The organism is Paraburkholderia sp. J11-2 (genome assembly GCF_905220185.1).
GTDB lineage: Bacteria > Pseudomonadota > Gammaproteobacteria > Burkholderiales > Burkholderiaceae > Paraburkholderia.
In genome coordinates this window covers 115344-171759 of record NZ_CAJMYY010000019.1, presented here as the reverse complement: position 1 = coordinate 171759, position 56416 = coordinate 115344, and the positions used below count along the sequence as shown (strand labels likewise).

Here is a 56416-nt window from a genome sequence, read left to right as displayed (position 1 = left end):
CACGCCGGGCTCCAGATGCAGCGACTTCACCTCGAACACCTGTTGCCCCCGATGCGCCTTGGCGTCGACACGCCCGATAAGCCGTCCGCGGTTCAAGATCGGCAGTACGAAGTAACCGTACCTGCGCTTCGCAGCCGGCACGTAGCATTCCATGGCGTAGTCGAAGTCGAATAGCGCCAGCGCGCGCTTGCGGTCCCACACGACCGGGTCGAAAGGCGAGAGCAGGGACGTGACGGTGGAGGCGAGCTTGCCGCTCGCCGCGTCGTCGATGAGCGGGGCGTGCTCGCGATGCACGAACGCGTCGTGCTTCCAGCCTTCCACGCGCACCGGCAGCAACTCGCCCGCGTCGGCGAGCGCATGCAGCGCTTCGGCATACGGGCGGCGCGGCAGGCGGAAGTAATCGGCGGCCCAGTCCGCACGGATCACGCCGAGCGCGCGGCAGGAGCGCAAGAGCAGCTCGCGCTCCGCCTCGGCGCGCGGCGGCAGATCGCGCGTGTCGTTCCAGTTTGGCAACACGCGCTCGGCCACGTCGTACACGCGCTGGAAGTTGTGCCGCTGGGCCACCATCAGCGCGCCGGTTGCGAACAGCACTTCCAGATGCCGCTTCTCCGGCTTCCAGTCCCACCAGCCGTTGCCCTTGTCGCCCTCGGCGCGTGCAAAGTCGGCGGAACGCACGGCGCCATCGGCGCGAATGCGTTCGAGCAGCGCATCGATTTCCTCGCGGTATTGGTCGTGCCACTCGGCCGCGTATTTCCAGCCCATGCCGGAAGGATCGAGCATGCGATGGCGCATTAGCCCGTAGTCTTCGATCGGCAGGAAACACGCCTCGTGCGCCCAGTACTCGAACAGGCGCCCTTGCGCGAGATGCGCGTCGAGCCAGGCCGGCTCGAACGCGCCAATGCGGCTGAACAGCACGAAATAAGGACTGCGCGCGACCACATGGATCGTGTCGATCTGCAATTGCGCCATGCGGCGGATGGCGTCGAGCACGTCGTCCTGCGTTGCCTTGCGGCGAGGCGGCGCGAGCAGCCCTTGCGCCGCGAGGTGCAGCGTGCGCGCCGCCGCGAGCGGCAGAACTAGTGGCGAACCGGCGTCGGCAACCTTCGGCGCTTCTGCAATATCAGCAACGTTCGCACCGCGCTCACGCATGGACGCCCGCAACCACCGTCACCGGCCGCAGCGCCGCGAGCCGTTGATGGATCTGCGCGACCACGGCCGCGCCTTCGCCCACCGCGGCGGCCACGCGCTTGGTCGAGCCCGCGCGCGCGTCGCCGATCGCGTAGACGCCCTCCACCGAAGTCGCGAGGCTGCACGACTCGTTGTCGCCCGTCAGCACGAAGCCGTGCGGGTCGAGCTTCACGCCGCACTCGCGCAGCCAGCCCGTGTTCGGGTCGGCGCCCGTGAAGAGGAACAGGTGGCGCGAATCGAAATGGTCGATGCCTTCCGGGCACGGCGTCTTCAAGCGCACCGACGTGAGCGTGCCGCCGTCATCGCCCAGGCCGCCGATCTCGCTGCGTCCGTGCACCCGCACGTTCGCGAGCGACGCAATCCGGTCGATCAGATAGCGCGACATCGTCGATTCGAATCCGGTCTTGCGGATCAGCACGTCAATCTGGCGCGCATGCGTGGAGAGGTAGACGATCGCCTGGCCCGCCGAATTGCCGCCGCCTACCAGCACGACGTTCTCGTGCTTGCAGAGTTTCGCCTCGACCGGCGAGGCCCAGTAATAGATCCCGCGCCCCGTATAGCGGTCGATGCCCTCGATCGCGGGCTTGCGGTACACCGCGCCGCTCGCGATCACCACGGTATGCGCGCGCACGTCGCCGCTGCAGGTTTCGAGCCGGCGCGGTTCCTCATCGCAGAACAGCCTGCGCACCGTGACCGGAATGGCCACGTGCGCGCCGAACTTCTGCGCCTGCACGAACGCGCGGCCCGCGAGCGCCTGGCCCGAGATGCCGGTGGGAAAGCCCAGGTAGTTTTCGATGCGCGAGCTTGCGCCCGCCTGGCCGCCCGGCGCGCGCGAATCGAGCACGATCACCGAAAGGCCCTCGGAGGCGGCGTACACCGCGGTGGCGAGACCGGCCGGGCCCGCGCCCACCACGGCGACGTCGTAGACGCGCTGGCCGTCGAGCTCGGGCAGGATGCCCAGACACGTGGCCAGTTCGGGCGCGCTGGGATGGCGCAGCACCGAGCCGTCGGGGCAGATCACGAGCGGCAGGTCTTCGCAGCGCGCGGCGAAACGCTCGACCACACAGAGCATGCCTTCGTCGCGTTCGTCGACCACCGAATACGGATGGCCGTTGCGCGAGAGAAAGCCTTGCAGCGAAACGAGTGAGGGATCGTCGTGCTTGCCCACGAGAATCGGGCCGCCCGCGCCCTTTTCGATGAGCGAGACGCGGCGCAGGATCAGCGCGCGCACGATGCGCTCGCCGAGCTCGGCTTCGGCGACGATGGCCGCGCGCAACTGCTCGGGCGGAATCAGGATCGCATCGACGGGTTCGAGCGCGAGGCCGTCCACGAGCGCCGGGCCGCCCGAAAGCTGGCCCACTTCGGCGAGGAAATGCCCGCGCCCATGTTCGACGATGAGCCGCTCGCGGCCCAGCCCGTCGCGCTGGAACACTTTGACCGAACCGGAGAGCAGCACGAACATGCCAGGACCGGTTTCGCCCGTGCGAAAGAGCAGATCGCCCGCCGCATAGTGGCGCTGCTCGCCGAAGCGGGCAAGTCGCGCGACTTCTTCGTCGGTGAGCTGCGGGAACATCTGGTGGCGCCGCGTGGAGAGCGTCGAGAACGGCGCTTCAGCGGGTTGCGGCTGCGTGTCGGAGTGGCGGCTCGCGGAAGGAAGTTCCGCGGATTCCGGAACCTCGGCTTCGGTGATCGTGCCCATCTGGCGGTTCTCCTCGTGCGGGCGGCTCGGGAGCGGGCCGCCCGGATCAGACAGCTTTAGGCGTGATGTTGACCGGGACTTCGGCGTGGGCCATCAGCTGGAGCGACTCGAGCGTGCGGCCTGCATCGCGCCACGCGTCGAGGCCGCCGAGGAGCGGCACCACATCGGTAAAGCCGGCCTCGACGAGCTTCTTCGCCATCCAGGCCGCGGAAATTTCATTGGGGCACGAGCAATAGATCACGAGCTTCTGGTCGTTCGGATATTTGCCGACGATCTCGTCGAGCTTGCGCTCGTCGGCGAATAACGCGCCCGGAATGATGTATGGATCGAGCTTGCGCTTTTCCTCTGAACGAATGTCGAACACCACGGGCGGCGGCTTGGCGCCCATTGCGCGGTAGAGGTCGTCCACCGTGATGCGTGCGCTCGCGAGCTTTTTGATGAGTTGCCGGCGGCGCTGCCAACGGTAGGTCGCGTAGAGCAACAGCAGCACGACCACCACGACAGCGGCAAAGCGCCCAAGGCGGCTTGCACCGGCGAGCATCATGTCGATCTGCGGTGCGAACATCACGCCGATAAGCAGCCCGGTGCCGGACCACAGCGCCGCGCCGATGCCGTCGAAGCCGACGAACTGGCGGTAGGGCACGCCCATCGCGCCGGCCAACGGCACGGAAACGAGCGACAGTCCCGGCACGAACTTGGCGATGGCGAGCACGCGCACGCCCCAGCGGCCGAAAAAGCGTTCGGTCTTTTTTACGCAGGTGTCGCGCGAAAGCGAGAGTTTGCAGAGCGTCTTGAGCGTGTTGCCGCCGTAGAGGCGCCCGGCCATGAACCACACGCTGTCGCCGATCAGCATGGCGAAGATGGCGAGCCCGAGCACCGGCGCGACCTGCTGGCCGATCGATCCGGGATGCATGGCCGCCATCGCGCCGAACAACACGAGCGCGGGCATCGCGGGCACGGGCAGCCCTAGCGATCCGGCGAGCACATTGATAAACACCAGCGCAGGCCCGTACTGCGCGATGAGGTCATGTAGCATCGGCTTACTTCCGTTGCGCGTTTAAGCGATGAACGGGAAAGATAGGAGGGTAACGTAAAGATTATGGACGCATTTCGTAGGCGTGCAAGCGACCCCCTGTAGGAGCGCGTGCGAATGCCTGCCGTGTGCGGCGGGCATGTGAAAAAAGCGCCGGATTGAGAAGCGGTGGTCGCGCTGGGCGCGAGATGAGCGGAAAGCGTCAGAACGCGGCACACGAGACGATGCGTGCCGCGCTCGTGACGCCGTTTTCCGTGCGCTTAGCGCGTGTGTGATTCCCCGGGCAGCTCGGCACCTTGTGCGCGAATTGCCGCGATCAGCTCGGCCGGCGTGATTTCGTAACGCACTTCGCGATGGATGCCAGGCTTGCGCTCGTCGACTTCGACCAGCAAGAGGCTTTTGCCGTCGGCCGCCGATTCGAGGCGCAGTGAACGCAGTTCGCGTCCGGTCGCGTCGTCATGCTCGGTGAGCAGGGTCATGTTTCCGGAAGACCCGGTCGTGCGCATTGATATTGTCCTCGTGCGTTGGGTGGTCGAGCCATTGTACGGGGTCGGCTGCACGGCGTGTTTATGCAAGTGAGCGCCGACACACACAGCGAGATCGCTGTGCCGCGACCCTGGCCAGCCAGTGTAACGCGACTCGCCGCCACGCCGCCCGTTTTTGCGCGCCCTGCAACGGGCCATGCGAAATGCGTTGCGCGTTGCACCGCTGTCATGGTTGCGAAGCAAAGCGATGCCAGGCGAGAGGCGGGCGCAACAGAAAAAACGGCTCACCCGGGCAGGCCAGGTGAGCCGTTGAAACGCCGTTGTTACTCGGATCAGCAAACCGTGGTACGGCTTGCTGACGGTTTTCATGGTGCCGCCCGGGCGCCGCACTGTCGAGATGGGACTAACGCCGATCTCTCAGACCATTGGGACCGGCAGCCGAGGTCGTTATGCTGCGATCTCCCCGGCCGTTTCGGCGAGATTGACGCTCTCGCGGCGTGCGGGTGTGCGAGCGTGCTTCGAGCGCTTTGCCGCTTCCGCGCCCGCGACGGTAAAGAGGCGTACGGCTTCGTCGAGCACGTCGGCCTGTTCGGCGAGCCGCATCGCCGTGGCGGCGGCCTGTTCGACGAGCGCGGCGTTCTGCTGCGTGGCGCTGTCCAGATGCGCCACGGCCTGATTGACCTGGCGGATGCCCTCGGCCTGCTCGCCGCTCGCGTTTGCGACCTCGGTGATGATCGACGAGACGCGGCTCACGGCTTCGTCGATCGAGCGCATCTGCGCAGTCGTGTTGCCGACGAGCCGCGTGCCCTCGGCAATCTCGTTCACGCTCGCGTCCACGACCTGCTTGATCTCCTTGGCCGACGCCGCGCAGCGCTGCGCGAGCATGCGCACCTCGCCCGCCACCACGGCGAACGAGCGGCCCGCTTCGCCCGCGCGCGCGGCTTCGACGGCGGCGTTGAGCGCGAGGATATTGGTCTGGAACGCGATTCCGTCGATCACGCCGGTGATGTCGCTGATGCGGCGCGAAGCGTCGGTGATGCCCGACATCGTGCGCTCCATCTGCGCCGCGATCGAGCCGCCCTCGGCGGCGGCGGACTGCGCGTCGCGCGCGAGATCGAGCGCGCGGGCGCTCGCTTCGGCATTGGCCTGCACGGTGGTCGTGAGTTGATCCATCGTGGCCGCGGTTTCTTCGAGCGATGCGGCCTGCATTTCCGTGCGGCGCGAGAGATCGAGATTGCCGCTCGAGATTTCGTGCGCGGCTTCGAGCATGCCGTCGATCTGCGAACGCACGTCGAACACGATCGCCGTGAGATTGGCCTGCAACTGGTTGAGCGCCTGGAGTACGTCGCCGAGATCGTCGTTCGTGGCGACCGCGAGCGTGGCCGTGAGGTCGCCCGCGGCCATGCGCGTGGAGGCCGTGGTCATTTGCGCGAGCGGCGCGCCGAGATGGCGCGTGGTGAGGCGCCAGGCGCCGAGCGCGCACACGCAGGCGGCGCCGAACGCGCCCCAGAAGGGCAGCGGCGGCAGACCTTGCCAGGCGGCGACGCCGGCAGCGGCGAACACGGTGGGCACGGCGCCATAGCCGAACGCGATGCGCGTGGCGATCGGCACGCGCAAGAGCGACTGCAGCGCGCCCACGAGGCCCGTGCGCACCACGCGGCCGTGGCGCAGCCGCACGCCTTGCAGACGGCCCTCGCGCATTTGCGCGTAGAAGGCTTCGGCGGTGCGGACTTCCTCGCGCGTGGGTTTCACGCGCACGCTCAGATAGCCGACCACCGTGCCTTGCTCGGAGACGGGCGTGACGTTCGCGCGCACCCAGTAGTGGTCGCCGGACTTGCGGCGGTTCTTGACGATCGCGGTCCAGGGGCGACCTTCACGGACGGTTTCCCACAGATCGGCGAATGCTTCTGCCGGCATGTCCGGATGCCGGATGATGTTATGCGCCTTGCCGATCAGTTCTTCTTTCGTAAAGCCAGACACCGCGACGAACGCAGGATTGCAGTACTGAATGCGGCCCTTGAGGTCGGTGGCCGAGACGAGCATCTGCGAAGCGGGATAGTCGAATTCCTGTTGCGTGACGGGTTGATTGTTGCGCATGAGATTCCTTCGATGGGGTCCGCTTGAGACCCAACAACACAGCGAGGCATAACGGCATTTCCCTTACAAACTTTAGGGGTATGCGTATTGTTGGGGCGCGTGAGGCGCTGCGCGTGCAGCGAGAAAATCCGTTGTGCTATCAATGGATTGGCGCGGATGTTGGGGGGTGTATGCACAGACTTTTCCCCGTTAACTGTGGACAAGTCCAGTGCCTCCAAAACGTGCAACTTCTCTGTCGCGTGGTGCATTGGTGTTTCCGATCAACGGCTTAGCTTCGCTGTCCAGAAGTTGTGCACAGGGCTGCCAACAAAATCTGTGGAAAAGGTGGGTGGGTTTCGAGGGCGTTCGAGCTGCCGTTGCTGCGATTGGGAACGCTGTGGGTTAACTGAAACGCATCAAGGACTTGATGCGGTCTTCCAAGGGTTACGCACAGGGCTGCCAACAAAATTTGTGGGTAACTTTGGGCGGTTTTGTGCGAGTTCCATGAACTTCTGTTCCGCTCAGATTCAAAATGCTCACCTGTTGGCTTCGGCTCAGACAACAATCCAACCAGACCATCCGTTTTGTGCGGACAACCAATCGATGATCATCAGCGGACACGTGTTGCTCAAGCGCTCCGCCGCCGATCATGACCGCACACTGGCTGAAGGCAGTGGCCCGCCCGGCAATGCGGTGCCGCGTCTGCCGGAGACGCTCCCGATCTGCCAACCCTGTTCAGTGCACGTTGCCCCTCGTTTCCTGTTATCGAGCGCGCCCTGAATTGGATGAACATGCCAGGAACAACTGCAAGCGTTTAAAGCGCACATCCCGTCCCATCGAACTGGCGTAGCAGGCCGCGAAGGTGTATCCCCAGTTCTCGCTAGCGCGTGGTTGATTGACGACGCTCAAGCAGTGTCGGTATGTCTCAATGTGTTCATGCGCAATGAATCGGACTGCGTACCGATTTGGGAATTGTCCTGTTGTGAGCGGTTAGCTTGTCCATCGAGCATAGGGGCATCGCCGATCGCGTTGCGGCGCCGGCACGATACATGGAGTAATGGAAATGTCAGACCGACAGGAGCGACACGTTGGGGTGGCCGCATGAGACGAGCCATTCTGAAACTTGGAGACAAGACAACGTCTGACGGTGTTGTACTCGAAGGCATCGACAGTTGCAGGCACCACGGCACGCCAATGACGTTCATCGGCGCGAAGATATGGTGTCCCGCGTGCAATTCGGAAGGCGTGATTGGCTGGAAGGGGCCGCACCGGAAGGCAACCATGATGGGCAAGCAGCAGGCCTTGGAAGGCGATATCTGCCTGTGCAACTGCGATCCGCCGCCGGTACTCCTGGCCTCGCAGAACAGCGCCTGGCATGTGTTCGATGCGCACGAGTTGGGAGAAGCAACGGGTGCAGGTCAGTCGATGGCTGGCAGCGATCCCGGCAGATATGACGAACAATTCAGACTAGTCGATGACACCGGCCTTCCACGCGTGAGCGTTCGTTATCGCGTACTGGTCGGCTCAAAAATCGTAGCAAGTGGCGTGACAGATTCCGCCGGGCGAACTAGCCGCATCGTGACAGACGCGAGCCAGCAGCTACGGCTCGACATAGCCCATTGAACGGGAAATGTGCGTGTTTGATCGACTCGTCGCAGACGGCGATCGCACCACTATGGGCGGCAAAGTGATTGGCCGTAGCAGCCAGTACAACGAAGCCGGGGGAGATGTACGCGCGTAAGGAGAACGCGACGTGCGGAAACCGCAAAGGCGTATGGCCAATTTACGGCATCGCTGGCGATTGGATGGATGAAGGATAACCGATGGTGAAGGATCTCGATTGGATCATGTGTCCACGTCGCAAGCGTCGATTCCTTGCGGCGGGCTCGTCCAACGCATTCTATTCGGAAAGCAAAGGCGAAGCCGCGTCCGTGCCTTCGCCAACGCCCCCCGTTTACGACCAGCAATACTGGCTCATCGGTGGCGACGGTCAGTCGCTCGCAAATGTCCGATATCGCATCGTTACCAATGTCGGACAAATGTTTGCCGGCACGACGAACTCAATGAGCCAAAGGGAGCGGGTTATCACGCAAGGGTCATCCGGGCTACGATTTCAAGTGGAGAAGTAATCAGAATGTCAGGTACTACAGAATGGCAAACAGTGCACGATACGGCATGCACCAATACCAATCCTAATTCTTGCGTTGATGTGACGATCAATACAACACCGATATGCCCGAATATGACCAACAAGGAATTCAGGCAGAGGATGATGAAAGTAATGGATGCGGCTGTTGTACTAGTGAGCGATCGTATTGTTGCTGTATCCAGGTGGGATGCGCAGGAGAGGGCGCGAGCTACGACTTATTTTGGGCGGGCGGACGACGACATTAGGGCAGTGCTCGTCGCGGGACTCCCTAAGTTGCTGTCAGCGCTTAAAGAGCTAGCTCCCGAGAAAATTGTTCGCTGGGACGACTCAGTAATCAAGAACCTTACATGTGCACTCGTGCCTGATAGTGGGCAAAATCGCGCCGGTGTGTGTAAGCCTGACTCTGAAAATCGAGTTATCGCTATCTACAGCGCCTTCTGCTCAGATTCCGACGGCGAGTTATGGCACGGCGCAAAGGTTAAGACAATTATTCATGAGTGTACTCACTATTCCGACACCTTCAACTCGGACGACCTTATGTACGGGAATACGGAAAGTGGAATGCGTGCATTTGCTCTAGGAAATTCCGATAAGGCTATTCGAAATGCGGATAGTATTGCGGGGTATATCGCAACATTTGATAGAACAGTCGCTCGATGAAAAAACATTTATTTGCGTTGCTTCTGATAGCGACGTCTCTGGTCGTACCTTTTATTTCAGGGGCTGCGTGTGCGTGCACTATCAATGAATCAATGGAGACGCGTTTGCCATTCAATATTGTTGATCTATCGAATTCTGATCGTTTATTAATTGCTAGCATCGTAATCGAAGCAAGAAAATGGCCTGAGGTTGATATTCAGGCTGTAATTATCGCAGGCGCATATGTCGGGGAGAAGAATGGCGAAAAATTGAAGAGCGAGCGCGGTGCTGCCGTCAGGGACTTTCTTATTCAACTAGGCATTAAGCCACAGAACATCCTCATCGAGCCGAAGACGCTGACGGATCAGATGGTAAAGAACGAAGATGGCACATTGAACCTGCATCAGATCGCGATTGAGCTTGCCCCTCTATGTAAGGGCGGCTGCGAGCGCCTGTGCGACGACCCGCGCGTGACACCGACAAGCAGAGCCATCAAGTAAGAAGAAGCAACGTTAACTCAGGAATTGGCCCCGCATACGCGGGGTACTTCAGGTTTTCGGATGAGCATCAAAGTAAAAACCTAATATGTCGTCCCGATCTCCGAGGACAAGTCACCGCACGCGCAACGGTACGTCTTGCCAACCAACCAGGTTTCCACAGCCCCACAAGTTTTCAGGATGAACAATTTCGAGCCGGTGCGAAGATACCCGCCCCTCGTCCCCCAGGCCGCCGGTCCTTGCCATGAAACTCCCCATGTTATTCAAGTCGCTGTTCGATTTCGAAGCGGATAGCCCGGCGCTCGAAGTGACGCCTGAGCCTCCAGTGGAGGAGCCGATTCCCCAACCGCACCCCACCCCGCATATACAAGTCAAACCCGTTCAGCCCGACGAACCGAAACACGACCCCGACCCGCTGCTCAACAGTATCGACACCCTAGGCAAGATCGTGCTCGCCCTCGACGCACAGCTTCGCGCCGAGCGCCGCAGTAGCGCTCAGCTGCGCAACTGCCTGACCGACGAACTGACATCGCTCCAAACAGCGCTCCTCCACTAACGACTTAACCTTGAGTTATGTCGACGTAACCGATTTCATTTGCCGCATCGCTGCGCGCCGTGAATACTCGGGTACGGCGCAAGAAACGCCGAGAGACCATCCGGAGGAGACTCGATGAAAAAGGTTGCAACGCTCGCAGCAGTCGTCATGGGATGCACGTATCTCGCGCCGGTTCAGGCGCAAGACACCACGAGCGCTACCCTTAAAAAAATCCGCGATACAGGCGTGATTTCCCTGGGCGTACGGGAATCGTCGGTGCCGTTTTCCTACTACGACAGCGAGCAGCACACGATCGGCTATGCGCAGGATATCGCGCTGAAGATCGTCGACGAGGTGAAAAAGGAACTGAAGCTCGACAAGCTCACGGTCAAGGAAATTCCGATCACTTCGCAGAACCGCATTACGCTGGTCCAAAACGGCACGATCGATATCGAGTGCGGCTCGACCACGCACACGAGAGATCGCGACAACCAGGTGGCGTTCACGAACAGCTTCTTCCAATACGGCGTGCGCCTGATTGCGAAGAAGGATTCGGGGATCAAGGACTTTCCCGATCTGGCGGGTAAGACCGTCGTGACCACGGCGGGCACGTCGGAGGACCGGCTGCTGCGCGAGATGAACAACGACAAGAAGATGGGCATGCAACTCATCGCCGCCAAAGACCACGCGGAGTCGTTTCTCAACGTGAAGACGGGGCGTGCGGTCGCCTTCGTCATGGACGAGCCGCTGTTGTACGGCGCGCGTGCCAAGGAGGCGAACCAGCAGGACTACCTGATCACCGGCACGCCGCCGCTCTCCGAGGTCTATGGCTGCATGGTGCGCAAAGACGACCCCGCCTTCAAGAAACTGGCCGATGGCGTGATCGCTCGCCTGCAGACTTCGGGTGAGGCGGAGCGGCTGTACACCAAGTGGTTTACGCAGCCCGTTCCGCCCAAGGGGATGAACCTGAACTATCCGTTGTCCAACGAGAATCGGGAGCTGTTTTCGCATCCGAATGACCGGGCGCTCGATTGATTGCAGGCTCGCGTATGAAAGCGGCGGCCGCACCCAGGCGGCCGCCACTAACGCTTACTTCGCTTCCCCTTCCTGCCATTCCTCGCTGGCTTCCACATCGCCCGCCACTGAGTAGAGCACGCGCGTATTGCGCGTCTTGAGAAAATCTTCAAGCGTCTCTCCGCGCATGGCCGCGTAGATGTGAAGATTCGAAGTCCCAACGACTGCGCCCAGCTTTTCCAGCATGAAGAAGATCACGCCGTAGTGAATCAGCCCGCGCCAGTCGCGGCGGCGCACGAGATCCTTTTCCTCTTCGCTCAGCCCGGCCTCGGCAAACGAGCGCTCCGGGTCCGCAAGAAATGCGCGCCGATGCCCCTCGTCGACCATCGCGTGCAGATACTTGTTAAGCCGGTACGCCTTCACACTCGATTCGAGCCCGAACGGATACGTGCCCTTAAGCTTCTCCGCGCCGGCCAGTTGCCGCGCCATGTGCTGGCGGTGCCGCGCCTGCGCCTCACCCGTTGGCGCCATCGCCGTGTTTTCGAGCACGAGCGTGCCGATGCCCGTCATCGAAGGCAGGTAGTAGCCGCTGTGCACCTTCTTCACGTTGCCGCTCAGCGCGCCGCGCATGATCAGCCACATGATGACCTCCGCGCCTTCGAGCCCGCCCAGTTGTGCGTACTCCGCATGCGTCATCTCCGCGAGCGCTTGCGGGTCGTTCGTGATGGCGTCGAGGAAGCGGTGGTCCCAGTCCACGTTGTTGAAGCCCGCGTGTTCGCCGTGCACCTGGTGCGAGAGGCCGCCCGTCGCCATCACCACCACGCGCAGGTCCTCGGGATAACTCTCGATCGCGCGTCGCAACGCCTGGCCGAGCTTGAAGCAACGGCGGGCGGTAGGAATCGGGAACTGCAGCACGCCCACCTGCAGCGGCACCACGCGTGTGGGCCAGCCCCGTTCCGTGCGGTCGAGTAGCGCTGACATCGGCGAGAAGAAGCCGTGGTCGAGCGGCTTGTCCTGGAAGAACGACATGTCGAACTCGTCGCTCATGAGGCTCGTGCCGATATGCCGTGCGAGCGCCGCGTGTCCGCCAATGCCGGGCAGGTCGCGCGCACCGCCGCCTTCGTCGGCGACCTGGTATTCGTTGCCGATGCCGAGCGCGAACGCCGAGTAATGGTCGAAGAAGAACGACGTCACGTGGTCGTTGTAGACGTAGACGATGGCGTCGGGCTGCTGTTCGCGCAGCCAGCGCTTGACCGGCTCGAAGCTCTCGAAGATCGGCGCCCAGGCCGGATCCTGCTCCTTGTGCGCGTCGTGCGCGAAGCCGATGGTCGGGGTGTGCGAAACGGCGATGCCGCCAACGATCGTGGCCATGTCTCCCTGCTCCTTGTTTGCGAGTGGTTGATATCAATGGCGCCAATGTAGGGTTGACGGGAGGTTATGTAAATTGACTTATCCTCGAAAATTTCATAACGTCAGGTTATGGAAAATAAAGGATCCCGGCGGCGTGCGAAGGCCGACATCGATGCAGACGCCGCCCGCGAAGCGGCGGAAGAGGCACAGCGGCAACTCGCGTCGAGGCTGCGTCTGCGGCATTTGAACTGTTTCGTGGCGATTGCTCAGGAGCGCACGCTCGCGCGCGCGGCGGCGCGATTGCATTTGAGCCAGCCAGCCGTTTCGAAGACGCTCGTGGAGCTCGAACAATGGGCGGGCGCGCGTCTCGTCGAACGCGGGCGAAACGGCGCGGCGCTCACGGTGCAGGGCGAGCGCTTCCTGCGCTATGCGCTCGACGCAACGCGCGCGGTCGAGGCGTCCGCTCTCGCACTCGCGCGGCAGGACGCGCACGCAGCGCCAGCGGTGCGCCTTGGCGCGCTGCCAACCGTGGCGACGGCGTTGCTGCCGGAAGCGCTCCTGCGTTTCAAGGCGTTGCGTCCGCAAGTGGGTGTGAAAATTCATACCGACTCGAATGCCGAGCTGCTGCGTGCAGTGAAAGCAGGCGAGCTCGACCTGATGGTGGGGCGCATGGCCGAGCCGGCGATGTTGCAGGGCGTGTCGTTCGAGTATCTCTACACGGAGTCGCTCCTCGTCGTGGTGCGCGCGGGGCATCCGCTCGCGAACGAAAGCGGCGCGCCCTCGCTTGGCGCCGTGCTCGGCTTTCCGCTCGTGATCGCGGGCGAGCGCACCGCGCCGCGCCATCACACCGAGGCGTTTTTCGAAACGCACGGCTTTGCCGTGCCTGAAGGCGCGATCGAAACGCAATCGGCTTCGGTGGCGCGCTTGATCGTCGCGGGTTCGGACGCCGTGTGGGTCGTGCCGCAGCGCGTCGCGCAAAGTGACATCGACGCTGGGGTGCTCGTGCAGATCGACGTGCCGGCCCCGCAGGGCGTGGAGCCGATCGGCATTCTTAGGCGCAGCACCGCGACGCTCGACGAAACAATTGGCGTCCTCGCGCAGCAATTGCGCGAATGCGCTCAAGCGGTGTGATGCGTGCATCGTATTTAATTGGAAGTGCGAATTAATCTGAATGTACCGCTGACCAGGATTCATCGGATGAATTCAGGGCGCACCGACTCGCTTCGAATCACGAAAATTACATTTACCTTAACGATGACGAGCCTTTCCAATCAGCCCACCCAACTGTTGTTCATATACCGAAATCAATTGAAAGAGACTGAAATATATGGAATGATATCGATTCTCATTACCGCGAAACTCTCCGCGGCCAAACAACAAGACCAGCCAGCCTAGCGTCGTTTCCCTCGGTCCTTTCGGGGCGGCCCAGCCAGCCAATTCACCCGCGTCGTCCGCGCCCGTTTTGCGCGCGTCGCACGGCCGGGTCGTATGCCTTGCACAGGGACCTCATGCTGAACCGGACGCCGCTCGCGAGTGCGCTCGCGCTGACCTTTGCTGTACCTTTCGCTACGACTGCACTCGCGCAAAGCGCGCCTGCCACTGCAGCCACTGCCGCTTCGGGGGCGGCCGCCGCGCAGAGCAATCAGACGTTCCAGACCGCGCAGGCGGAAAGCGCCACGAACAACGCCACGCTGCCCACGATCTCCGTGTCGGGCCAAAGCGATGCCCAGGATTTCCAGGCGGAACGTTCGACCGTAGGCGCGAAAACGCCCACAGCGCTGCGCGATATTCCGCAGTCGGTCACGGTCATCAACAAGGCGGTGATGCAGTCGCAGGGCGCCACGTCGTTCCAGGATGCGCTGCGCAACGCGCCCGGCATCACGATCGGCGGCGCGGAAGGCGGCCAGATCGGCAACAACATCAACCTGCGCGGTTTCACGGCGCAAAACGACATTTACCTCGACGGCTTTCGCGACCGCAACCAGTACTACCGCGACACCTTCGACCTCGAGTCGATCGAAGTGCTCTACGGCCCCTCGTCGATGCTGTTCGGCCGCGGCTCCACGGGCGGCGTGATCAACCAGGTCACGAAGCAGGCGAACCTCAAGCCGCTCACTGAAGTGTCGACGACCATCGGCACCGACGACCGCTATCGCGCGACGCTCGACGTGAACCGTCCGCTCGGCGATCACGCGGCCTTCCGTCTCAATGCGTTCGGCCAGTCGATGGGCTCCACGCGCGATGTGATGAAGAACAAGGACTACGGTTTCGCGCCGGAGCTGCGTTTTGGCATTGGCACGCCGACCGAGGTCACGATCTCGGCGCTCATCCAGCACAACTACGACATGCCGGACTACGGCGTGCAGGCCGTCAACGGCCATCCGTTCGCGCCTTCGAAGAGCACGTTCTATGGCCTCACCGACGACCGCACGATCCAGGATGTGCAGACGGTTCAGGCGCGCGTGGACCATCGTTTCAACGACCAGTTCAAGATCACTAACCAGACGCAGTTCTCGCACTCGCTCACCGACGCGCGCGAGACCGCGCCCGGAGCGGTGCTAACGGGCCCGCTCGCTTCGAGCACGGCCCTCAAGAACGGCAACTTCACGAACCTGCCGCTCGAAGACCTGTACATCAAGCTTGCGAGCCACGACCGCGTGATCGAGAACCACTCGATCTACAACGATACGATGGCGCAATACAAGTTCACGACAGGCTTCCTGAAGCACGAGATGCTCGCTGGCATCGAGCTGGGCCACGACAGCTACACGAATCAGGCTTCCACGCGCAACAACCTGCCGATTCTCTCGCTGCTCAACCCGGTCTATATTTCGACGCCCTCGAACGTCACGACGACGGTAGGCAATCACGCGGAGTCGGGCGCAAACACGTTCGCCGCGTACTTCAACGAAACCATGTCGATCGGCGAGCACTGGAAGCTCATTGGCGGCGTGCGTTGGGATCGCTTCCAGGCCCATATTGCCAACACGATCAGCGCGCCGCTCTACGCGGACCAGACCAATACGTTCACGAGCGTGCGTGCCGGGGCGATCTATCAGCCGACCGACTGGCAGTCGTACTACTTCTCGTACGGCACGTCGTTCGATCCGTCGCTCGAAGCGCTCACGGTCACGAACAATACGCAGAACCTCTCGCCCGAACATACCAAGTCGTACGAAGTGGGCGCGAAGTGGGACCTGCTGGGCGGCAATCTTTCGGTTACCTCAGCATTCTTCCAGCAGGAGATGGACAACGCGCGCACGCAAACGTCGACGGGCGAGTACACGCTCGAAGGCGACATTCGCGTGCGTGGCTTCCAGGCGGGCGCAACCGGCCACATTACCAACAAGTGGCAGGTGTTCGCGGGCTACACGTATATGGACGGCGTGGTTCTCAAGGCGCTCGACGGCACCCAGGGCAACACGCCGGCGAATACGCCGCGCAATACCTTCACGCTGTGGACCACGTATGCATTCACGCCGCATTGGGAAATTGGCGGCGGCCCGACCTATATGTCGGCGCGTTACGCAGCGAACACGAATTACGTGGAAGTCGGCGGTTATACGCGCTGGGACGCAATGGCCGCGTACCACGAGAAGAAGTGGGACGTGCGGCTGAATCTGTTGAACCTGACCAACAAGTTCTACTACGACGCCCTCATCCAGTCGGACGGCGGACGTTCGGTGCCGGGCATTGGCCGCACGTTCCTTGCGACGGCCGACTACCGGTTCTGATTGCGGCGTGTTACGCGTGCGCCGACCTTTTTGCGTGCCGTCACGCGAAGCCCGCATAATGCGGGCTTTTTGCGTCACTGCGTGCAGGCGCACGAACGCGGCCGCTTTGCCGCTTATGCGGCACAACTAAGGAATTGACGATGCTGGTTCAGGTCCCCAATGTACTGACGCCTGAGCAGGTGCGCGTGCTGCGCGTGCGCCTCGACAACGCAGGCGACGCCTGGGTGGACGGCCGCGCCACGGCCGGCTGGTCCGGCGCGCCCGTCAAGCGCAACGTGCAGATCGCCGAGCACACGCCCATCGCACGGGAGCTTGGCGACATGGTGCTCGCGGCCATCGAGCGCAATCCGCTCTTTATTAGCGCGGCGCTGCCGAATCAGGTGTATCCGCCGCTCTTCAACCGTTATGAAGGCGGCATGACGTTCGGCAGCCACGTGGATGGCGCCGTGCGCGTGCTGCCCAACGGCGTGAAGCTGCGCACCGACGTTTCGTGCACGCTTTTTCTCTCGTCGCCCGACGAATACGAGGGCGGCGAACTCGTGGTCGAAGACACCTATGGCGTGCAGGAAGTGAAGCTGCCGGCGGGCGACATGATCGTGTATCCGGCCACGAGCCTGCACCAGGTCACGCCGGTCACGCGCGGCGCGCGCGTGGCGAGCTTCTTCTGGGTGCAAAGCCTCGTGCGCGACGACACGAAGCGCGCACTGCTCTTCGACATGGACACCGCTATCCAGCGCCTGAACGCAAGCGACGCCGACGCTCAGGCGCGGCGCAGCCTCGTGGGCTGCTACCACAATCTTTTGCGACTTTGGAGTGAAACATGAGCTTTCCCGATACCGCCGAGATCGACGCGACGGCAACGCCGCGCACACGTCTCGACGTCGAACAGCGCGAGGAGCGCACGAAGCGCTCGCGCCGCGCGACCTTCATCAAGTGGCTGCGCAAGGTGCACGGCTGGGTGGGTCTGTGGGGCGCGGCGCTCGGCCTGCTGTTCGGCGCAACGGGGTTCGTGCTCAACCATCGCGCCGAGCCGCTGCGCATCTCTCCTGGCGCCCCCCAAGTCTCGACGGTGCAGATCGCCGTGCCGGACCCCGCCCCCGAAACGCCGCGCGAAATGGTGAAATGGTTGCGTGCGCAACCGGATTTGAAACTTCCGGCGCGCATGGGCCGCGTGCAAAAGGAGCCTGAGCACAACGTGGCCTGGGGCGATCGCACAGTCGTGCAGCCCGAACATTGGCAGATGATGTTCACGTCGCCCGGCGAGAGCGTGATGGTCGAGTACTGGGTGGACGACGACAAGCTCACGCTCAAGCGCAACGACAACTCGCTCGTCTCGACGATTACCAACCTGCACAAGGGTACGGGCATGAGCGTGGGCTGGGTGCTGTTCATCGACAGCTTCGCCGGGGCGCTCATTCTGCTTTCGATAACGGGCGTGCTGCTGTGGACGGAGCTGAACAAACGCAAGACGGTGGGCGCCGTGCTGCTGTTCGGCTCGATTATCGTGGCGGTGTGCGTGGGCCTCGCGTAAGCGGCAACGCGTGAATCAGCAAACGGGCGCGAACGTCAATGTTCGCGCCCGTTTCTCTTTCAGTCCTTCATGCCGCGTTTGCGCAGCAAATACGTGTCCATGATCCATCCGTTCGCCTCGCGCGCCTGTGCGCGCACGCGGACGATCTCGTCTTTCACGTCTTCCAGGCGGCCCGACATCAGGATCTCGTCTGGCGTGCCGACATAAGCACCCCAGTAGATGTCGAGGTCCTCGCCCGCGAGCTGCGCATACGCGTTTTGCGCGTCGAGCATGACCACCGCACTCTCCACGTCCTGCGGAAAGCCACCCTCCGCGAGCCGTCTACCTGTCGTGATGCTTACCGGCTTGCCGATGAAGTTCAGCGGCACGCGATGCTTCGCCGCGAGCGCCTGCACGCTGCTGATGCCCGGAATCACCTCGAAGTCGAACGCCAGCCTGCCATCGGCGAGAACGGAATCGAGAATGCGGATCGTGCTGTCGTAGAGCGACGGATCGCCCCAGACGAGAAACGCGCCGCATTGGCCGTCCGTCAATTCTTCTTCGATCAGGCGCTCGAATACGCGCTGCTTGTCGCGATTGAGCTCGTCCACGGCGGTCTTGTAATCGAGGCCTTCATCGCGGCGCCGCTCGGGGCTCGTCGCTTCCACGATGCGATAGTCGTGGTCCTTGATGAAGCGCGCGCAGATTTCCTTGCGCAGCGCGACGAGTTTGTCCTTGGCCGCGCCCTTGTCCATCACGAAGAACACGTCGGCGGCGTTGAGCGCTTCGATTGCCTGCACGGTCAGGTACTTCGGGTCGCCCGCGCCAATGCCGATGATAAGGATCTTTTTCACGTTGCAGTTCCGGAAATGGAGTCGTCGGTGCGGCGCAATGATAGCGCGAGTTCCGCGCCCGCCCGCAGGGGCAATTTTCTTCAATACGCCAGCGTTGCGCACGTCTACCCTCTGCGCTTACTGATCGCCCATGGGCGTAGCGAGGAAAACTGTGAGCACTGCCTTGTCGATGGCCGCCTTCGCGCTGGCCACTTCCATCACCCCTGGACCCGTCAATATTGTTGCGTTGAGCGCGGGCGCGCGCTACGGGCTGCGCGCGAGCCTGCGCCACGTTACCGGCGCGACCGCGGGCTTCGTGTTGCTGTTGCTGCTGATCGGCCTTGGCATGCACGAACTGTTGACGCGCGTGCCGTTTCTCACGCGCGGGCTCGAATGGGCGGGCGTGGCTTTCCTGCTGTACGTTGCGTACCGGCTCGTCGCCGACGATGGCCGCATCGACTCCCCGAACGCGTCGCGCGGCCCCTCGCTGCTGGTGGGCGCCACGATGCAGTGGCTCAACCCCAAGGCGTGGCTCGCCTCGGTGGCGGGCATGGGCTTGTACGTGGCTCCCGGCGAAAGTGCGCTTGTCTGGCAGTTTGCTGCGATCTATTTCGTCGTGTGCTATCTGTCGATTGCGTGCTGGGCGTGGGCGGGCGCGTCGCTGCGTCAGGCGTTGCGCGAACCATCGCGCGTGCGCTTCGTGAACCGAGCGATGGCGTTGTTGCTTGCCGGCAGTGCGGTTTGGCTGGTGCTTGCCTGAATGCGCGACGACGACGTTGGCCAGCAAGTTAGCCGCGATACTGGCCGGGCGTTGCGGCAACGAACTGGCGGAACGCGCGCTGCAAATGCGCCTGATCGGCGAAACCGGCCTCGGCCGCGACATCCGCGATGGCGTGCCCGCGGCGCAGTTGCGCGCGGCTGAACTCAATACGACGATTCACGACATACGCATGCGGTGTCATGCCGTATTGCTCGCGAAACGCGCGAATGAGGTATGAGGGCGAAAGATCGGCTGCGGCGCAAATCTCTCCGAGCTTGAGCGCGCGCGTGTAATTGCCGTCGATGAATTCTGCGGCGCGTGCGAGGCGTTCGTTCGGCTCGCGTGCACTGACCGGCGCAGGGTTGAGGGACTGCTGGAGCCTGGAGAAATACGCGACGACGGCGCATTCCTTGCGCAACGCCGACTCCTGAGGATCGACGAGCAGGTCGTAGAGCGCGTTGAGTCCATCGAACACATCGCGCTCCCAGCTCAAGGTCTGCTCGAATGGGCGGAAACCTTCGTGCGCGCCGAAACCCAGATCGTGTTGCAGCTTCGCGAGCCACGCCGTGTCGAGATAGAACATGCGGTAGGCCCAGGGCTCGTCCGCGGCCGGATTGCATGCGTGCACAACTTCCGGGTTGATGACCACTACCGCGCCCGCACTGATGTGCGAGAGCGTGCTCCCGTTCAGGTAGGTGCTGCGCCCGCCCGTGACCGCGCCGATCGAGAACGTGCGGTGCGCGTGACGGCCATAGCGGACCTTGCGTCCGTCGGCGATGGCGCGCACTTCGATGAACGGCAGGTCTGCGTCGCGCCAGAAGTACGGTTGCGCGTCGGACGTTGCGGTTTGCGGCATGGGAGACCCCGGAGCGATGCTGCGCGCATGATGCGACGCGAAGCTTCGATATTAGCGCAAGGCAGGAAGGGCGGGGGACGTGATAGGCTTGCTCGAACCGTTTGAGTCATTCCCTTTTATTGCCAGGCACTGCACATGAACGAAACGAAGCCAGTGAATACAATGATTCGCCCGCTGAGCGAGCAAGATGCGGACGCGTTTCAATCCATGCGTTTGCGGGCGGCGGAGAATGACCCTCAGGGCATCGCGTCGACGGCCGATGAGATAAGGCAACTGAGCCGCTCACAAAATGAGGCGCGTATTCGTGTAACCGACGAGCAGATTGTTTTTGGGGCGTTCGAAGGCGACGCACTCGTCGGTATTGTTGGAATACTGCGCGAGGTGCGCCAAAAACTCGCCCATAAGGCGCTGATCTGGGGCGTGTTTGTCGATCCGGCGCGACGGGGTGGCGGGATCGCAAAGAAGTTGATGGCAAGCGCAATCGAACATGCGCGCTCAATTGGCGTGCTGCAGGTCCATCTCGTCGTCAGCGCGCAGAACCCCCGCGCTCAGGCGCTCTACCGTTCATGCGGCTTCGTGCGCTACGGCGTCGAACCGCGTGGCCTGTGCATCGACGGCGAATATGCCGACGACGAACTCATGGTGCTGTTTCTCGACGACCCGGCGGCCCCGGACTAAGCGTAACGCCCATGCCGCCCAGCGCACAAAAGACAACAGCTATCAAGTGTGGTGTAACGCACAGCGTAATCGGCCAATTATGCGGCAGTCATCATTTCGTCATACCTAAGCGTCGATAATCCACCGCGAATAAATTGGCCAACGTGTCCCGAGCCGCGCAACCATAGCGCGGCCGGCGCGACGAAGGCCCGGGGATTTCGACATGACCATTCGTCACCGCATTACGCTACTCATCGTCCTGATGTTTGTCGCGTTGTCCGCCATCGGCGGCTACGCGGCCCTCCAGGCCCGCCGCAGTGCCACCGACGTCCGCCAGGTTACCCAGGGCGTCGTGCCGAGCGCTCTCGCATCGTCCGACCTCGTGGCGCTCGTGAAAGACGTGCAGCTCGCCACCATGACGCTCGTCTACGCGCCCGACGCCACGGTGGCGTCGCTCGCGCAGAACGAGCTCAAGGACAAGGAAGCCGCGCTGCGCGCCGCGCTCGACGTGCAGCGCAAGGCGGCCGCGAGCCACGCGCAGGAAGGCCTCGTCTCGCAAGCGCAGGAAAGCCTCGCGAACTACTTCTCCGCCATCGACGACACCGCGAAGATGAAGGCGAGCGGCAAGAATGAGCTCGCGCAGGCCTATCTTTTCGCGAACGTCGCACAGTATCGCGACGAACTCGAAGGCATCGTCACGACGATGCGCGTGGAAAAGAACCGCCAGAAAGATGAGGCGATCCGCACGCTCAACAGCACGCTCGACACCACGACGAGCGCCATTGCCGGCGTGACGGGCGGCGCGGTGCTGCTGCTCACGCTGATCGGCGCGCTGCTGTACCGCCAGATCACGCGCCCGCTCTCGCACATGCAGGCCATGATGAGCGAGATTGCGTCGAGCCAGGACTTCACACGCCGCGTGCCCGTGGGCCGCATGGACGAAATCGGTCATTCGATCGTCGCCTTCAATGGCATGATCGAGAAGATCCAGCACAGCTCCGCGCAGCTCAAACGCAAGACCGCCGACATTCAGGCGATGCTGCAGAACATGCAGCAGGGCATTCTCACGGTGGTCGAAGGCGCGACGATCCACAACGAATATTCGGCGTATCTAGAGGCAATCTTCGAAACAAACGAGATTGCGGGCCGCTCGCTCATGGACCTCGTGTTCTCGCACTCGGATCTTGACGCCGACACGCTCTCGCAGATCGACGCCGCCGTGCACGCGTGCCTGGGCGAAGACGATGTGAACTTCGCATTCAATCAGCATCTGCTCGTGAATGAAATCACGCGCACGCCGCCCGATGGCCGCGCGAAGGTGCTCGACCTGAGCTGGTCGGCGATCACCGACGAAAACGACGTGGTCGTGCGTCTCATGCTGTGCGTGCGCGACGTGACGGAACTGCGCGAACTCGCGGCCGAAGCCGGCGAGCAAAAGCGCCGCCTCGAGATGATCGGCGAGATTCTCGCGGTGAGCGAGGAGAAGTTCCAGCATTTCGTCGATAGCTCGACGAGCTTCATTCACGAAAACGAGCACATCATTCGTCAGCACGACTGTGCGGATACGAGCGCGATTGCCGCGCTGTTCCGCAACATGCACACGATCAAGGGCAACGCGCGTACGTACAGCCTGCAGCATCTCACGGGCGTGGTGCACGAGGTCGAGCAGCGCTACGACGCGCTGCGCCGCGAAGACACGAGCCACGCGTGGGACCAGCAGGCGCTGATCGCCGATCTGGAGCGCGTGAAGGCGGCGCTCGAGCACTATTCGAACATCAACGAGGTGAGCCTTGGGCGCGGCACGCGTGCGGCTGGCGCGCAGAACGGCGCGGCGAGCCTTGCGGTCTCGCGCGAAGCGATCGAACAGACGCTGCGCCTCGTCGATCGCACCGACGACAACGACCTGCCCGCGCTTCGCGCGATGCGCGCCGAACTGCGCGCCACGCTGCGCGCGATCGGCACCGAGCGCGTGGCCGACGTGCTCGCGAGCGTGACCGGCTCGCTGCCCTCGCTGGCTCAGGAACTCGGCAAGGTCGAACCGGTCGTGAAGATCGAGGACAACGGTTATCGCCTGCGCAGCGAGGCTGCCGGTACGGTGAAGAACGTGTTCATGCACCTGCTGCGCAACTCGCTCGACCACGGCATTGAAATGCCGGCGCAACGCCGTGCGATTGGCAAGGACGAGTCGGGTCACATCGACATCGACGTGAATGTGCAGAGCGGCGCACTGCACATGACGCTCGCCGACGACGGCCGAGGCCTCGCACTCGCGCGCATTCGCGGCATCGCGGTGGAGCGCGGCTGGCTTCAGGCGTACGAAGCGGTAAGCGACGACGCGATCGCGGCATTCATTTTCCGCCCCGGCTTTTCGACGGCCGCGAACGTGACCGAAGTCTCGGGCCGCGGCGTGGGCATGGACGCGGTGCGCGACTTCCTCGAACGCGAGGGCGGCGCAATCGAACTGCGTTTCACCGACGAGTGCGCGGGCGCCGATTACCGGCATTTCCAGACCGTCGTGCGGTTGCCGCAGCAGTGGGCAGTGAAGATGGCGGATGCAACGCAAGCAAAGCAAGAGGAAGCGCTGGCGGGCTAGCGCATGGCGGGGGTGGCAGTGGTCTTACCGTATTTGATCGAAGGCGCGGCTCTTGTCGCGCTGGCCGCCGGCGTGCTCGCGGCGTGGCACAAGCGCGCGCAAACGCAGGCTCGAAACGCGGCGCGTGCGCAGGAAGCGGCGCACGCCGGTGCGCTCGCACAGGCGCAGGCGCGCCACACGGCGCAGCAGCAAGACGCGGCGCGTGAAAACGCAGCCCTGGCCGGGCAGATCGAGTCGCTGCGCGCGGAACTCGCGCAGCGCCGGTCCGTGGCCGATGCGCTCGAAGCGTCGCTCGCGAGCGAGCGCGCGCAGCGCGACGACGCGATGCAACACGCGGCGCGCATTGCGAGCGAGGCTTCGCGCCTGAAGCTCATGTCGTCGACGTTCGAGCGCTGGCACGAGCAGATGATCTCGCTGATGGCGCAGAACAACGACATGCACAAGAAGAACCAGGAGCTGTCGTCGATCGTGAGCCATGTGCTCATCGTCTCGCTCAACGCTTCGATCGAAGCGGCGCGCGCGGGCGCCGCGGGGCGCGGCTTCTCGATCGTGGCGGGCGAGGTGCGCTCGCTGGCCACGCGCTCGCAGGAACTCTCGAAGAGCTATCGCGACAGCCTGAACCGCAACGACCTGATCACGGCCGCGACGTTCCAGGACATCCAGGCGGGCGGCAAGATGATCGCGGCAACGCTCGCGAGCGTGGAAGCCTCGTCGCAACAGCTGCATCACCAGCTCGAAGCCACGCGCGCCGGGGCGCACGCATGATCGGCACGCACGCGAAGGACAGCATCGAGCGGATTTTTTTCGCGGCCGCGCGCATGCGTCTCGTGACCGACGCCCAGCACAGCTGCGAAATCGAGCCTCGCGTGGGCGAGGCGCCCCAGGGCGAGCACCTGGTCGTCCTGACGATTTCGTCGATGCAGTTCCGCCTGCTCCTGCTCCTGCACTTCGAAGACGACGAGCGCACGCAGCGCTACTACGTAGGCGACGCCTCGCGCACGCTCACCGAATGCTTCATGGAGTTCGGCAACCTGTGCTGCGGGGCGATGAACCAGCAACTGGTCGAGCATTTTCCCGACCTCGGCATGTCCACGCCGTATGCGCTCAGCAGCGGGTGCCTGCCGTATCTGCGCGAATTGAAGCCGGATTATGTGCAGTCGTATGCGCTCACGATCGACCACGACGTGCGGCTCGGCGCCACGCTGTGCGTCTGCACGCAGGCGCCGCTCGATTTCGTGGCGAGCACCGCTGCCGTTGAAGCGCACGACAGCGCGGGTGAACTCGAATTGTTTTGAAGGCAGAGAACGGAAACATGAACGCGAACAAGCCAGTCAGCAAGCTGTTGCTGCTGGAAAGCGATACGGCGCGCGCCGAGGCAATTGCGCAAACGGCAGCCGCACACGATTGCGTGTGCGTGCCGGTGCGGCGCGAAGCGCTCTCGGCGGCGCTGAAGACGCACTACGATCTGGGCGGCGTGCTGCTGGGCGTTGACTTCGGCGGCACGTTCGAAGCCGCAGCAGCTGTGGCCGTCGCGCTGCAAGCCGAGCGCCCCGAACTGCCGGTCGTGTTGCGGCGCGCAGCCAACGAGCACAGCGATGCGCTGCCCGAACCATTGCGCCGCCTGCCGTGCGCAAGCTGGTACGAAAGCGAGCCTGAAACACTGGTCGCGGCGCTCGAAGCGCACGTGTTCTCGCACGACTACCCGGACCCGCTCGTGGACGGCATCACCGACATGACGCTCGGGCGCCTGCGCGGCCTCTTTCCCAGTCTCGAAGTGAACTGGGACACGCCGGGCATCGTGCGCGACCGCATCATCTTCGGCGAGGTGCTGACGCTCATTCCGATCGAGACGGCATGGTGCCGCGGCTGGCTCCTGATGCAGACCGAGGAGACGCCGCTGATCGAGCTGCTGCCACCGCGCGCGGGCCGCGACGAAGCGAGCGACTTCCGCGACGTGAATGGCGTGCTCGCCGAACTCACGAATCTCGTGTGGGGTGCGTTTCGCAACCGCTATCTGGGCAACGCACGCGCCGCCGACGAAGCGGGTTGGGGCCGCGCGCAGGTGCAGGTGCCGCTGCTCATCAATCATCGGCGGCGCTATTTGTCGTTTGGCTCCGACAATCCGCAGTTGTGCATCAAGTACCGGCTCACGTGCCCGAATACGGGCCGCGAAGTGGTGATAGACCAGCGCTTCGTGTTCAGCCTTGGCTGGTCGCGCGAAGGGTTTGACGAGACGGCCGCGCAGGCCGCCGCCGCCGCCGTGGAAGAGCAGGCCAGCGGCGAACTCGAATTATTTTGATCAAAGACGCGCCCTACACGGCGCGAAGGAGATGAACAGCATGGCAAAGATTCTGGTGGTGGACGATTCGAGCACGGTGCGCGACGAAGTGGCCGGTTTTCTGCGCAAGAACGGCCTCGACGTGGACACCGCGGTGGACGGCAAGGACGGCCTCGCGAAGCTGCGCTCGAACCCGGGCGTGAAGCTCGTGGTGAGCGACGTGAACATGCCGAACATGGACGGCCTCACGATGGTCGAGAAAATCCGCAGCGAACTGGCGAACACGGCCGTGAACGTGGTGATGCTGACCACGGAAAGCAGCCCTGCCATGAAGGAGCGCGGCAAGGCAGCGGGCGTGCGCGGCTGGATCGTGAAGCCTTTCAAGGGTGAAGCGGTGCTGGAAACGTTCCGCAAGCTGGCTAGCTGATTGCTTGCGGCGCCGCGGGTTCGGGCGCGCGTGCCGGCCGTCGAGCGGCTCCTTGCGATGGCCGAAGGAGCCGCTTAGGCGCGATATAGCCAGCGCTCAGGCTGCCGCAAGCACAGCATCGGCGCCGGCCGACACGTCCACTTTCGTGGGGCTCAGCAGCACCGGAATCGACTTCGAAGTCGGCGTGCCCGCGCCATCGGCGATAGAGGAGAGCGGCACGAGCGGATTGGTCTCGGGATAGTACGCGCCGAGGCAGCCGCGCGGAATGTCGTACTCCACGAGCATGAAGTCCTCGACATGGCGCTCCACGCCGTCGTCCCACACGCTCGTGATGTCCACGTGCTGGCCCGGCTCGAAGCCGAGCATCGTCATGTCCTCGCGGTTCGCGAACAGCACGCGGCGCAGGCCATACACGCCGCGATAACGGTCGTCGAGACCATAGATCGTCGTGTTGTACTGATCGTGCGAGCGCGTGGTCATGAGCGTCATGAGCCGCGGGCCATGCTCGGCGCGCGCGCGGTGGATCGGCGTGTCGAGTGCGATGGCGTGCACGACGAACTGCGCCTTGTTGCTAGGCGTTTTCCACACGCGGTCGCGCGAGGCCACGCCCAGGTGGAAGCCGCCTGGTTGCTTCAGGCGCTCGTTGTAGTTCTCGAAGCCGTCGAACACTTTCTCGATGCCGTCGCGGATCTTCGCGTAGTCGGCGGCGAGGTCGAGCCAGTCCACCTTGTCGCTGCCGAGCGTGGCGTGCGCCATGCGCGCGACGATGGCGATTTCCGAAAGCAGGTTCGTCGAGGCGGGACGGTTCATGCCGTACGAGATGTGCACCATGCTCATCGAGTCCTCGACGCTCACGCCTTGCGGCACGCCGTTTTGCAGGTCGATCTCGGTGCGGCCGAGCGTGGGCAGGATCAGCGCGTCGCGGCCGTGCACCAGATGGCTGCGGTTGAGCTTCGTGGTCACGTGCACCGTGAGTGCGCACGCGCGCATGGCTTCCCACGTGCGCGGCGTGTCGGGCGTGGCGATCGAAAAGTTGCCGCCAAGACCGATGAACACCTTCACGTGGCCTTCGAGCATCGCGTGGATCGTTTCCACGACGTCATAGCCGTGCTCGCGCGGCGGCTCGAAGTCATAGGCCTTGCCGAGACGGTCGAGAAACGCCTGCGTGGGCTTTTCCTCGATGCCGACCGTGCGGTCGCCCTGCACGTTCGAATGGCCGCGCACGGGGCACAGGCCCGCGCCACGGCGGCCAATGTTCCCGCGCATCATCATGAGGTTCGAAAGCAACTGGATCGTCGCCACCGAATTCTTGTGCTGCGTGAGGCCCATGCCCCACGTCGAAATCACGGCACGGCCCTTGACGTAGATATCGGCGAGCTTGAGCACCTCTTCGATCGGCACACCCGCTTCGGCCACGATCGTGTCCCACGATTCGGCGCGCAAGTCGGCGGCGAAGGCGTCGAAGCCAACCGTGTGCTCAGCGATGAAAGCGACGTCGAGCACGCGTTCGGTGCCGTTCGCGAGCGCTGCGTCGTCGAGTTCGATCACGCGCTTGGCCACGCCCTTGATGAGCGCGAAGTCGCCGCCCACGCGCGGGCGGATGAACACGGAGCTGATCTGCACGCCCTTGGGCGAGAGCATGTCGAGCGTGTGCTGCGGGCTCGCGAAGCGCTCCAGCCCGCGCTCTTTCAACGGATTGATCGAGACGATGGTCGCGCCGCGCTTCGCGCATTCGCGCAGTTCGCCAAGCATGCGCGGATGGTTCGTCGCCGGGTTCTGGCCGAAGATGAGCAGCGTGTCGGCGTGCTCGAAGTCGTCGAGCGTGACCGTGCCCTTGCCGATACCGACCGTGCCCGGCAGGCCGCGGCTCGTGGCCTCGTGGCACATGTTCGAGCAGTCGGGGAAGTTGTTCGTGCCGTACATGCGCACGAACAGCTGGTAGAGGAACGCGGCCTCGTTGCTCGCGCGCCCCGAGGTATAGAACGCAGCGCGATTCGGGTCGTCGAGCGCGTTGAGATGTTTCGCGATGAGCCTGAACGCATCGTTCCACTCGATCGGCACGTAGCGGTCCTGCAGCGCGTCGTAGACGAGCGGATCGGTCAGGCGGCCATGCTGCTCCAGTTCGTAGTCCGATTGCGCCATCAGCTCGCTAACGGTGTGCTCCTGGAAGAACTGGGGCGTGACGCGCTTGCTGGTCGCCTCCGCCGCCACGGCCTTCACGCCGTTTTCGCAGAATTCGAACGTGGACGCGTGCTCGCGGTCGGGCCACGCACAACCGGGGCAGTCGAAGCCGTCGGGCTGGTTCTGCTTGAGCAGCATACGGTAGTCGCCGCCCGTCACCCTTTCCTTGATGAGGTTGATGGCGACCTGCTTGAGCGCGCCCCAGCCTGCGGCGGGGTGGTGATACGGCTCGATGCGACCTTGCGGCTTCTTCATGATGCGGTTGGCTTTTCGTGTTCCAGGGCGGTCTGCCCGATGAGCCAAGACTACTGTGTTCCTGTGCCCCCGGAGATCACAGAAAAACCGAAAAGCAAGGGATACAGTTGCGGCGTTTTGTCATAGACTTGCGGGGATCGACCGCGCGCGCGGCCCGACCCCTTTCCGGCTGCCTGGACCCAACCCGAACGTGACCCGCTACGAGCAACTCGCTGACGATATCGAAGCCGCCGTGCGCCGCGGCGTGTTCGGCCCCGGCGAGCGCATTCTCTCGGTGCGCCGCGCGAGCCAGCAGCACGGCGTGAGCATCAAGACGGTGCTGCGCGCCTATGCGCTGCTGGAAAGCCGCAGCGTGATCGAATCGCGGCCGCAATCGGGGTATTTCGTGCGTGCGCGCGTCGGCGCGCCGCAAGGGCGCGGCGCGGCGGGCACACCAGGCTCGCAGGACAACGACGCCATGTCAGTGGGCAAGCCGCGCCGGGCGAGCGCGCCGAGGCAGCCCGTGCCCGCCAACGTGGACGTGAGCCGGCTCGTGCTCTCCACGCTGCGCAGCATCGGTGCGCAGGACGCCGTGCCGCTCGGCTCGCCGTACCCGGACCCGGCGCTGTTCCCCTGGCGGCGCATCAACCAGTACGCCAATGCCATCGCGCGCCGCCACGCGAGTTGGAACCTCATCGACGACCTGCCGCCCGGCAACCCCGAACTGATCCGCCAGATCGCGCGGCGCTACGCCGAAAACGGCGTGAGCGTCGATCCCGAGGAAATCGTCATCACCGTGGGCGCGACCGAGGCGATCAACCTGAGCCTGCAGGCGGTGGCGAGGCCGGGCGACACGGTGGCCGTCGAGTCGCCCACCTACTACGCGATGCTGCACGCCATCGAGCGTCTGGGCATGCGCGCCATCGAAGTGAGCACGCACGCTCATACCGGCATCGACCTCGACGCGCTGGAGCGCGTGCTCGAGCGCCAGAAGGTGGCGGCCTGCATGGTGATGCCGAACTTCCAGAATCCGCTCGGTTTTCGCATGCCCGACGCGAACAAGGCGCGGCTCGTGGCGCTTGCCGAGGCACACGATTTGCCGGTGATCGAGAACGACGTCTATCAGGAGCTGTACTTCGGGCAGACGCGGCCTTCCACGCTCAAGCAGTTCGACACGCGCGGCCTCGTGCTGCATTGCGCCTCGTTTTCGAAGAGCCTGTCGGCTTCGTACCGCATTGGCTGGGCGCTGCCGGGGCGTTACCGCGCGCAGGTCGAAAAGCTCAAGTTCCTCAACACGCTCACCACCCCCTCGGTTCCCCAGGTGGCGCTGGCCGATTACTTGCGCCACGATGGCTACGACCGGCACTTGCGCCGCGTGCGGCGCTTCTACCGGCAACAGGCGCGGCTCATGCGGGCGATGGTGGAGCGCTTCTTTCCGGCGGGCACGCGCACCTCGGAGCCGCAAGGCGGCTACGTGCTGTGGGTGGAACTGCCGCCGCGCGTCGATTCGATGCGGCTCTATCAGGCGGCGCTCGCGCAAGGCATTACCATCGGGCCCGGCTACATGTTCTCGATGCGCAACGAGTATCACCACTACATCCGGCTGAATTACAGCTACCCATGGAACGCGCAGACCGAAGCCGCGCTGAAGACGCTAGGCGAAATGGCTGCGAAGATGGCATGAGGAGACAGACGATGAACGCAGACGAAGAGCGCGAAGACGCCGACGCAGACGAGGCGGGCGTCGACCCGGTGCTGATTGCCGTGCTCGAGCAATTGTGGCGCGCCGAGTGCGAGAAGCACGGCCAGCCTGAGCGCCCGGGCCGCGCGTGGTCGCTTGCGAAACTCTCGAAGCAGGCCGGCGTGCCAATGAGCGGATTGCGCAGACAATTGACGTCGCTCGTGGACAGCGGCCTCGTGGTGACGACGCAGGCCGAAGATGGAACCGGCACGGCGAGTTTGTCCGATGAGGGGCGCGCGTTTTGTGCGGAGGTGTTCGGCGAGCCCGAAGCGTAGCGCCAGCCATCGCCATGCGCGAGTGAGCCGCGTTTGCCGGTGTTAAGCTACGCCAACGTCATCGCCCTCAAGACCATGGACTACATCGACAGCCTGCGGATCTTCCGCTCCGTCGTCGAGGCGCGCAGCTTCACGCGCGCCGCGGACATGCACAGCCTCACCACGCCCGTCGTTTCGCGCGCCATCGCACGCCTCGAAAAGCGCCTTGGCAGCCGGCTCTTTCATCGCAGCACGCGCGCGGTGTCGCTCACCGAGACGGCCGAGCGCTTCTACGAAGGCTGTTGCCGCGTGCTCGATGACCTCGACGCACTGGAGGCCGACGCCACCGTGCAAACGCGCGAGGCGAATGGCGTGCTGCGACTGGTCGCGCACACCACGGCCACCGTCAATCGCCTCGTGCCGCTCATTGCCAGCTTCAAGCGCGCGCATCCCAAGGTCACGCTCGACGTGATCCTCACCGAGCGCCCCGTCGATCTCATCGCGGACGGCTACGATCTCGGCCTCGTGCTGCCGTTCATGCTCAATAACGAATCGACCGTCACACGCTTGCTGGAGCGCATTCCGCTCGCGCTTGTCACGACGCCCGCGTATCTCGAAGCGCATTCCACGCCGAAACATCCCGCCGACCTCGCCGACCACCTGTTCGTGCCGATGCCGCCTTCCATGCGCAAGCCCATGATCGTGTTTCGCGTAGGCGACGAGGAAGTCGTCGTGCCGCTGCACCACGAGATTGCCTCGAACAACCCCGAGTTCAACCGCGAGATGGTGCTGCAAGGCTTCGGCATTGGCATTCTTCCCGTCGCGCTCGTGAGGGAGGAGCTTGCGGCGGGCAAACTCGTGACGGTGCTGGACGCGTACCCGCTCGTCGACATGCAGATCGAGATTCGCCTCGCCTACACCACGCGCACGCTGCTGCCGGCCAAGGTGCGCGCGTTCATCGACCACGCCACGGCGTTTTTCGACGGCATGGCGCACGACGCGCCCGCCGAGGCGAAGGCAATCTGAAAGCTTGGCGGCGATTGTTGTCGCCGCGGCCATAATGTGATGCCGCGCGTAAGGCTTGTTCGGGGCCCGATTGGCGACTACTCTGTGCATATGCACATCTATCAGTCACCCGAGCACGACGATTGCTTTGCCGTACGCCAGGCCGCGCGGCATCTGTCGCAGCTTTACGAGCGCCACCTGAGCGCGGCGGGGCTCACGCCCACGCAGTTCAGCATACTCGGCGCGCTCGGCCGTGCGTCGAGCCTCACGATGGCGGAACTCGGCCGGTCGATGGTGATGGAGCGCACCACGCTCGTGCGGGCCTTGCGGCCGCTCTTGCGCGGCGCGCTCGTGGCCGACGCGCCGGACCTGGGCGAGCGCCGCCGCCGGCTCGCGCTCACCCAGGCGGGCCGTTCGCGGCTCGACGCGGCGCATGAACACTGGCGCGCCGCGCAGGACGAATTCGAGCGCCGCTTTGGCGCGCAACGCGCCGCGTGGCTGCGGCGCGAGCTGTTTCGCATCACACGGGCTGTCTAACGTTGCAATGGATTTGCGGGTTGCGTCGCGTTGCTTCATACGGCGGCGTTTTTTTATCTTTAGTAGTGTATATGCACAGGTAAACGTCATGTCGAGTCCTTCCACTCCCGTTGCGGTCGAGCCGGCGCAGGCGAGCGAGCGTGCGCGCATCTCGCGCATGCGTCTTGCGCTAGGCGCGGTCGCTCTCGTGCTGGCGGCTGCCGCCGGCTACTGGTTCTTCGTGCTGCGCTTTGTCGAGACCACCGACGACGCCTACGTGGGCGGCAACGTCACCGTGATGGCGCCGCGCGTGAGCGGCTTCGTCTCGGACATTCCCGTGCAGGACAACCAGCGCGTACACGCGGGCCAGGTCCTGCTGCGCCTCGACTCGCGCGACTATGACGCGAAGCTTGCCCAGGCCAACGCGGAGTTGGGTAGCGCGCGCGCCGCAGTCGACGAACTGCAGGCGAAGCGCACGTTGCAGGAAGCGGTGATCAACCAGCATCAGGCCGAAGTGCGCGCATCGAATGCGGAACTCACGCGCAGCGCTCAGGACCAGACGCGTTACCGCGAACTGGTGAAGGACGACGCGGTATCGAACCAGCTGGTCGAGCGTGCGGATTCCGACTACGCGAAGGCCCAGGCATCGGTTGCGCAAAGCGGCGCGGCGGTGCTGGCGGCGCAACGCCAGCTCGACGTGCTGGCCGCGCAGATCAACGACGCACAAGCGCGGGTCGCGACCGCCGAGGCCAACCAGCGCCTCGCACAACTGAACGTCGAATACACGACGCTGACCGCGCCGGTGGACGGCTACATCGGCAACCGTACGGCGCGCGTGGGCACGCTGGCCAACGTGGGTGCGCCGCTGCTCACCGTGGTGCCTGCCACGGGTCTGTGGGTGGACGCGAACTTCAAGGAAGATCAGTTGAAGAAGATGCACGCGGGCGATCGTGCCGACGTGACGCTCGACGCAGCCAGCGGCACGTTGCACGGCACCGTGGAAAGCCTCGCTCCTGCCACTGGCGCGACCTTCAGCGTGCTGCCGCCCGAGAACGCCACGGGCAACTTCACGAAGATCGTGCAGCGCGTGCCGGTGCGCATCCGCATTGACGCCGATACGTCCGCGGGCCTGGAAGGCGCGCTGCGGCCCGGTCTTTCGGCGACCGTGAAGGTGCATCTGTCCGAAGCGCACTGAAGAGGTCACTGCGATGAACGCCACTACCAGCGCCGACCCGACGCTCGCTCCCCATCTCCAGCCGATGGCGCAACGCGCCTTCGCCTTCGCGCTGATGTGCATCGGCTTCTTCATGGCCACGCTCGACATCCAGATCGTCGCTTCGTCGCTGCGCGACATCGGCGGCGGTCTTTCCGCGAGTCAGGACGAGCTTTCGTGGGTGCAAACGGCTTATCTGATTGCCGAGATCATGGTGATCCCCATGTCGGGCTGGCTCTCGAAGGTGTTCTCCACGCGCTGGCTCTTCGTGGCCTCCGCGGTGGGCTTCACGATCACGAGCATGCTGTGCGGCCTTGCCTGGGACATCAACTCGATGATCGTGTTTCGCGGCCTGCAAGGCGCACTCGGCGCGGCGATGATCCCCACCGTGTTCACCACGGCCTTCGTACTCTTTCCTGGCAAGCAGCGTCTCGTTGCCTCCACAACCATTGGCGCGCTCGCTTCGCTCGCGCCCACGCTCGGCCCCGTGATTGGCGGCTGGATCACCGATCAATGGTCATGGCATTGGCTCTTCTATCTGAACCTCGTGCCGGGCATTGCGGTGGCGGCGCTGGTGCCCAAGTACGTGAACATCGACAAGCCCGATCTTTCGCTTCTCAAGCGCGGCGATTATCTCGGCATCGCGCTCATGTGCGGCTTTCTCGGCTGCCTCGAATACGTGCTCGAAGAGGGCCCGCGCAAGAACTGGTTCGGCGACGACGTGATCGTGGCCTGTACGTGGATCTCGGCGATCTGCGGCTTTCTCTTCATCGTGCATGCGCTCACGGCGAAGGACCCGATCGTCGATCTGCGCGCGCTGCTCGTGCGCAACTTCGGCATTGGCAGCCTGCTTTCGTTTGTCACGGGCATCGGCATTTTCGTGGCGGTCTATCTCACGCCGCTCTTTCTTGCGGAAGTGCGCGGCTACAGCTCGCTGCAAATCGGCTTGTCGCTGCTTTCGGTGGGGGTGTTCCAGTTGCTCGCACTTGGCGTTTATGCCTTCGCTACGCGTTTTTTCAGCATGCGCGCGCTGATGCTGTTCGGGCTGATCTGCTTCGGGCTTGGCTGCTACCTGTATGTGCCGCTCACGCACGACTGGGGCTGGCAGCAGTTCCTCCTGCCGCAGGCGCTGCGCGGCATTGGCCAGCAGTTCGCCATTCCGCCCATCGTCACGATGTCGCTCGGCTCACTGCCGCCTTCGCGGCTCAAGTCGGCGAGCGGTCTCTTCAATCTCATGCGCAATCTGGGCGGCGCAATCGGCATTGCCGTTAGCGCGACGATGCTCAACGACCGGCTCAACTTCCACTATCTACGCCTGAACGAGAGCGTGAGTGGCGGCGTGCCGCAGGTGCAGTTGCTGCTGGCGGGCCGCGCCGTGTACTGGCAGTCCGTGGCGGGCAATGCGATCGATGCCGCAGAAGCCGGGCTCGCACAGCTGCACGCGCTGATTCTGCGCGAGGCGCTCGTGATGACGTTCTCCGATACGTTCTTCGTGCTCTCGCTTTGCTTCCTGGTCGCCATTGCGAGCGTGGCGTTCTCCAAGCCGATTTCGCTGGGCGCGCCGCCGCCCGACGCCCATTGAGGTGCTTCATGCCAACCCCGACCACTCCTGAACGCTCATCGAAGCCCATGCGCCTCGTGCTCTCCCTGCTTTCTGCCGCCGTGCTCGCCGCGTGCGCGGTGCAGCCCGCGCAGCATCCCGACCTGAGCGCCACGGTGCACGAAACGGCGCCCACGGCATGGCGTATCGACGCGCCGCACGACGCCATCGAGGCACGCGCCTGGTGGGCGCAGTTCGGCGATCCGACGCTCGACACGCTGCTCGCCACGGTGCTCGAAGGCAACCTCGATTTGCAGGCCGCCGCCGAGCGCGTGAAGCAGGCGCAAGCGGTCACCACGCAAAAGCATGCGGCGCTGCTCCCGCAACTCGACTTCACCGCGCACGGCGCCTATGAGCGGCAGAACACGCCGCCGCCGCTTGGCTACGTGAAGCAGGCGGGCGCGGGGCTCGCGCTGAGCTGGTCGCCCGACGTATTCGGCGGCGAGCGGCTCGATCTGCTCGCGGCGCAAGCGAACCTCGTGGGCCAGAAGCACGCGCTCGATGCCGTGCGTCTCGCGCTGGCGGCGAATACGGCTTCGGCGTATGTCGATCTGCGCTACGCACAGGCCGAGTTGAAGATCCTTCAGGACAACCTGGAGATTCGCAAGCGCACCTTGCTGCTCACGCAGGACCGGTTGAAATACGGCCTCTCCACGCAACTCGACGTCGCGCGTGCGCAAACGCAGCTAAGCGAACTGCAGGCACGTATCCCGCGCGCGCAGGCCAGCATCGACCATCAGTTGAACCTGATCGCGGTGTACACGGGGCGCACGCCGGAGTCGGTGGCGCAACTCGCGCTCGCGCAAACCGCGCCCATTCCTGGCGTGCCCACGAGCGTGCCGCAGATGCTGCCTTCCGAAGCCCTGCTGCGCCGCCCCGACGTGCAGGCCGCTTACGCTACCGTGCAGCAGCGCGCGGCGGAAGTGGGCGTGGCACGCGCCGAGCGCTATCCGAAGTTCACACTCAATCTCACGGACGGCATTCTCGCGGCGTCCTACCTCGGCATGCCCACGCTCACCGACAACCTCTTTAGCGCGGCGATCGGCGCGACGAGCCCGATCTTCAACGCGGGGCGCATTACGGCCGACATCGATCAGAGCGAGAGCCGCATGCGCGAGTCGCAGCTGAATCTGCAACAGACCATGCTGGAGGCTTTGCGCGAAGTGGAAGACAGCCGCAGCGATCTTGTGAGCACGGCCAGCCAGACGCAGCAGTTGAACGACGCGCTGGCTTCGTCGGCGCAGTCGCTCAAGCTTGCCAACCAGCTTTACAAGGGCGGTGCGACTGACTTTCTCGACGTGCTGAACGCGCAGCAAACCTTGCTCGCCGATCAGGACCTGCTCAACGACGCGCAGCGCGAGCGCGCGCAAGCGGCGGTGGCGCTGTACCGGTCGCTCGGCGGCGGATGGAGCCAGAGCGGCGACGTCGTGCTCGCGCAGGAAACGCCCGCGCACGGCGGCTGAAGGTCACGGACAACGTCGTGACCGCGACCTCAAGCGCCGGAAGCCGCCTCGCGCGCAAGCGAGCGCCACTGCGCGGGCGTCATGCCCACGTGGCGCTTGAAGCCGCGCTGGAACGCGGCGTCCGACTGGTAGCCCACGAATTCGCCGATCTCCGCCACGCTCTCGTTGCCTTGCGCGAGCATGCGGCCCGCGAGCGTCATGCGGATATCGGTGAGCACGTCGGCGGCCGAGCGGCCGATGGCCTCGTCGAAGTGCCGCGCAAACGTCGCGCGCGACATGTGGCAAAGCTCGGCCAGCTCGGGCAGCGTCCAGGGCTTGCCGGGCGTTTCGAACATGGCGTCGATGGCCGGTTGCAGACGCGGGCGCTGCGCGAGCGCGAGCAGGCCGCGCGGCGGGGCGTCGCCGGCGCTGGCATAGCGCAGCGTGAGCCCGAAGAGCGCGCCCGACAGATGGTTCACGAGCGACTCGCTGCCAGGCGCCGCCTCATAGGCTTCGTCGCGCAACAGCGCGATCAGGCGCACGAGACGTTCGGGCGGCTGCGCGCCATCGCGCGCGCTATGCACGACGAGGCGCGCAGGCAGATTCTCGCGCAGCAGGCGCTGCGGCACGGCCGGCAGCAGGAAGCGGCCGCACAGCACGTCGGCGGCGGCGCCTTCGCCTGCATTCGTTTCGACGGTCACGCCGTTTTCCGTGCGCGTGGCGACGGCGGCGGGCGCCGCGCCGCTGCCATCGTGCAGCACGTGCGCGCTGCCCGACGGAAACAGCACGATGTCGCCGGCATGCAGCGCGACGGGCGCGCCGTGCGCATCCTCCACGATGGCGCGTCCGGCAATCAGCACGTGATAGCGGATCTCGCGCTCCTTCGCCCCTGGCTCATCGATGCGCCAGGGCGCGCCGAAATGGCAGCGCACGTCGAGGCGGCCGGCAACGGGCATCAGCGCGAGAAGGCGGCTCAGCAGATCCATGGTGGGCGAGTGAGACGAATGAGCATGAAGTCGCGCCATTCTGGCATTAAAAGCGCGATGGTGCGCGCATACACTGCATCCATGCCATCGACGATGGCAACGCGACACAGACACCCGTTCGCGACCATGCAACGTTAAAGGAGCAAAACATGTCCCGTCTTTCCGCCGTCAAGCCTGAAGCCGCTACCGGCGCCGCCGCCGAAATCTTTGCGAAGATCCGCAAGGCCGTGGGCAAGGTGCCCAACGCGTACGCCACGATCGGCACACATAGCCCCGAAGCGCTGGGCGCGCTGCTCAACGTCGAAGCCGTGATCGCCGCTGGCACACTGTCCAAGCCCGACGTCGAAGCGATCAAGCTCGCGGTGAGCGAAGTGGCGGGCTGTGATTACTGTCTTGCGGCGCACACGCTGGCGGGCAAATTCGCAGGCCTCGCGCCGGATACGATGAAGGCGGTGCGCGCAGGAGACGCGACCGGCGATGCAAAGCGCGACGCGCTCGTGCACTTCGTTCGCCTGCTGGTGACCACGCACGGCACGGTGCCCGAAGCGGAAGTGAGCGCCATTCGCGAAGCCGGTTATACCGAGCGCCAGATCGTGGAAATTGCGCTCGCCGTGACGTCGATTACGTTCACGAACCTCGTGAACCGCATCAACGATACGACGCTGGATTTTCCGGCCGCGCCGTAATGTAACGGCAACAGTTTTACCCACCCCGCGTGCGCTGGACACGACATCAATCGTGCCAGCGCACGCGAGCGCATGTTCGACAAAATCGTTTGAAAGTGTGCATATGCATACTTAGAATGTAAGTGGAACGGCGTACATCAAAGGAGAGTTGTCCATGAGCAAGCTGAATTCGCGCGAGATCGTTTTGTGCCAGCCGGTGCGTACGGCAATTGGCGGTTTCAACGGTGCGTTCAAGGGCGTTCCCGCCACGGAGCTAGGCGCGGCGGCCGTGCGCGAAACGCTCGCGCGCGCGAAGCTCGATCCCGCGCGGCTCGGCTCCGTGGTGCTCGGCAACGTGATCCAGGCGGGCAACAAGATGAATCCTGCCCGTCAGGCCGAGCTTGGCGGCGGCGTGCCGGTTCAGGTGCCCGCGCTCACGGTCAACCGCGTGTGCGGCTCAGGCGCGCAAGCCATTGCGAGCGCCGCGCAGGAGGTGATGCTGGGTCTTGCCGATGTTGCGCTCGCGGGCGGCATGGAGAACATGGACCGCGCGCCGTATCTGCTGGACGGCGGCCGCTGGGGCTATCGCATGGGCAACGCCGAGATTCACGACAGCATGCTGCGCGATGGTCTCGTCGATGCATTTTCGGGCCAGCATTCGGGCTGGCATACGGAAGACCTGGTGACGCAGTCCGCGCTCACGCGTGCCGAGCAGGACAAGTGGGCCGTGCGTTCGCAACAGCGCTTTGCTGCCGCACAAGCGGCGGGGCGCTTCAAGGAAGAAATCGCCGCGGTGGAAGTGAAGGGCAAGAAGGGCATGGAGCGCATCGATACCGACGAAGCGCCGCGCCCCGACACGACGCTCGAAGCGCTTGCAAAGCTGCGCCCCGCGTTTCGCCCGGACGGCACGATCACGGCGGGCAACGCACCGGGCCTGAACAGCGCGGCGAGCGCGATGCTCGTGGCCGAGCGCGGCTTCGCTGAAAGCGAGGGACTTTCGCCGATGGTGAAGCTCGTGGCGTGGGGCGTGGCGGCGGTGGAGCCGGGCATGTTCGGCCTTGGCCCCGTGCCCGCCGTGCAACTCGCGTTGGCACGCGCAGGCTGGTCGCTTGCCGATGTCGATCGCTTCGAGATCAACGAGGCATTCGCGGCGGTGCCGCTTGCGGTCATGAAGCAACTTGGCATTCCCGAGGACATCGTGAACGTGGAAGGCGGTGCGATCGCGCATGGCCACCCGATCGGCGCGACGGGCGCGATTCTCACCACGCGTCTCGCATGGTCGATGCAGCGCGACGGGCTGCGTCGCGGCGTCGTGACGCTTTGCATCGGTGGCGGCCAGGGTATCGCGCTCGCGCTTGAGAAAGTATGATGGCCGGGCCACGTGAGGCGAACTGGACTGGGATACAGGCGGGGAACACGATGACGAAGCGGATCACACGCGAGGAATGCAACTGTTTTGCGCTGCGGCAGGCGGCACGTTTCGTCACGCAGCTTTATGAGCGGCACCTCTCGCAGGCGGACGTCACGGCCGCGCAGTTCACCATCCTCTCGCGCCTCGCGGGACGGCCCGACGCCACGGCCGCCGAACTCTCCGACGACCTCGTGATGGACCGCACGACGCTCGTGCGCGCGTTAAAGCCGTTGCAGCGCGACGGCCTCGTGCTCACGGCGGCGGCCGAGCACGACACGCGCACGCTGGTCTACCGTCTATCGGCTGCGGGCTTGCGCCGCTACGACAAGGCGCACGCGTTATGGCTCGAAGCGCAGGCCGAGTTCGAGCAGTACATGAAGCGCGACCGCGCGAAAGCGTTGCGCTCCGAACTGTTCGCACTCACGAAAGCGGCAGCGGGCTGACACTCCACTTACGCAAGCACGCGTTTCGTAAGCCCTTCAGGCAAGGCGGCCACGCCAGCGATCAGATCTGGCGCGAAAATGGCATCATGAGCATCCCAGGAGTCTGACGCTTTGCCGCCGGGTTCTCATGAGACGATATCGACCGCCGCCGCCCAACTTTCTGCGTGACCACGCGCACCCAGCCTGGCGCGATATTGCGTTGACGACGCTGCCCGTGGCCCTGTTCTGCGCGGTGGTCGTCGGTCTTGTCCTCTGGCTCGTCGACCCCGCGCCGCCGCGCACGATCACGATCAGCGCGGGCCCTGCCGACAGTTCCTTCATGCAGATGGCGCAAGCCTATCGCGCGATCCTCGCGCGCAACGGCGTGAAGCTCAAGATCCTCGAATCGGACGGCTCGGTGCAGAACCTGCAGCGCCTGCTCGATCCGAAGCAACGCGTGGACCTCGCCTTCGTGCAGGGCGGCGTGGCCGACGGTGTGGACACACGCTCGCTCATGTCGCTTGGCAGCGTGGCATATCTGCCTATCATCGTGTTCTATCGCGGCTCGGGTCTCACGCGCCTCGCCGACCTCAACGGCATGCGCATCGCCATTGGCCGCGTGGGTAGCGGCACGCGCGAGCTTGCGCTCAAGCTGCTCTCCGCGAATGGCATCGACCCGGGCGGCGACTCCACCTTCCTGCCGCTCGACGGCATGGACGCGGCCACGGCGCTCGTCTCAGGCCGCGTCGAAGCCGCCATGCTGAGCGGCGACTCGACCACGCGCGCGCTCATGTTGCGCCTGCTCGACATTCCCGGCATCTCGGTCATGAGCTTTGGCGAAGCGGCTGCCTACACGCGGCTCTTTCCGTACCTGGAGGACGTCGACCTGCCGCCTGGCGTGCTCGATTTGCGCCGGCGCCAGCCACGCGAAACCGTGCATCTGATCGGCCCGACCGTCGAACTCGTCGCGCGCGACACGCTGCATCCCGCGCTCTCCGATCTGCTTATCGAAGCGGCGGGCGAGGTGAACGGCGCGCCTGGACTGCTGCAGAGAGAAGGCCAGTTTCCGAACCCGGCGGTGCACGACTTCCGCGTGAGCGAGGACGCCACGCGCTATTACAAGTCGGGCAAGAGCTTTCTCTATCGCGCGCTGCCGTTCTGGCTTGCGAGCGTGACGGACCGCTTGCTCGTGCTGCTGTTGCCGCTGGCCGTGCTCGTGATTCCCGCATTGCGCACGATACCGGCGCTGTATCGCTGGCGCGTGCGATCGCGCATCTATCGCTATTACGGCGCGCTCATCGCCATCGAGCGCGACGCGCTCAAGCATACGAACGAAGAAGAGCGTCGCGCGCTGGTCGAGGAACTCGATGAGATCGAACGTTCGCTCAACACGCTGCGCATGCCGCTTGCGTACGCTGACGCGTTCTACGTGCTGCGCGAACACGTGGGCTTCGTGCGTATGCATTTGAGTGCAAACGAGTCGCAGTCGCACTCGAACGCGGTCTAATTGGCATTCGCGATATCGTTGCTGTCAACGCTGCTTTCGCTCGTATTGATGCACGTCGCGTAACCATGGTGTTGAAACATATCTTCCATTGACACCCCGAGTCTCGCCCCTTTATTTTTGTGTAGCACGCCGTAGCGTTTTGGAGATTGTGCCGTTCGCGGCTAGTAGTGAGAGGTTTGCGAATATTCCATCGCTACGCATATCAGAACCACTGTTCGTAACCGGGAGGACTGTAACGTGAAAACATCCGGTGCAAGCCAGCGCCTTGCATGGCTCGTGTGTGCCACACTCGCGGGTGCGCCGCTTTTCGTGGGGCCGCTTGGGCCCACTGCCGCGCTTGCGCAGAACGCGGCGCATCTTTCCAACCAGCAGCTCGACTCACTCACCGCGCCTATCGCGCTCTATCCCGACGCGCTGCTCGCGCAGGTGCTCATGGCCGCCACGTTCCCGCAAGACGTGTCCGCCGCCGCCGCGTGGACGAAGTCCAACCCGAATCTCAAGGGCGACGACGCAGTGAAGGCCGTGGCCTCCGAGCCTTGGGACCCGAGCGTGCAGTCGCTCGTGGCGTTCCCGCAAGTGCTCGAAACCATGGCGTCGAAGCCCGACTGGGTTCAGCAAATCGGCAACGCGTTTCTCGCGCAGCCCAATGACGTGATGGACTCCGTGCAGCGCCTGCGCGTGCAGGCCCAGAAGGCGGGCAACCTCAAGTCCAACGAGCAGCAGAAGGTCGTGGTCCAGCCGGCTTCGGGCACCACGACCACGCAGACCATCGTGATCGAGCCTGCGAATCCGCAGGTGGTCTATGTGCCCACTTATAACCCCACGGTGGTCTATGGCGCGTGGCCGTATCCGGCCTATCCGCCCGTGTATATGCCGCCGCCTCCGGGGTATGCCATTGCCTCGGGTTTCGTGAGCGGGCTCGCGTTCGGTGCGGGCATCGCGGTCGCGAACTCGTTGTGGGGCGGCTTCAACTGGAACAACCATGACGTGAACATCAACGTCAATCGCTATAACAACATCAACGTCAATAACCGCATCAACTCGACCAGCGGTACGGCGAACTGGAATCGCAACACCAATGTCGAGCGTCGGCAGAACTACAACAACGCGAACCTGAACGGCCAGCGCAACCAGTACCGCGGCTATGACCAGTCGCGCCAGCAGGCCATGCAGACCTTGCAGAACCGCACCGGCGAAAACATGAGCGGCAATGCCCAACAGAGGTTGCAGGGCATCCAGGAAGGCGGCCGGCCGAATGCCGGCGGCGCTAACGGGCAGAACGGCAATCGTGGCAACGAACTGAACAACCGCGGGCAGAACGGTGGGCAAAACGCGAACCGTGGCAACGAACTCAACAACCGTGGGCAAAACGGCGGGCAAAACGCGAACCGTGGCAACGAGCTGAACAACCGCGGGCAGAACGGCGGGCAAAACTCGAACCGTGGCAACGACCTCAACAACCGTGCGCAGAACACGAATCGCGACAACGCGTTACGCGGCGCCGGCGACGGCGCCAATGCGCGCCTCGATCAGCAGCGCGGTCAGCAAAGCCGCACCGCGTTCCAGGGCGGCGGTGGTGGCGGTGGCTTCCATGCCGGTGGTGGCGGTGGCGGCGGCGGCTTCCATGGCGGTGGTGGTGGCGGCGGGTTCGGCGGTGGCGGGGGTGGCGGCGGACGTCACTTCGGCCGTCGATAACGTTGAATATCATGAGGAGTCTAGAAATGATCCGCATTTCCGCACGCCGCCTGCCGCACGACTACGCGCTCGCGCTCGGCACGGCACTCGCGCTTTTTGGCGCGCCCGCGTTGCTGCCGGCCCCGTTCGGCGGCGCCGCTTACGCACAAGCCGTCTTCGCCACGCCCGAAGCTGCCGCGAACGCGTTCACCGACGCACTCGCGACCAACGACCAGGGCGCCATGAAGCACGTGCTCGGCAGCGACTTCACCACGTTCATCCCCACGCAGAACATCGGTCAGGACGATATCGACGACTACCTTGGCGCCTGGGCGAAGGGCCATCGTGTCGTGCCCGACGCCACGCCGGTTGCGGGCAAGGCGAGCGCTCACGTCGAAGTGGGCGACAGTGGCTGGACGTTGCCTATCCCTCTCGTGCAGTCGGGCAAGGGCTGGCATTTCGACCCGCGTGAAGGCGCGAGCGAAATTCTCACGCGCCGCCTTGGCCGCAACGAGCGTGCAGCCATGCTCACCTCGCTCGCCTACGTCGACGCGCAGAACGACTATCGCAAGCTCACGCAGCACTACGCGCAGCGGCTCGTAAGCACGCCGGGCAAGCACGACGGTTTGTACTGGCCGGTCGAGCCGGGCGAGGCCGAAAGTCCGCTCGGACCACTCGCGGCAGCCATGCCGGGCAATGCGAAGATCACGCCGAAGGACGGATATCACGGCTATCACTTCCGCATTCTCACCGCGCAGGGGCCGCACGCCAGCGGTGGTGCGCGCAGCTACGTCGACAATGGCGATCTGAGCGGCGGTTTTGCGCTCGTGGCCTGGCCTGCGCAATACGGCAAAACGGGCGTGATGAGCTTCATCATCAACCAGGACGGCCAGCTCTATCAGAAGAATCTCGGGCCGAATGGCGCGCATACGGCGGAGGCGATCAAGGCGTTCGATCCCGACTCGTCCTGGCAGGCCACCAAACCCTGAGAGGCAATTCGCCGTCCGCCGGAAGGCATGATTACTGACGTCGTTCTCTGACAGACGCTTCACGCGAAATTCGGGCACAATCCAGCCACGGCGACGTGGCTGTCGCCCGAAGCGGGCTTTGGCCAACGGAAGCGGAGAGGTCGGGCATGCGGCTTGCTCGAACTTCCCCGCACTCTCATTCGTGTGGAGATAACCAAATGCAACGACGCAACTTCATGCTAACGGCGGCGGTGACCCTTGCCTCGGGCGGCCTCACGCTCGCAGGCTGTACCACGACGACGGATACGACCTCCACGGCGTCGCAGAACATGTCCAAGCGCCAGTCGATCGACGCGTCTGTGGATGGCACGCTCTCGCGGCTGTTTTCGACCGTGAAGGGCTCGCACGAGCTTCTTGCGAAATCGCGCGGCGTGCTGGTGTTCCCCGAAGTGCTGCAAGCCGGCTTCATCGTCGGCGCGCAGTATGGCGAGGGCGCGTTGCGTGTGGGTGGCGCGACCGTCGGCTACTACAGCACCGCGTCGGGCTCGTTCGGTCTGCAGGCCGGCGCGCAGTCGAAGGCGCTCATCTTCGCCTTCATGACGCAGGACGCGCTCGACAAATTCCGCGCGACGGATGGCTGGGCCGCGGGCGCCGACGCTTCGGTCGCGCTCGTGACCGTGGGCGCGAACGGCGTGATCGATACCAACACGGCCACGCATCCGGTGGAGGCCTTCGTGCTGACCAACGCGGGCCTGATGGCCGATGTCTCGCTGGCGGGCACCAAGGTCACGCGTCTGAATATCTGACGCCGCACGTTCCGGTAAAAAGCGCCGGATCATGTAAAAAGGGCAAGGCGTTAAGCCTTGCCCTTTGTCGTTTCCTGGCGGCTAGAACCGGCGCAGCCGCACGCCGCTTCAGCAACCCGTGTTCTTCACGCGCTCGACTTCGAGGCCGAACAAGGGGCGCAGCTTCGTGCCGAGCACATTGCCCGCGAACGCGCACACGAGCCACAGCCAGCCGTGCAGGCTGCCTGAGACGATGCCGCTGAAATACGCGCCGATATTGCAGCCGTACGCGAGGCGCGCGCCATAGCCGAGCAGCAGGCCGCCGATCACGGCCGCCATGAGGGAGCGCAGCGGGATGCGCCACACCGGCGCGTAGCGGCCCGCGAGCGACGCCGCGGCCATTGCGCCGAGCACGATGCCGATGTCCATGACGGTGGTCACATCGTGGCTCGCCGGGGCGGCGAGCGCGGCGGCGTTCGGGCCGGCCATCCAGTACTTCCAGCTCGCGACGTCGACGCCGAGCGCAGCGAAACCTTTAGCGCCCCACAGCGCGAACGCCGAGGTCACGCCCCAGGGCCTGCCCGAGAGCGCGAGCGTCGCGAAGTTGAGGATCGCGAGCGCGACAGCGCCGGCCAGCAGCGGCCACGGGCCATGCAGCCACGGCGAGGTGTGCGGCGCGCGCGGCTCGTTGACGAGGCGGCCGTGGCGGCGCTTCTCGACGACCACGGTGAGCGCGGCGATGAGCGCAAACACCACGAGGTTGAGCGCGATGGCGGGCGCGGCGCCGAGCGCGTTCACAAACGAGAACGGCTTCAATTGCGGCATCGACGTCCAGAACGGCATGTGCGCGGTGGCGACCACCGAACCCACGATAAAGGCGACGAGCGTGACGACCATGCGCGTGCTGCCGCCGCCCACGGTATAGAGCGTGCCCGAGGCGCAGCCGCCGCCCAGTTGCATGCCCACGCCGAACATGAACGCGCCGACGATGACCGATGTGCCCGCGGGCGAGACGAGGCCCGTGACCGAATGGCCGAAGAGCGTTCCTGCCGCGAGCGCCGGGAAAAACAGCAGCACGCCAATGGCGAGCATGACCATCTGCGCACGCAGACCGGCGCCGCGGCCGTCGGCGATGAACACGCGCCACGCGGAAGTGAAGCCGAACGCCGCGTGATAGAGCGTCATGCCGAGCAGCGCGCCGACTACGTAGAGCGCTGCCTGACGTGCGCTCACGGTCTGCGCGAGATACACCGCGCCGAGCGCGACGAGCAAGAGCGCGATGCCCAGCGGCTTGGGATTGATGGAGTCGAGTCGGCGCGGCGCGGGCGCGAGCGGCGTGGAGAGGTCGGACATGGGAGCAGGGCCGCGAGAAAAAGCGGCCAGGAAGAAAGCGGCCAGGAAAAACAATCGGTGAAAGCAAAACGATAGCACGATTCGCAACCTGGTCTGACAGAGCCCGCAGGCCGACTTCCCCTGGCCCGCGCGAAGCCGCGAGACATCGCCGCAAACCTTTGCCAGACGGGCTTTCCCACCCATTGGGACGAAGCCTCGCCAAAGCCCGCGTAGCCATGCAGGCATCATGGATTTCCCCTATCCAGCGCCGTGCATCGTCTGCCGTTAGGCGAGACGAGGTGCGAAGGCGCGTCGGGCCGCGCAGATTCGCATCGGCTGGAAGATAAAAAAACGCCACGGAGACCTCATGCTGGGAAATATCACCATTCGCCGCGGGCTCACGCTCGTTATCGGTATCTTCGTCGCGTTTCTGCTGACGGTGATCGGCGTGTCGTATGGCGCGCTCAAGATCACCAACGACAGCCTGCATGACGCCCAGCGCGGCGCGCAGGCGCTCGACGCGCTCAAGACCAGTTCCGAGCGCCTGCTCCAGGTGCGCCTTGCGCTCGGTGGCTACGAGACGCTCTTCAGCGTCGGCAAGGCCACGGACGGCTTGCTCGACAAGGCGCACCAGGTGCTCGTGAATTCGAACAAGGAGTTCGCGCTCTACAGCGCCGGCCCGTTCGACGACCCCGAAGAGGCGCGCCTCGCCCAGGCCGTGAGCCGCGCGCGCGAGGCGCTTGTTTCGCAGGCGCTCGAGCCCGAGTACAAGTCGCTCGTCGACAACGACTTCAACACCTTCCGCACGATCCAGGGCGAAACCGCCGACCGTTATTACGGCGACTACGCGAAGGCCATCGAGGCGCTCGAAGACTGGCAGACCGCGCGTCAGCAGCGGGATGCCGACACCGCCGCGCAGCGCTTTCGCATGTCGCTCATCGTGTTTGGGCTGATCGGCGTGGTCGGCGTGGCGATTGGCGTGATTGCGCGCGTGGGGCTCGCCGCCGCCGTGGTCAAGCCGGTGAACCATGCGATTCGCCACTTCGAGCGCATCGCCGCGGGCGATCTCACGGTGGATGTGCGGGTGCGCTCGAAGAACGAAATGGGCCAGTTGCTGAGCGCGCTGCAGACCATGCGCAACGGGCTCGTGGGCACGGTCTCGCGCGTGCGCGCCAGCACGCACGAAATCACGCAGGGCGCGAAGCAGATCGCGTCTGGCAACGTCGATCTCTCGGACCGCACGGCGCAGCAGGCGGCGGCGCTCGAAGAAACGGCGGCGAGCATCGAGGAGCTTTCGGCCGCGGTGCGCCAGAACACGGATGGCGCGAAGGAAGCGAGCGGGCTCGCCCAGACCGCGCTCAAAACGGTCACGCGCGGCGCCGAGGTGGTGGCCCGCGTGAACGCGACGATGAGCGACATTACGGCTTCGTCGCAGAAGGTGGAGGAGATCACCGGCATCATCGAAGGCATCGCGTTCCAGACCAACATTCTCGCGCTCAACGCGGCGGTGGAGGCGGCGCGCGCGGGCGAGCAGGGGCGTGGCTTCGCGGTCGTGGCGAGCGAGGTGCGCAGCCTCGCGCAGCGCTCGGGCACGGCGGCCAAGGAGATCAAGGAACTGATCGCGGCCTCGGCGGCGACCGTTGGCGCGGGCGCGCGCCTCGTGGAAGACGCGCGCCGCACCATGGACGAGGCGCGCGATGCGGTGGCGCGCGTGAGCGGGATCATGGGCGAGATCGAGACCGCGACGCACGAGCAGAGCGACGGCATCGAGCAGGTGAACCGCGCAATTGCGCAGATCGACGAGGTCACGCAGCGCAACGCGGCGCTCGTGGAGGAAGCGGCGGCGGCTGCGCAGTCGCTCGAATCGCAGGCCGATTTGCTGCGGGCGGCCGTGGCGGTGTTCAATCTGGGCGGTGCGGGGCAGGCGCTCGCGCGACCGGCGCAGACTGCCGAGGCGGACACGCGCGCAGCGCGTGGCGGCGCGCCAGCACTCGCCTGAGCTTGGCATTAGGGGTTGTCCTTGCCGTTGCAAGGGCAACTTTCGCGGGCTTTACGCTTTAACCTGAGGTTATACCCCGCGCGCAAATCGCAATTGAGTTCCCCAGCGTTCCCGGCGAGACTGGCGGCATAGGCCGTTCGGGTTTGGCCGTCTGCGAAAGAGAACAACGGAACATGCGAGTTTGCGTTTTGGGCGGTGGAGTGATTGGCGTAAGCACGGCGTATGCGCTGGCCCGCGATGGACACGAGGTCACGCTCGTCGAACGCCATGCCGATGTGGCGCGCGAAACGAGCCACGCCAATGGCGGCCAGCTCAGCTACAGCTACGTCGCGCCGCTCGCCGACCCTTCGGTGCTCCCAAAGCTGCCGCAATGGCTGTTCTCGCGCGAGGCCGCGTTGCGCTTCGTGCCGCGGCTCGACCCTCACCAATGGCGCTGGTGCGCCGCATTCCTGCGCGCCTGCACGCGCGCACGCAGCCGCGCGACTACGGCTGAACTGCTCGGCCTCGGCTTTCTGAGCCAGCGTCTCATGCACGAAATCGTCGAGCGCGAAGCCCTTTCGTTCGACTACGTGCGCAACGGCAAGCTCGTGGTGTATCGCGATCGGGAAGGCTTTGATGGCGCGCGCCGCCAGGCGCAATACCAGGCGCAATTAGGCTGCGTGCAGCATGCGCTCGACGGTGCGGCATGCGTGGCGCTCGAGCCCGCGCTTGCGCATATCGGCGGCGAGATCGTGGGCGGCATCCACACGCCAGGCGAGGAGGCCGCCGATTGCGATCAGTTCACGCGCGGCCTCGCACACGCGGCGCAGCGCGACGGCGTGAACCTGCAACTCGCCACCGAGTTCTCTCGACTGCGAACGAAAGGGCTGCGCGTGCTGGCCGCGCAAACCTCGCAAGGCGACATCGAAGCCGACGCTTTCGTGGTGTGCCTGGGTTTCCAGAGCCAGCCGATGCTTGCCTCGCTCGACGTGCACGTGCCCGTGTATCCGCTCAAGGGTTACAGCCTCACGCTGCCCAACGCGAACGCGCAGGGCGCGCCGCGCGTCTCCGTCACGGACGCGCATCACAAGGTCGTCTATGCGCCGCTCGGCGAGCGCCTGCGCATTGCGGGCATGGTCGACCTCACGGGCATGAACCCGCACGCCGACGCAGCCCGCATCGCGCTGCTCACGCGCCAGGCGCGCGAAACCTTCCCCAATGCGGGCGACTACGACGCCATTCAGACGTGGACCGGCATGCGTCCCGCCACGCCGGACAGCAAGCCCGTGATCGGCGCCACGCACTTTCGCAACCTGTGGCTCAACACGGGGCACGGCGCGCTGGGCTTCACGCTCGCGCTCGGCAGCGCGCAACTGCTCGCCGATTTGCTGGCGCAGCGCGAACTGCCGATCGATGGCGACGCCTTTGCGCCGGGCCGCTGATTCGCCATTGAGGGGTTATTGAAGCGTCGCCCCTTCCTCGCGCACGACCACGCTCGAGCGTCCGTCGATACTCACCGGCACTTCGCCGCGCACGGTTGCACGCCGCACGATGCGTCGCGCGTCGCCGTAGTCGTTGATCGCGTAGTGCTGCGTCGCGCGGTTGTCCCAGATCGCGACGTCGCCTTCCTGCCAGCTCCAGCGCACCGTGTTTTCGAGTCGCGTGACATGTTCGTGGAATACCTGCAGCAAATGCGCCGAATCGAACGATGAGAGGCCCTTGAGGCGTTGCACGAAGTGGCCGAGCACGAGCGTGCGCTCGCCCGTTTCCGGATGCACGCGCACCACCGGGTGCTCGGTCTCGTAGAGCTTCGACGTGAAGACTTCGCGGTAACGCTTGAGTTGCGCGCTGTCGGCGTTCGCGTGTGTGGAGGCGTAATCGTAGGCGTTGGTGTGCAGCGCCCAGAGCGTGTCGGCGAGCGCGCGCAGCGGCTCGGGCAGGTGTGCATAGGCGGCGGCCGTGTTGGCCCACACCGTGTCGCCGCCAAATGGCGGGATCACCACGGCGCGCAGGATCGAGACTTTCGGGTAGGCGTCGACGAAGGTGACATCGGTGTGCCACGAGTTCGCGCGCGCGCCGTGCAGCGAATCCAGTTCCAGCAGGCTGCCGCCTTCCACCGAGGGCACCGTGGGGTGCGCGACCGTCTCGCCGAAGCGCCGCGCGAAGGCTTCTTGCGAGGCGTCGTCGAGATGCTGCTGGCCGCGGAAGAACAGTACCTTGTGACGCAGCAGGGCGGCGTTGATGGCGTCGAACGTAGCGCTGTCGAGATCGGCGTGAAGACGCACGCCGTCGATACGCGCGCCAATGCGGCCCGCGACCTGATGGAGGTCGAGCGGGGTATCGGCGTGTTGATCCCTGGCGGAATGCAGATGCGCGGACGGAACGGAAACGGCGGGGCGCTGCGTTTGAACGTCGGACATCGAAAGTCTCCTCGGCTGGACGTGGAACATCCATTCAAGCAGCGAAGCGCTGCGAGAAGAACTGACGATTTCTGCGAAGCTAAGTGCGTGGTGGCGCGCTATCAATAGTTGCGCGTGTGATTAGCGCGCACCAAAAGAAAATGACGCAGACCCGCGAGGGAGTGCGTCATTCACAATGTTGCTGCAAGGTACGGCTTTTTTACTGCATGTTCGTTGGTAGGCTCGATTGGATTCGAACCAACGACCCCCACCATGTCAAGGTGGTGCTCTAACCAACTGAGCTACGAGCCTGTCGAGGCGCGAATTATAGAGACACTCGCGTGAGCTTGCAAGCGCTTTTCTCGAATCGGGCGAAACGGCGTGTTTTGGGGCACGCTGCTGCTCGAACCCCTATGCAAACTCACGCGCCAGATTGCGCAGGTTCTGCGCTGGATCGGCGAGCAATTCGCGGGCAATACGCGCGCGTTTGCCGATCAACGCCTTGGCGCTGCGCATGTCGCGGCCCTGGTTCACCGTAATCGCGCCGACCAGCGCGCCTTCGCCGTCGAGACCGAACAGCACGCAAGGCGGTGCCTCCAGGGTGCCGCGCGCGAGCCATTCAGGCGCGGCCATGTCGCCGGTGAACTGGATGTTCAGGCCGCATTGATCGCTCCAGAACCAATCGGCTTCATGTGTCTCGGGCGCGAGGCCGAGCATCGCGCGCGCCGCCGTTTGCGCCTGGCGGTTCGCGTTCTCCCACGTTTCGCGGCGTTGATGGCGCCCGCTTGCCGCGTCCCACTGGCTGGCGGCGTCGCCGGCTGCGTAGATATGCGGGTGCGAAGTGCGGCACTGCGCGTCGATCACGATGCCGTTGCTCACGTGCAGCCCCGCCGCCTGTGCAAGCGCGGTTTCGGGCTCGACGCCGATGCCGTAGATCACCGCGTCGCCGCTTATGCGCGTGCCGTCTTCGAGCGTGAGCACGATGTCGTTGTTCTCGCGTGCCGCCGACGAGAGTGGCGAGCCCAGATGCAGCGTCACGCCGCGCGCACGATGCACATCGCACAGGTGGTCGGTGAGCAGCGGTGGAGCGCAACGCGCCATCGCGCGCGGCGCCTGCTCGATCACCGTGACTTGCGCGCCGAGATCGATCGCGCTCGAAGCGAGTTCGAGGCCGATCACGCCTGCGCCCACCAGCAGCACGCGCTTACCCTTTTGCAGCACGGGTAGAAGGCGTTGCGCGTCCTCTAGCGTGCGCAGCGTGTAGACGCTCTCGCCAAGCGCATCGAGCATCGGCAACCGGCGCACGCGCGCGCCCGTGGCGAGCAGCAGTTCGTCGAAGGCGATCGATTCTCCATTTGCGAGCGTCACGATGCGCGCCTGCGCATCGAGCGCGGTTACCGCCACGCCGAGCTTCAACGCGATGTTGTGCTCCGCGTAGTAGCCCTCGCCGTGAATCGCGCAGCGCGCGGTTTGCGGCTGCAGCAGCACGTCTTTCGAAAGCGGCGGCCGCTCATAGGGCGCGTGCGCTTCCTCGCCGATCAGTACGACGCGGCCCGCGTAGCCTTGCTGGCGCAGTTCGGCTGCGGCGAGCGCGCCCGCCTGGCCCGCGCCGACGATGACGATGGTCGTTGCGTTCATGATGCGTTCCCGTTAGAGATGCAGCCCGCCCGCCGCGTGACGGATGCCACGAATGCCGAGGCCGGCGTCCGCGTTGATCATCACGCCGCTCAGCACGCGATTGTTTGCGCGCGAGGCGAGCATCACATAGGGACCCGTGAAATCGGCAGGCTGCGGAAAGAACTGCAGCGGCAAGATGCTCGCAATCGCTTCGGGCGAACGCGAGTCCATGATGCGCAGGTCCTGCTGGCCGAGCGAAACGGGACCGCGCAAATCGCTCGCCATGCCGCAAGGGCCGACGCCATTCACGCGCACCTTGGGCGCAAGTTCATAGGCGAGCTGGCGGATGATGCCCACGGCCGCATGCTTGCTCGCCGTGTACAAGGGACCGCCGCCGCCCGGATAGAACGACGAATTCGAGAGCGTGAAGATCATGCAGCCTTCACTCGCAATGAGCGCGCGCGCGGCCGCTTTCGCGCCGAGCAGATAGCCTTTCACGTTGATCGAGAAAAGCTCTTCGTAGCCGCTGTCGAGTTGCGCCGGCGAGAGGTCGACGAGGCTCGAAGCGTGATCCCAGATCGCTGCGTTGCCGATGAAGGTATCGAGCTTGCCAAATGCTTCGACGGCGGCGTTCACGGCCCGCTCGTTGTCGGCGTATGAGGTGACGTCGCCCTGCACGGCAACCACGCGCTGCGCGCCGAAGCGTTCGCGCAGCGCCGCGACCTTCTCCGCCGAGCGTTCGAGCACGGCCACGCGTGCGCCTTCTTCGAGAAAGCGTTCGACGAGTGCGAGCCCGAGTCCCGACCCGCCGCCCGTGATCAACGCTACTTCGTTTTCGAGCCAGTTCATCAGGCGGCCTCCGGAACGTCGACGAAAACTTCGCCATCAACGCGCGTGACAGGAAAGGTTTTGAGCGGTTCGGTCGCGGGCTGACACAGCGCCGCGCCGGTCTTCAAGCAAAAGCGCGCGGCATGCAACGGACATTCGACCGTGCCGTCGTCTTCGATATACCCTTCGGACATCGAAGCGTTGCCGTGCGAGCAGCGGTCGTTCAGCGCGAACAGCTCGCCATTCACCTTGAATACGGCGATCGCGGTGGACGGGCCGTCCACCTTGATCGCTTCGCCATCGGACAACGCTTCGTCCTGGCAAACAAAAATACGGGCCATGATCAGAAAAGCACACTCAGGTTATGGGAAGTGAGCACAGCCTGGTCGAGCGTGATCTCACGGTTGCACACCTGCCAGCCTTGGGCGCCTTCCACGCGGCGCACGCGGTCGATGCGGCGGCCAACGTAGAACGTCTCGTCGCGCTCCTTCTGCGAGCGGTAGAGGACGTAGTTCACGTGTGCCTCGTATTCGCCAGGCGTATTGGTGGTGAGCACGCGCAGATTCGTCACGAGATGGCGCGTGCGCGAGGGCGGCTCCTCCGCCCACGCCATGCCGGTCTCGAGGCGCGCCACGCGGCGTTCGAGCTGGAAGTGCGTGTCGTTGAAGATCCACGTGGTGGGCGGTTGCACGCCACGCCGACGGTCGCGCGTTTGCGCGTTGACCGTAGTGCGCATGGTGTAGCGGACATCTTTCGACATGAGGTCGAGCCACGCGCGAAAGCGCCAGCCGTCGAGCAACGCGGCTTCGTCAAAGAGGAACTGCTCGATTTCGTGATGCAGTTCGAGCCCCACGCGCGCGGGCGCAAACACCGGTTCAAGTTCGGCGACTTCGCTCATTTAAGCACCTCCGCCTCGTAGTGCGCGGTGCGCTCGTTCACTTCGTCCCACGTTTCGGAAGCCAGCAAGTCGGCCCAGCGGCGGTACATGCCGCGCGCGGCCGTTTCCGAAAAAATGTAGTTCGTCATGCCAGGTATGCCGTCTTCGCGCAGGCGCTCGTTGCCGAGACCCATTTCGAGGCAGAGCTTCGTTTTGCGCGCGCGGCTGCCGCGCAGCACTTTCTGCACTTCGGCCCAGTTTTCCGAGTCATCCTGTTCGAGAAACCCCGCAGGCCCGAACGCGCGCGTCGCGCTGCGCTCAAAAGCGGACTTCACCTCATCGGATGCGGCCTTGTCGGCAATGCAGAACGCCCACACTTCCACCTGGTTCGGGCCGCGCGGGTGCCACACGCGCAGCGTGGCCGTGCCGTTGAGCCACGAAAGCGTGGGGAACATGTTGTTGTGGCCCGCAAGACGCATCGCGCGAACCTTGCCGAGGCGCGCTTCGGCTTCGGCGTAGGTGTCGCGGAAGTACTGCGAGACTTCACCGTCCACCCAAACGTTCGCGTCGGGCTGCTCGGTGAAGAAGAAGCCGCTGCCGTGGCCCGCCTGTCCGTACTGCAGCGCGTCCTTGGCGGTTTCCCACACGGGGCGCGCGGTTTGGCCCGCACCGAGCGCCTTGTCGCTCGCGCCTTCTTTCGCACCAAGCACTTCGATGGCGGAAGCGTGCGTGAAGAGTGCGTGATACTGGTCGCTCGCGAACTGCTCCGCGGGGAACTTCCAGTTGCAGTCGATCACCCACTTGTGTACGCCGCCCACGATCTCGGTGCCGCCTTCGCGGCGGTCGAGCACGCCGTCCAGATACCAGGCGATGTCGCCCATATAGGTCTCGAGGTCGGGTGCGCCGGCGTCCCAGTTGCCGAACACGAGGCCCTTGTAGACAGCCACGCGCGTGACTTCCTGCAAGCCCCATTTCTCCTTGCACAGGCCCTGCGGATACGCGCGCGGTTCGAGCGGCACGTCGATGAGCGCGCCGTCCACGCCGTACGACCAGCCGTGATACGGGCAGGTGAACGCGCGCGTGTTGCCGCAATCGGCGTGGCTCACGCGCATCGAGCGATGGCGGCACTGATTGAGGAAGGCCTTGATCGAGCCGTCCTTCTGACGCACCACGACGATGGGGTCTTCGCCCATGTAGGTATTGAAAAAGTCGCCGGCTTTCGGTATTTGACTGACGTGGGCGAGGAACAGCCAGCAGCGGCCGAAGATGCGCTCGAGTTCGAGCGCGTAAATGTCGGGGTCGGTATAGATGGACGACGTGACGCGGCCATTTTGCGCGTCGACGAGTGCATCGATGTCGATGATTGCGGACATGCGAGTCTCCTCCGTGGCAGCATTGCCTTTTTGGTGGGAATGCAGACGGATGATCGTTGCTCGCTTTACCCTTGTGAAATATTTTGTTTGTTGCCACTAAGACTTCGAAACGATAACTCGAGCATGGAACTGAGACACCTGCGCTATTTCATTGCCGTCGCCGACGAGCTGAGCTTCACGCGCGCGGCGCAGCGTCTGCACACGGCGCAGCCCTCGCTGAGCCAGCAGATCCGCAATCTCGAAGACGAAGTGGGCACGCCGCTCTTCGAGCGCACGCGCCGCAAGGTGGAACTGACCGACGCGGGCAAGGTGTTTCTCGCCGAGGCGCGGCTCGTGGTGGCGCAGGCCGATCGCGCGGTGGTGCGTGCGCGTCAGGTGGGGCAGGGGCGCGCGACGGTGACGATTGGTTTCGTGCCCGCGGCCGAGATCCGGGTTTTCCCGGTGATCTTGCCGCGTTTGCGCTTGCGCTTTCCCGACGTGAATGTCGAGTTGCGCAGTCTGCCAACGGCCGAGCAGGAAGACGCGCTATTGCGCGGCGATATCGACGTGGCGTTCATGCGGCGGCCCGTTGTTTCGCCGGAATTGCGCAGCGAAGTCGTGCTCACCGAGCCGCTGGTCGTGGTACTGCCGAGCGCTCATCCGCTCGCGAAGCAAAAGCGCATCGCGCCGGCGCAATTGAGCGGCGAGCCGTTCATCAGCACGCATCCGCAGTTTTCGGGGCAGGTGCACAGCGTGGTCGAGGCGTATTGCGAGGCGCAGGGCATCGAGCGCAAGGTGGCTCAGGTCGCGACCAATATTCTGCTCAATCTGAACCTGGTGGGCATGGGGCTGGGGTACGCATTGCTGCCCGCATATGTCTCGTCGCTCACGAGCAGCGCGATCTGCACGCGCCCGCTCGAAGGCGAGCCGCCCACCATCGACTTGCTGATGGTGTCGCGCAAGGAGCCGCATGCAGCGGAACTCGAAGCATTGTTCGAACTCGTGCGCGAGAACGAGGCTTAGCGCTTTGCGTTTTCCTCCTGCGCCTCCAGCGCCGTCACCATTTCCTGCGCGGCGCGCTGCAGCTCGGGCACGAAGCGCCGCACCGCCTCGGCC

Annotated in this window: 52 protein-coding genes and 1 tRNA gene (2 of these 53 only partly in view); 34 read left to right on the top strand and 19 right to left on the bottom strand. The window is 64.5% G+C overall.

The features are described 5' to 3' along the window. The 5 genes from U5A57_RS25785 to U5A57_RS25765 all read right to left on the bottom strand — a co-directional run. On the bottom strand, positions 1 to 1149 hold the 5' portion of the coding sequence (locus tag U5A57_RS25785) for a winged helix-turn-helix domain-containing protein (RefSeq protein ID WP_321914452.1). The gene continues 129 nt to the left of window position 1, outside the view; only the first 1149 of its 1278 coding nucleotides appear in the window; its start codon is at positions 1147 to 1149; its stop codon lies off the left edge, out of view. Continuing rightward, positions 1142 to 2887 carry an FAD-dependent oxidoreductase gene (locus tag U5A57_RS25780; protein ID WP_321914451.1) on the bottom strand — a complete coding sequence of 582 codons (1746 nt, stop codon included), beginning with the start codon at positions 2885 to 2887 and terminating at the stop codon, positions 1142 to 1144. The genes U5A57_RS25785 and U5A57_RS25780 overlap by 8 nt, the downstream gene beginning before the upstream one ends. A gap of 46 nt (positions 2888 to 2933) precedes the next feature. Then, the gene (locus U5A57_RS25775; RefSeq protein WP_321914450.1) at positions 2934 to 3923 is read right to left on the bottom strand and encodes a DedA family protein/thiosulfate sulfurtransferase GlpE; all 990 of its coding nucleotides are present in this window, start codon (positions 3921 to 3923) and stop codon (positions 2934 to 2936) included. A gap of 257 nt (positions 3924 to 4180) precedes the next feature. Beyond that, complete coding sequence (locus U5A57_RS25770) at positions 4181 to 4426, bottom strand: hypothetical protein (RefSeq protein ID WP_028207914.1); 246 nt, start codon at positions 4424 to 4426, stop codon at positions 4181 to 4183. A gap of 426 nt (positions 4427 to 4852) precedes the next feature. Then, positions 4853 to 6502 (bottom strand): methyl-accepting chemotaxis protein, encoded by a 1650-nt coding sequence (locus U5A57_RS25765; RefSeq protein ID WP_321914449.1) that lies wholly within the window; start codon positions 6500 to 6502, stop codon positions 4853 to 4855. 1080 nt (positions 6503 to 7582) lie between these two features. Between U5A57_RS25765 and U5A57_RS25760 the strand changes: the two genes are divergently transcribed. The 6 genes from U5A57_RS25760 (at position 7583) to U5A57_RS25735 (ending at position 11336) form a co-directional block, all read left to right on the top strand. After that, a complete protein-coding gene (locus U5A57_RS25760; RefSeq protein WP_321914448.1) occupies positions 7583 to 8104 on the top strand; it encodes a PAAR domain-containing protein in 522 nt (173 codons plus the stop codon). 200 nt (positions 8105 to 8304) lie between these two features. Beyond that, the gene (locus U5A57_RS25755; protein WP_321914447.1) at positions 8305 to 8610 is read left to right on the top strand and encodes a hypothetical protein; all 306 of its coding nucleotides are present in this window, start codon (positions 8305 to 8307) and stop codon (positions 8608 to 8610) included. Positions 8611 to 8615: 5 nt separating this feature from the next. Continuing rightward, positions 8616 to 9290 (top strand): M35 family metallo-endopeptidase, encoded by a 675-nt coding sequence (locus U5A57_RS25750; protein ID WP_321914446.1) that lies wholly within the window; start codon positions 8616 to 8618, stop codon positions 9288 to 9290. Beyond that, positions 9287 to 9769, top strand: coding sequence for a hypothetical protein (locus tag U5A57_RS25745; RefSeq protein ID WP_321914445.1), 483 nt, complete (start codon positions 9287 to 9289; stop codon positions 9767 to 9769). The genes U5A57_RS25750 and U5A57_RS25745 overlap by 4 nt, the downstream gene beginning before the upstream one ends. A gap of 241 nt (positions 9770 to 10010) precedes the next feature. After that, positions 10011 to 10322 (top strand): hypothetical protein, encoded by a 312-nt coding sequence (locus U5A57_RS25740; RefSeq protein ID WP_321914444.1) that lies wholly within the window; start codon positions 10011 to 10013, stop codon positions 10320 to 10322. A 114-nt stretch (positions 10323 to 10436) separates the two neighbouring features. Then, positions 10437 to 11336 (top strand): transporter substrate-binding domain-containing protein, encoded by a 900-nt coding sequence (locus U5A57_RS25735; protein WP_415774662.1) that lies wholly within the window; start codon positions 10437 to 10439, stop codon positions 11334 to 11336. 54 nt (positions 11337 to 11390) lie between these two features. On the opposite strand, the gene U5A57_RS25730 is transcribed toward U5A57_RS25735, so the two are convergent. Next, on the bottom strand, positions 11391 to 12686 hold the full coding sequence (locus U5A57_RS25730; RefSeq protein ID WP_321914443.1) for a gallate dioxygenase: 1296 nt from the start codon (positions 12684 to 12686) through the stop codon (positions 11391 to 11393). Positions 12687 to 12794: 108 nt separating this feature from the next. Between U5A57_RS25730 and U5A57_RS25725 the strand changes: the two genes are divergently transcribed. The 4 genes from U5A57_RS25725 (at position 12795) to U5A57_RS25710 (ending at position 17930) form a co-directional block, all read left to right on the top strand. Next, the gene (locus U5A57_RS25725) at positions 12795 to 13796 is read left to right on the top strand and encodes a LysR substrate-binding domain-containing protein (protein WP_321914442.1); all 1002 of its coding nucleotides are present in this window, start codon (positions 12795 to 12797) and stop codon (positions 13794 to 13796) included. A 377-nt stretch (positions 13797 to 14173) separates the two neighbouring features. Then, positions 14174 to 16399 carry a TonB-dependent siderophore receptor gene (locus tag U5A57_RS25720; protein ID WP_321914441.1) on the top strand — a complete coding sequence of 742 codons (2226 nt, stop codon included), beginning with the start codon at positions 14174 to 14176 and terminating at the stop codon, positions 16397 to 16399. 140 nt (positions 16400 to 16539) lie between these two features. Next, on the top strand, positions 16540 to 17223 hold the full coding sequence (locus U5A57_RS25715; protein ID WP_321914440.1) for a Fe2+-dependent dioxygenase: 684 nt from the start codon (positions 16540 to 16542) through the stop codon (positions 17221 to 17223). Further along, positions 17220 to 17930, top strand: a complete 711-nt coding sequence (locus U5A57_RS25710) for a PepSY-associated TM helix domain-containing protein (RefSeq protein WP_321914439.1) — start codon at positions 17220 to 17222, stop codon at positions 17928 to 17930. The genes U5A57_RS25715 and U5A57_RS25710 overlap by 4 nt, the downstream gene beginning before the upstream one ends. A 59-nt stretch (positions 17931 to 17989) precedes the next feature. On the opposite strand, the gene cobF is transcribed toward U5A57_RS25710, so the two are convergent. Next, positions 17990 to 18763: a precorrin-6A synthase (deacetylating) gene (gene cobF, locus U5A57_RS25705; RefSeq protein ID WP_321914438.1), complete on the bottom strand. Its 774-nt coding sequence runs from the start codon at positions 18761 to 18763 to the stop codon at positions 17990 to 17992. Positions 18764 to 18914: 151 nt separating this feature from the next. Between cobF and U5A57_RS25700 the strand changes: the two genes are divergently transcribed. Beyond that, positions 18915 to 19502 carry a LysE family translocator gene (locus U5A57_RS25700; RefSeq protein WP_321914437.1) on the top strand — a complete coding sequence of 196 codons (588 nt, stop codon included), beginning with the start codon at positions 18915 to 18917 and terminating at the stop codon, positions 19500 to 19502. 28 nt (positions 19503 to 19530) lie between these two features. Here the strand turns inward: U5A57_RS25700 and U5A57_RS25695 are convergent, their stop codons facing one another. Beyond that, positions 19531 to 20358 (bottom strand): AraC family transcriptional regulator, encoded by an 828-nt coding sequence (locus tag U5A57_RS25695; protein WP_321914436.1) that lies wholly within the window; start codon positions 20356 to 20358, stop codon positions 19531 to 19533. A gap of 135 nt (positions 20359 to 20493) precedes the next feature. On the opposite strand from U5A57_RS25695, the gene U5A57_RS25690 reads away from it, so the two are divergent. The 6 genes from U5A57_RS25690 (at position 20494) to U5A57_RS25665 (ending at position 26313) form a co-directional block, all read left to right on the top strand. Continuing rightward, positions 20494 to 21036, top strand: a complete 543-nt coding sequence (locus U5A57_RS25690; protein WP_321914435.1) for a GNAT family N-acetyltransferase — start codon at positions 20494 to 20496, stop codon at positions 21034 to 21036. Between the two features lie 202 nt (positions 21037 to 21238). Beyond that, positions 21239 to 23608 (top strand): HAMP domain-containing protein, encoded by a 2370-nt coding sequence (locus U5A57_RS25685; protein ID WP_321914434.1) that lies wholly within the window; start codon positions 21239 to 21241, stop codon positions 23606 to 23608. Positions 23609 to 23611: 3 nt separating this feature from the next. Beyond that, positions 23612 to 24373, top strand: coding sequence for a methyl-accepting chemotaxis protein (locus tag U5A57_RS25680; RefSeq protein WP_415774661.1), 762 nt, complete (start codon positions 23612 to 23614; stop codon positions 24371 to 24373). Beyond that, positions 24370 to 24903 (top strand): hypothetical protein, encoded by a 534-nt coding sequence (locus U5A57_RS25675; protein ID WP_321914433.1) that lies wholly within the window; start codon positions 24370 to 24372, stop codon positions 24901 to 24903. Before U5A57_RS25680 ends, U5A57_RS25675 begins: the two co-directional genes overlap by 4 nt. 17 nt (positions 24904 to 24920) lie before the next feature. Next, positions 24921 to 25907 carry a chemotaxis protein CheX gene (locus U5A57_RS25670; RefSeq protein WP_321914432.1) on the top strand — a complete coding sequence of 329 codons (987 nt, stop codon included), beginning with the start codon at positions 24921 to 24923 and terminating at the stop codon, positions 25905 to 25907. Between the two features lie 40 nt (positions 25908 to 25947). After that, a complete protein-coding gene (locus tag U5A57_RS25665) occupies positions 25948 to 26313 on the top strand; it encodes a response regulator (protein ID WP_028229743.1) in 366 nt (121 codons plus the stop codon). A 96-nt stretch (positions 26314 to 26409) separates the two neighbouring features. Here U5A57_RS25665 and U5A57_RS25660 read toward each other — a convergent pair whose 3' ends face one another. After that, the gene (locus U5A57_RS25660) at positions 26410 to 28749 is read right to left on the bottom strand and encodes an FdhF/YdeP family oxidoreductase (RefSeq protein WP_321914431.1); all 2340 of its coding nucleotides are present in this window, start codon (positions 28747 to 28749) and stop codon (positions 26410 to 26412) included. Between the two features lie 190 nt (positions 28750 to 28939). Here U5A57_RS25660 and U5A57_RS25655 point away from each other — a divergent pair, with 190 nt between their 5' ends. The 7 genes from U5A57_RS25655 (at position 28940) to U5A57_RS25625 (ending at position 36520) form a co-directional block, all read left to right on the top strand. After that, positions 28940 to 30412, top strand: coding sequence for a PLP-dependent aminotransferase family protein (locus tag U5A57_RS25655; RefSeq protein ID WP_321914430.1), 1473 nt, complete (start codon positions 28940 to 28942; stop codon positions 30410 to 30412). An 11-nt stretch (positions 30413 to 30423) separates the two neighbouring features. Next, on the top strand, positions 30424 to 30744 hold the full coding sequence (locus tag U5A57_RS25650) for an ArsR family transcriptional regulator (RefSeq protein WP_321914429.1): 321 nt from the start codon (positions 30424 to 30426) through the stop codon (positions 30742 to 30744). A 75-nt stretch (positions 30745 to 30819) separates the two neighbouring features. Then, the gene (locus U5A57_RS25645) at positions 30820 to 31749 is read left to right on the top strand and encodes a LysR family transcriptional regulator (protein ID WP_321914474.1); all 930 of its coding nucleotides are present in this window, start codon (positions 30820 to 30822) and stop codon (positions 31747 to 31749) included. A gap of 90 nt (positions 31750 to 31839) precedes the next feature. Next, positions 31840 to 32265, top strand: a complete 426-nt coding sequence (locus U5A57_RS25640) for a MarR family winged helix-turn-helix transcriptional regulator (RefSeq protein WP_158760715.1) — start codon at positions 31840 to 31842, stop codon at positions 32263 to 32265. Positions 32266 to 32353: 88 nt separating this feature from the next. Beyond that, on the top strand, positions 32354 to 33439 hold the full coding sequence (locus tag U5A57_RS25635) for an HlyD family secretion protein (RefSeq protein WP_321914428.1): 1086 nt from the start codon (positions 32354 to 32356) through the stop codon (positions 33437 to 33439). 64 nt (positions 33440 to 33503) lie between these two features. Beyond that, entirely contained in the window at positions 33504 to 35039 is a 1536-nt protein-coding gene (locus U5A57_RS25630; RefSeq protein ID WP_321914473.1) for a DHA2 family efflux MFS transporter permease subunit, read from the top strand. 47 nt (positions 35040 to 35086) lie between these two features. After that, complete coding sequence (locus U5A57_RS25625; protein ID WP_415764706.1) at positions 35087 to 36520, top strand: efflux transporter outer membrane subunit; 1434 nt, start codon at positions 35087 to 35089, stop codon at positions 36518 to 36520. A 29-nt stretch (positions 36521 to 36549) separates the two neighbouring features. Here the strand turns inward: U5A57_RS25625 and U5A57_RS25620 are convergent, their stop codons facing one another. Beyond that, the gene (locus tag U5A57_RS25620) at positions 36550 to 37485 is read right to left on the bottom strand and encodes an AraC family transcriptional regulator (RefSeq protein ID WP_321914425.1); all 936 of its coding nucleotides are present in this window, start codon (positions 37483 to 37485) and stop codon (positions 36550 to 36552) included. 149 nt (positions 37486 to 37634) lie between these two features. On the opposite strand from U5A57_RS25620, the gene U5A57_RS25615 reads away from it, so the two are divergent. The 7 genes from U5A57_RS25615 to U5A57_RS25585 all read left to right on the top strand — a co-directional run bounded on the left by U5A57_RS25615 (position 37635) and on the right by U5A57_RS25585 (position 44938). After that, complete coding sequence (locus U5A57_RS25615) at positions 37635 to 38171, top strand: carboxymuconolactone decarboxylase family protein (RefSeq protein WP_321914424.1); 537 nt, start codon at positions 37635 to 37637, stop codon at positions 38169 to 38171. Between the two features lie 154 nt (positions 38172 to 38325). After that, the gene (locus tag U5A57_RS25610) at positions 38326 to 39519 is read left to right on the top strand and encodes a thiolase family protein (protein WP_415774660.1); all 1194 of its coding nucleotides are present in this window, start codon (positions 38326 to 38328) and stop codon (positions 39517 to 39519) included. A gap of 50 nt (positions 39520 to 39569) precedes the next feature. Further along, positions 39570 to 40004 carry a MarR family winged helix-turn-helix transcriptional regulator gene (locus U5A57_RS25605; protein WP_321914423.1) on the top strand — a complete coding sequence of 145 codons (435 nt, stop codon included), beginning with the start codon at positions 39570 to 39572 and terminating at the stop codon, positions 40002 to 40004. A gap of 127 nt (positions 40005 to 40131) precedes the next feature. After that, a complete protein-coding gene (locus U5A57_RS25600; protein WP_321914422.1) occupies positions 40132 to 41490 on the top strand; it encodes a TAXI family TRAP transporter solute-binding subunit in 1359 nt (452 codons plus the stop codon). A gap of 237 nt (positions 41491 to 41727) precedes the next feature. Further along, the gene (locus U5A57_RS25595) at positions 41728 to 43185 is read left to right on the top strand and encodes a DUF3300 domain-containing protein (RefSeq protein WP_321914421.1); all 1458 of its coding nucleotides are present in this window, start codon (positions 41728 to 41730) and stop codon (positions 43183 to 43185) included. A 26-nt stretch (positions 43186 to 43211) separates the two neighbouring features. Continuing rightward, on the top strand, positions 43212 to 44153 hold the full coding sequence (locus U5A57_RS25590) for a DUF2950 domain-containing protein (protein WP_321914420.1): 942 nt from the start codon (positions 43212 to 43214) through the stop codon (positions 44151 to 44153). Positions 44154 to 44350: 197 nt separating this feature from the next. Then, the gene (locus U5A57_RS25585; protein ID WP_321914419.1) at positions 44351 to 44938 is read left to right on the top strand and encodes a YSC84-related protein; all 588 of its coding nucleotides are present in this window, start codon (positions 44351 to 44353) and stop codon (positions 44936 to 44938) included. A gap of 108 nt (positions 44939 to 45046) precedes the next feature. Here U5A57_RS25585 and U5A57_RS25580 read toward each other — a convergent pair whose 3' ends face one another. After that, on the bottom strand, positions 45047 to 46270 hold the full coding sequence (locus U5A57_RS25580; protein WP_321914418.1) for a YeeE/YedE family protein: 1224 nt from the start codon (positions 46268 to 46270) through the stop codon (positions 45047 to 45049). Between the two features lie 346 nt (positions 46271 to 46616). Between U5A57_RS25580 and U5A57_RS25575 the strand changes: the two genes are divergently transcribed. Both U5A57_RS25575 and U5A57_RS25570 read left to right on the top strand, forming a co-directional pair. After that, a complete protein-coding gene (locus U5A57_RS25575; RefSeq protein WP_321914417.1) occupies positions 46617 to 48248 on the top strand; it encodes a methyl-accepting chemotaxis protein in 1632 nt (543 codons plus the stop codon). A gap of 143 nt (positions 48249 to 48391) precedes the next feature. After that, positions 48392 to 49669, top strand: coding sequence for a D-amino acid dehydrogenase (locus U5A57_RS25570; protein WP_415774659.1), 1278 nt, complete (start codon positions 48392 to 48394; stop codon positions 49667 to 49669). A gap of 15 nt (positions 49670 to 49684) precedes the next feature. Here U5A57_RS25570 and U5A57_RS25565 read toward each other — a convergent pair whose 3' ends face one another. From U5A57_RS25565 to hcaE, 7 genes are all read right to left on the bottom strand, one after another. Further along, positions 49685 to 50647: a TauD/TfdA family dioxygenase gene (locus U5A57_RS25565; protein ID WP_321914415.1), complete on the bottom strand. Its 963-nt coding sequence runs from the start codon at positions 50645 to 50647 to the stop codon at positions 49685 to 49687. Positions 50648 to 50861: 214 nt separating this feature from the next. Next, positions 50862 to 50938: transfer RNA gene (locus U5A57_RS25560), tRNA-Val, on the bottom strand. A gap of 99 nt (positions 50939 to 51037) precedes the next feature. Beyond that, on the bottom strand, positions 51038 to 52264 hold the full coding sequence (hcaD, locus tag U5A57_RS25555; protein ID WP_321914414.1) for a 3-phenylpropionate/cinnamic acid dioxygenase ferredoxin--NAD(+) reductase subunit: 1227 nt from the start codon (positions 52262 to 52264) through the stop codon (positions 51038 to 51040). 12 nt (positions 52265 to 52276) lie between these two features. After that, positions 52277 to 53092: a 3-phenylpropionate-dihydrodiol/cinnamic acid-dihydrodiol dehydrogenase gene (gene hcaB, locus U5A57_RS25550; RefSeq protein ID WP_321914413.1), complete on the bottom strand. Its 816-nt coding sequence runs from the start codon at positions 53090 to 53092 to the stop codon at positions 52277 to 52279. Next, positions 53092 to 53412, bottom strand: a complete 321-nt coding sequence (hcaC, locus tag U5A57_RS25545) for a 3-phenylpropionate/cinnamic acid dioxygenase ferredoxin subunit (protein ID WP_321914412.1) — start codon at positions 53410 to 53412, stop codon at positions 53092 to 53094. The genes hcaB and hcaC overlap by 1 nt, the downstream gene beginning before the upstream one ends. Positions 53413 to 53414: 2 nt before the next feature. Continuing rightward, positions 53415 to 53969, bottom strand: coding sequence for a 3-phenylpropionate/cinnamic acid dioxygenase subunit beta (hcaF, locus tag U5A57_RS25540; protein WP_321914411.1), 555 nt, complete (start codon positions 53967 to 53969; stop codon positions 53415 to 53417). Continuing rightward, a complete protein-coding gene (hcaE, locus tag U5A57_RS25535; RefSeq protein WP_321914410.1) occupies positions 53966 to 55321 on the bottom strand; it encodes a 3-phenylpropionate/cinnamic acid dioxygenase subunit alpha in 1356 nt (451 codons plus the stop codon). Before hcaE ends, hcaF begins: the two co-directional genes overlap by 4 nt. 123 nt (positions 55322 to 55444) lie before the next feature. Here hcaE and hcaR point away from each other — a divergent pair, with 123 nt between their 5' ends. Continuing rightward, positions 55445 to 56323, top strand: coding sequence for a DNA-binding transcriptional regulator HcaR (hcaR, locus tag U5A57_RS25530; RefSeq protein ID WP_321914409.1), 879 nt, complete (start codon positions 55445 to 55447; stop codon positions 56321 to 56323). Here hcaR and U5A57_RS25525 read toward each other — a convergent pair. Further along, positions 56320 to 56416: the 3' end of a DNA-binding transcriptional regulator gene (locus U5A57_RS25525; protein WP_321914408.1), read on the bottom strand. The gene runs 707 nt beyond the window's last position; 97 of the gene's 804 nt are visible here — the last part of the coding sequence; its start codon lies beyond the right edge, outside the window — the gene reads right to left on this strand; its stop codon occupies positions 56320 to 56322. The genes hcaR and U5A57_RS25525 overlap by 4 nt on opposite strands.

Excerpts from the sequence above, each read along its gene's own strand:
- U5A57_RS25780 (WP_321914451.1), bottom strand. The coding sequence starts at position 2,887 with ATGGGCACGATCACCGAAGCCGAGGTTCCGGAATCCGCGGAACTTCCT.
- U5A57_RS25775 (WP_321914450.1), bottom strand. The coding sequence starts at position 3,923 with ATGCTACATGACCTCATCGCGCAGTACGGGCCTGCGCTGGTGTTTATC.
- U5A57_RS25770 (WP_028207914.1), bottom strand. The coding sequence starts at position 4,426 with ATGCGCACGACCGGGTCTTCCGGAAACATGACCCTGCTCACCGAGCAT.
- U5A57_RS25765 (WP_321914449.1), bottom strand. The coding sequence starts at position 6,502 with ATGCGCAACAATCAACCCGTCACGCAACAGGAATTCGACTATCCCGCT.
- U5A57_RS25760 (WP_321914448.1), top strand. The coding sequence starts at position 7,583 with ATGAGACGAGCCATTCTGAAACTTGGAGACAAGACAACGTCTGACGGT.
- U5A57_RS25755 (WP_321914447.1), top strand. The coding sequence starts at position 8,305 with ATGGTGAAGGATCTCGATTGGATCATGTGTCCACGTCGCAAGCGTCGA.
- U5A57_RS25750 (WP_321914446.1), top strand. The coding sequence starts at position 8,616 with ATGTCAGGTACTACAGAATGGCAAACAGTGCACGATACGGCATGCACC.
- U5A57_RS25745 (WP_321914445.1), top strand. The coding sequence starts at position 9,287 with ATGAAAAAACATTTATTTGCGTTGCTTCTGATAGCGACGTCTCTGGTC.
- U5A57_RS25740 (WP_321914444.1), top strand. The coding sequence starts at position 10,011 with ATGAAACTCCCCATGTTATTCAAGTCGCTGTTCGATTTCGAAGCGGAT.
- U5A57_RS25735 (WP_415774662.1), top strand. The coding sequence starts at position 10,437 with ATGAAAAAGGTTGCAACGCTCGCAGCAGTCGTCATGGGATGCACGTAT.
- U5A57_RS25730 (WP_321914443.1), bottom strand. The coding sequence starts at position 12,686 with ATGGCCACGATCGTTGGCGGCATCGCCGTTTCGCACACCCCGACCATC.
- U5A57_RS25725 (WP_321914442.1), top strand. The coding sequence starts at position 12,795 with ATGGAAAATAAAGGATCCCGGCGGCGTGCGAAGGCCGACATCGATGCA.
- U5A57_RS25720 (WP_321914441.1), top strand. The coding sequence starts at position 14,174 with ATGCTGAACCGGACGCCGCTCGCGAGTGCGCTCGCGCTGACCTTTGCT.
- U5A57_RS25715 (WP_321914440.1), top strand. The coding sequence starts at position 16,540 with ATGCTGGTTCAGGTCCCCAATGTACTGACGCCTGAGCAGGTGCGCGTG.
- U5A57_RS25710 (WP_321914439.1), top strand. The coding sequence starts at position 17,220 with ATGAGCTTTCCCGATACCGCCGAGATCGACGCGACGGCAACGCCGCGC.
- U5A57_RS25695 (WP_321914436.1), bottom strand. The coding sequence starts at position 20,358 with ATGCCGCAAACCGCAACGTCCGACGCGCAACCGTACTTCTGGCGCGAC.
- U5A57_RS25690 (WP_321914435.1), top strand. The coding sequence starts at position 20,494 with ATGAACGAAACGAAGCCAGTGAATACAATGATTCGCCCGCTGAGCGAG.
- U5A57_RS25685 (WP_321914434.1), top strand. The coding sequence starts at position 21,239 with ATGACCATTCGTCACCGCATTACGCTACTCATCGTCCTGATGTTTGTC.
- U5A57_RS25680 (WP_415774661.1), top strand. The coding sequence starts at position 23,612 with ATGGCGGGGGTGGCAGTGGTCTTACCGTATTTGATCGAAGGCGCGGCT.
- U5A57_RS25675 (WP_321914433.1), top strand. The coding sequence starts at position 24,370 with ATGATCGGCACGCACGCGAAGGACAGCATCGAGCGGATTTTTTTCGCG.
- U5A57_RS25670 (WP_321914432.1), top strand. The coding sequence starts at position 24,921 with ATGAACGCGAACAAGCCAGTCAGCAAGCTGTTGCTGCTGGAAAGCGAT.
- U5A57_RS25665 (WP_028229743.1), top strand. The coding sequence starts at position 25,948 with ATGGCAAAGATTCTGGTGGTGGACGATTCGAGCACGGTGCGCGACGAA.
- U5A57_RS25660 (WP_321914431.1), bottom strand. The coding sequence starts at position 28,749 with ATGAAGAAGCCGCAAGGTCGCATCGAGCCGTATCACCACCCCGCCGCA.
- U5A57_RS25650 (WP_321914429.1), top strand. The coding sequence starts at position 30,424 with ATGAACGCAGACGAAGAGCGCGAAGACGCCGACGCAGACGAGGCGGGC.
- U5A57_RS25645 (WP_321914474.1), top strand. The coding sequence starts at position 30,820 with ATGGACTACATCGACAGCCTGCGGATCTTCCGCTCCGTCGTCGAGGCG.
- U5A57_RS25640 (WP_158760715.1), top strand. The coding sequence starts at position 31,840 with ATGCACATCTATCAGTCACCCGAGCACGACGATTGCTTTGCCGTACGC.
- U5A57_RS25635 (WP_321914428.1), top strand. The coding sequence starts at position 32,354 with ATGTCGAGTCCTTCCACTCCCGTTGCGGTCGAGCCGGCGCAGGCGAGC.
- U5A57_RS25630 (WP_321914473.1), top strand. The coding sequence starts at position 33,504 with ATGGCGCAACGCGCCTTCGCCTTCGCGCTGATGTGCATCGGCTTCTTC.
- U5A57_RS25625 (WP_415764706.1), top strand. The coding sequence starts at position 35,087 with ATGCGCCTCGTGCTCTCCCTGCTTTCTGCCGCCGTGCTCGCCGCGTGC.
- U5A57_RS25620 (WP_321914425.1), bottom strand. The coding sequence starts at position 37,485 with ATGGATCTGCTGAGCCGCCTTCTCGCGCTGATGCCCGTTGCCGGCCGC.
- U5A57_RS25615 (WP_321914424.1), top strand. The coding sequence starts at position 37,635 with ATGTCCCGTCTTTCCGCCGTCAAGCCTGAAGCCGCTACCGGCGCCGCC.
- U5A57_RS25610 (WP_415774660.1), top strand. The coding sequence starts at position 38,326 with ATGAGCAAGCTGAATTCGCGCGAGATCGTTTTGTGCCAGCCGGTGCGT.
- U5A57_RS25605 (WP_321914423.1), top strand. The coding sequence starts at position 39,570 with ATGACGAAGCGGATCACACGCGAGGAATGCAACTGTTTTGCGCTGCGG.
- U5A57_RS25600 (WP_321914422.1), top strand. The coding sequence starts at position 40,132 with ATGAGACGATATCGACCGCCGCCGCCCAACTTTCTGCGTGACCACGCG.
- U5A57_RS25590 (WP_321914420.1), top strand. The coding sequence starts at position 43,212 with ATGATCCGCATTTCCGCACGCCGCCTGCCGCACGACTACGCGCTCGCG.
- U5A57_RS25585 (WP_321914419.1), top strand. The coding sequence starts at position 44,351 with ATGCAACGACGCAACTTCATGCTAACGGCGGCGGTGACCCTTGCCTCG.
- U5A57_RS25580 (WP_321914418.1), bottom strand. The coding sequence starts at position 46,270 with ATGTCCGACCTCTCCACGCCGCTCGCGCCCGCGCCGCGCCGACTCGAC.
- U5A57_RS25575 (WP_321914417.1), top strand. The coding sequence starts at position 46,617 with ATGCTGGGAAATATCACCATTCGCCGCGGGCTCACGCTCGTTATCGGT.
- U5A57_RS25565 (WP_321914415.1), bottom strand. The coding sequence starts at position 50,647 with ATGTCCGACGTTCAAACGCAGCGCCCCGCCGTTTCCGTTCCGTCCGCG.
- hcaD (WP_321914414.1), bottom strand. The coding sequence starts at position 52,264 with ATGAACGCAACGACCATCGTCATCGTCGGCGCGGGCCAGGCGGGCGCG.
- hcaB (WP_321914413.1), bottom strand. The coding sequence starts at position 53,092 with ATGAACTGGCTCGAAAACGAAGTAGCGTTGATCACGGGCGGCGGGTCG.
- hcaC (WP_321914412.1), bottom strand. The coding sequence starts at position 53,412 with ATGGCCCGTATTTTTGTTTGCCAGGACGAAGCGTTGTCCGATGGCGAA.
- hcaF (WP_321914411.1), bottom strand. The coding sequence starts at position 53,969 with ATGAGCGAAGTCGCCGAACTTGAACCGGTGTTTGCGCCCGCGCGCGTG.
- hcaE (WP_321914410.1), bottom strand. The coding sequence starts at position 55,321 with ATGTCCGCAATCATCGACATCGATGCACTCGTCGACGCGCAAAATGGC.
- hcaR (WP_321914409.1), top strand. The coding sequence starts at position 55,445 with ATGGAACTGAGACACCTGCGCTATTTCATTGCCGTCGCCGACGAGCTG.